The organism is Bradyrhizobium diversitatis (assembly GCF_016031635.1).
Taxonomy (GTDB): domain Bacteria; phylum Pseudomonadota; class Alphaproteobacteria; order Rhizobiales; family Xanthobacteraceae; genus Bradyrhizobium; species Bradyrhizobium diversitatis.
In genome coordinates this window covers 1-56,131 of sequence record NZ_JACEGD010000008.1, presented here as the reverse complement: position 1 = coordinate 56,131, position 56,131 = coordinate 1, and the positions used below count along the sequence as shown (strand labels likewise).

The 56,131-nt window shown below is 64.1% G+C and carries 55 protein-coding genes (1 of these 55 cut by a window edge); 24 read left to right on the top strand and 31 right to left on the bottom strand.

The features are described from left to right. From H1B27_RS09350 to H1B27_RS09335, 4 genes are all read right to left on the bottom strand, one after another. On the bottom strand, positions 1-1,003 hold the 5' portion of the coding sequence (locus tag H1B27_RS09350) for a potassium transporter Kup (RefSeq protein ID WP_197965859.1). The gene continues 926 nt to the left of window position 1, outside the view; only the first 1,003 of its 1,929 coding nucleotides appear in the window; the start codon lies at positions 1,001-1,003; its stop codon lies beyond the left edge, outside the window. 140 nt (positions 1,004-1,143) lie between these two features. After that, a complete protein-coding gene (locus H1B27_RS09345; RefSeq protein ID WP_197965858.1) occupies positions 1,144-3,045 on the bottom strand; it encodes a potassium transporter Kup in 1,902 nt (633 codons plus the stop codon). A gap of 173 nt (positions 3,046-3,218) precedes the next feature. Further along, positions 3,219-4,049 carry an OmpA/MotB family protein gene (locus tag H1B27_RS09340; protein ID WP_061877699.1) on the bottom strand — a complete coding sequence of 277 codons (831 nt, stop codon included), beginning with the start codon at positions 4,047-4,049 and terminating at the stop codon, positions 3,219-3,221. A 23-nt stretch (positions 4,050-4,072) separates the two neighbouring features. After that, positions 4,073-4,846, bottom strand: a complete 774-nt coding sequence (locus H1B27_RS09335; RefSeq protein WP_061877700.1) for a motility protein A — start codon at positions 4,844-4,846, stop codon at positions 4,073-4,075. A 303-nt stretch (positions 4,847-5,149) separates the two neighbouring features. Between H1B27_RS09335 and H1B27_RS09330 the strand changes: the two genes are divergently transcribed. Then, positions 5,150-5,440, top strand: coding sequence for a hypothetical protein (locus tag H1B27_RS09330; RefSeq protein WP_028179974.1), 291 nt, complete (start codon positions 5,150-5,152; stop codon positions 5,438-5,440). Between the two features lie 16 nt (positions 5,441-5,456). Here H1B27_RS09330 and H1B27_RS09325 read toward each other — a convergent pair whose 3' ends face one another. The 4 genes from H1B27_RS09325 to H1B27_RS09310 form a co-directional block, all read right to left on the bottom strand. Further along, positions 5,457-6,176, bottom strand: a complete 720-nt coding sequence (locus H1B27_RS09325; RefSeq protein WP_197965857.1) for an RraA family protein — start codon at positions 6,174-6,176, stop codon at positions 5,457-5,459. A gap of 123 nt (positions 6,177-6,299) precedes the next feature. Further along, positions 6,300-7,181, bottom strand: coding sequence for a CDP-alcohol phosphatidyltransferase family protein (locus H1B27_RS09320; protein ID WP_061877703.1), 882 nt, complete (start codon positions 7,179-7,181; stop codon positions 6,300-6,302). A 79-nt stretch (positions 7,182-7,260) separates the two neighbouring features. Then, a complete protein-coding gene (locus H1B27_RS09315; RefSeq protein ID WP_311976940.1) occupies positions 7,261-7,983 on the bottom strand; it encodes a phosphatidylserine decarboxylase in 723 nt (240 codons plus the stop codon). 54 nt (positions 7,984-8,037) lie between these two features. Further along, entirely contained in the window at positions 8,038-9,996 is a 1,959-nt protein-coding gene (locus H1B27_RS09310; RefSeq protein ID WP_197965855.1) for an ABCB family ABC transporter ATP-binding protein/permease, read from the bottom strand. 201 nt (positions 9,997-10,197) lie between these two features. Between H1B27_RS09310 and H1B27_RS09305 the strand changes: the two genes are divergently transcribed. Then, complete coding sequence (locus H1B27_RS09305; RefSeq protein ID WP_061877706.1) at positions 10,198-10,803, top strand: LOG family protein; 606 nt, start codon at positions 10,198-10,200, stop codon at positions 10,801-10,803. An 8-nt stretch (positions 10,804-10,811) separates the two neighbouring features. On the opposite strand, the gene H1B27_RS09300 is transcribed toward H1B27_RS09305, so the two are convergent. From H1B27_RS09300 to cysS, 4 genes are all read right to left on the bottom strand, one after another. Then, on the bottom strand, positions 10,812-11,189 hold the full coding sequence (locus tag H1B27_RS09300) for a VOC family protein (protein ID WP_061877707.1): 378 nt from the start codon (positions 11,187-11,189) through the stop codon (positions 10,812-10,814). A 137-nt stretch (positions 11,190-11,326) separates the two neighbouring features. After that, entirely contained in the window at positions 11,327-12,934 is a 1,608-nt protein-coding gene (cimA, locus tag H1B27_RS09295) for a citramalate synthase (protein ID WP_197965854.1), read from the bottom strand. Between the two features lie 178 nt (positions 12,935-13,112). Next, positions 13,113-13,604: a GNAT family N-acetyltransferase gene (locus H1B27_RS09290; RefSeq protein WP_061877748.1), complete on the bottom strand. Its 492-nt coding sequence runs from the start codon at positions 13,602-13,604 to the stop codon at positions 13,113-13,115. A gap of 115 nt (positions 13,605-13,719) precedes the next feature. Next, positions 13,720-15,099, bottom strand: a complete 1,380-nt coding sequence (cysS, locus tag H1B27_RS09285; protein WP_197965853.1) for a cysteine--tRNA ligase — start codon at positions 15,097-15,099, stop codon at positions 13,720-13,722. A gap of 289 nt (positions 15,100-15,388) precedes the next feature. Here cysS and H1B27_RS09280 point away from each other — a divergent pair, with 289 nt between their 5' ends. Beyond that, positions 15,389-15,694, top strand: a complete 306-nt coding sequence (locus tag H1B27_RS09280; RefSeq protein WP_197965852.1) for a hypothetical protein — start codon at positions 15,389-15,391, stop codon at positions 15,692-15,694. A gap of 142 nt (positions 15,695-15,836) precedes the next feature. Next, positions 15,837-17,030, top strand: coding sequence for a DUF2865 domain-containing protein (locus H1B27_RS09275; RefSeq protein ID WP_197965851.1), 1,194 nt, complete (start codon positions 15,837-15,839; stop codon positions 17,028-17,030). A gap of 52 nt (positions 17,031-17,082) precedes the next feature. On the opposite strand, the gene H1B27_RS09270 is transcribed toward H1B27_RS09275, so the two are convergent. Beyond that, positions 17,083-17,988, bottom strand: a complete 906-nt coding sequence (locus H1B27_RS09270) for a DUF2189 domain-containing protein (protein ID WP_061877712.1) — start codon at positions 17,986-17,988, stop codon at positions 17,083-17,085. Between the two features lie 539 nt (positions 17,989-18,527). On the opposite strand from H1B27_RS09270, the gene H1B27_RS09265 reads away from it, so the two are divergent. The 5 genes from H1B27_RS09265 to H1B27_RS09245 all read left to right on the top strand — a co-directional run bounded on the left by H1B27_RS09265 (position 18,528) and on the right by H1B27_RS09245 (position 23,049). Next, the gene (locus H1B27_RS09265) at positions 18,528-19,346 is read left to right on the top strand and encodes a cytochrome c oxidase subunit II (RefSeq protein WP_197965850.1); all 819 of its coding nucleotides are present in this window, start codon (positions 18,528-18,530) and stop codon (positions 19,344-19,346) included. Positions 19,347-19,436: 90 nt separating this feature from the next. Then, positions 19,437-21,215: a cbb3-type cytochrome c oxidase subunit I gene (locus H1B27_RS09260; protein ID WP_197965849.1), complete on the top strand. Its 1,779-nt coding sequence runs from the start codon at positions 19,437-19,439 to the stop codon at positions 21,213-21,215. Continuing rightward, the gene (locus H1B27_RS09255) at positions 21,212-21,916 is read left to right on the top strand and encodes a cytochrome c oxidase subunit 3 (RefSeq protein WP_061877715.1); all 705 of its coding nucleotides are present in this window, start codon (positions 21,212-21,214) and stop codon (positions 21,914-21,916) included. Before H1B27_RS09260 ends, H1B27_RS09255 begins: the two co-directional genes overlap by 4 nt. A 14-nt stretch (positions 21,917-21,930) precedes the next feature. Continuing rightward, positions 21,931-22,653, top strand: a complete 723-nt coding sequence (locus H1B27_RS09250) for a heme-copper oxidase subunit III family protein (protein WP_197965848.1) — start codon at positions 21,931-21,933, stop codon at positions 22,651-22,653. Positions 22,654-22,662: 9 nt separating this feature from the next. Next, positions 22,663-23,049: a cytochrome C oxidase subunit IV family protein gene (locus H1B27_RS09245; protein WP_197965847.1), complete on the top strand. Its 387-nt coding sequence runs from the start codon at positions 22,663-22,665 to the stop codon at positions 23,047-23,049. A gap of 22 nt (positions 23,050-23,071) precedes the next feature. Here H1B27_RS09245 and H1B27_RS09240 read toward each other — a convergent pair whose 3' ends face one another. From H1B27_RS09240 to H1B27_RS09220, 5 genes are all read right to left on the bottom strand, one after another. After that, positions 23,072-24,829, bottom strand: coding sequence for an NAD+ synthase (locus tag H1B27_RS09240; RefSeq protein ID WP_197965846.1), 1,758 nt, complete (start codon positions 24,827-24,829; stop codon positions 23,072-23,074). Positions 24,830-24,847: 18 nt separating this feature from the next. Next, a complete protein-coding gene (locus H1B27_RS09235; protein ID WP_028179961.1) occupies positions 24,848-25,201 on the bottom strand; it encodes a diacylglycerol kinase in 354 nt (117 codons plus the stop codon). A gap of 4 nt (positions 25,202-25,205) precedes the next feature. After that, positions 25,206-26,594: a class II 3-deoxy-7-phosphoheptulonate synthase gene (locus tag H1B27_RS09230; protein ID WP_061877719.1), complete on the bottom strand. Its 1,389-nt coding sequence runs from the start codon at positions 26,592-26,594 to the stop codon at positions 25,206-25,208. Positions 26,595-26,970: 376 nt separating this feature from the next. Next, positions 26,971-27,234 (bottom strand): hypothetical protein, encoded by a 264-nt coding sequence (locus H1B27_RS09225; RefSeq protein ID WP_197965845.1) that lies wholly within the window; start codon positions 27,232-27,234, stop codon positions 26,971-26,973. Between the two features lie 155 nt (positions 27,235-27,389). Beyond that, entirely contained in the window at positions 27,390-28,154 is a 765-nt protein-coding gene (locus H1B27_RS09220) for a helix-turn-helix transcriptional regulator (RefSeq protein ID WP_311976937.1), read from the bottom strand. 387 nt (positions 28,155-28,541) lie between these two features. On the opposite strand from H1B27_RS09220, the gene H1B27_RS09215 reads away from it, so the two are divergent. The 5 genes from H1B27_RS09215 to H1B27_RS09195 are packed head-to-tail and all read left to right on the top strand — an operon-like array spanning position 28,542 to position 32,978. Beyond that, complete coding sequence (locus H1B27_RS09215) at positions 28,542-29,774, top strand: acyl-CoA dehydrogenase family protein (protein ID WP_061877721.1); 1,233 nt, start codon at positions 28,542-28,544, stop codon at positions 29,772-29,774. A gap of 17 nt (positions 29,775-29,791) precedes the next feature. Further along, entirely contained in the window at positions 29,792-30,340 is a 549-nt protein-coding gene (locus H1B27_RS09210; protein WP_311976936.1) for an NAD(P)H-dependent oxidoreductase, read from the top strand. A 54-nt stretch (positions 30,341-30,394) separates the two neighbouring features. Beyond that, on the top strand, positions 30,395-31,195 hold the full coding sequence (locus tag H1B27_RS09205; RefSeq protein WP_197965843.1) for an alpha/beta fold hydrolase: 801 nt from the start codon (positions 30,395-30,397) through the stop codon (positions 31,193-31,195). Positions 31,196-31,216: 21 nt separating this feature from the next. Continuing rightward, the gene (locus tag H1B27_RS09200; protein WP_197965842.1) at positions 31,217-31,660 is read left to right on the top strand and encodes a cupin domain-containing protein; all 444 of its coding nucleotides are present in this window, start codon (positions 31,217-31,219) and stop codon (positions 31,658-31,660) included. A gap of 40 nt (positions 31,661-31,700) precedes the next feature. Continuing rightward, positions 31,701-32,978, top strand: a complete 1,278-nt coding sequence (locus tag H1B27_RS09195; protein ID WP_246515315.1) for an MFS transporter — start codon at positions 31,701-31,703, stop codon at positions 32,976-32,978. A gap of 90 nt (positions 32,979-33,068) precedes the next feature. On the opposite strand, the gene H1B27_RS09190 is transcribed toward H1B27_RS09195, so the two are convergent. Genes H1B27_RS09190 through H1B27_RS09175 form a run of 4 tightly spaced genes read right to left on the bottom strand, consistent with a single transcriptional unit; the run spans position 33,069 to position 35,158 of the window. Then, a complete protein-coding gene (locus H1B27_RS09190; RefSeq protein WP_061877725.1) occupies positions 33,069-33,653 on the bottom strand; it encodes a TIGR00645 family protein in 585 nt (194 codons plus the stop codon). A gap of 31 nt (positions 33,654-33,684) precedes the next feature. Beyond that, complete coding sequence (locus H1B27_RS09185) at positions 33,685-34,323, bottom strand: TerC family protein (protein WP_061877726.1); 639 nt, start codon at positions 34,321-34,323, stop codon at positions 33,685-33,687. After that, positions 34,320-34,682 (bottom strand): hypothetical protein, encoded by a 363-nt coding sequence (locus H1B27_RS09180; RefSeq protein WP_028181516.1) that lies wholly within the window; start codon positions 34,680-34,682, stop codon positions 34,320-34,322. Before H1B27_RS09180 ends, H1B27_RS09185 begins: the two co-directional genes overlap by 4 nt. A 2-nt stretch (positions 34,683-34,684) precedes the next feature. Next, complete coding sequence (locus H1B27_RS09175; RefSeq protein ID WP_197965841.1) at positions 34,685-35,158, bottom strand: TerB family tellurite resistance protein; 474 nt, start codon at positions 35,156-35,158, stop codon at positions 34,685-34,687. A 488-nt stretch (positions 35,159-35,646) separates the two neighbouring features. Between H1B27_RS09175 and H1B27_RS09170 the strand changes: the two genes are divergently transcribed. Further along, on the top strand, positions 35,647-35,832 hold the full coding sequence (locus H1B27_RS09170; RefSeq protein ID WP_061877727.1) for a hypothetical protein: 186 nt from the start codon (positions 35,647-35,649) through the stop codon (positions 35,830-35,832). Positions 35,833-36,183: 351 nt separating this feature from the next. Then, entirely contained in the window at positions 36,184-37,323 is a 1,140-nt protein-coding gene (locus tag H1B27_RS09165) for a hypothetical protein (RefSeq protein ID WP_197965840.1), read from the top strand. 161 nt (positions 37,324-37,484) lie between these two features. On the opposite strand, the gene gor is transcribed toward H1B27_RS09165, so the two are convergent. Genes gor through rpiA form a run of 3 tightly spaced genes read right to left on the bottom strand, consistent with a single transcriptional unit; the run spans position 37,485 to position 40,184 of the window. Beyond that, a complete protein-coding gene (gene gor / locus H1B27_RS09160) occupies positions 37,485-38,873 on the bottom strand; it encodes a glutathione-disulfide reductase (RefSeq protein ID WP_197965839.1) in 1,389 nt (462 codons plus the stop codon). 46 nt (positions 38,874-38,919) lie between these two features. After that, complete coding sequence (locus H1B27_RS09155) at positions 38,920-39,468, bottom strand: DUF2059 domain-containing protein (RefSeq protein WP_061877729.1); 549 nt, start codon at positions 39,466-39,468, stop codon at positions 38,920-38,922. Next, positions 39,465-40,184 (bottom strand): ribose-5-phosphate isomerase RpiA, encoded by a 720-nt coding sequence (gene rpiA / locus H1B27_RS09150; RefSeq protein WP_197965838.1) that lies wholly within the window; start codon positions 40,182-40,184, stop codon positions 39,465-39,467. The genes H1B27_RS09155 and rpiA overlap by 4 nt, the downstream gene beginning before the upstream one ends. Before the next feature lie 155 nt (positions 40,185-40,339). Between rpiA and H1B27_RS09145 the strand changes: the two genes are divergently transcribed. The 5 genes from H1B27_RS09145 (at position 40,340) to H1B27_RS09125 (ending at position 45,234) form a co-directional block, all read left to right on the top strand. After that, positions 40,340-41,047, top strand: a complete 708-nt coding sequence (locus H1B27_RS09145; protein ID WP_197965837.1) for an HAD family hydrolase — start codon at positions 40,340-40,342, stop codon at positions 41,045-41,047. Positions 41,048-41,185: 138 nt separating this feature from the next. Then, a complete protein-coding gene (locus tag H1B27_RS09140) occupies positions 41,186-41,656 on the top strand; it encodes a hypothetical protein (RefSeq protein ID WP_197965836.1) in 471 nt (156 codons plus the stop codon). Between the two features lie 108 nt (positions 41,657-41,764). Further along, positions 41,765-42,799: a GTP 3',8-cyclase MoaA gene (gene moaA / locus H1B27_RS09135; RefSeq protein ID WP_197965835.1), complete on the top strand. Its 1,035-nt coding sequence runs from the start codon at positions 41,765-41,767 to the stop codon at positions 42,797-42,799. Between the two features lie 171 nt (positions 42,800-42,970). Next, the gene (locus H1B27_RS09130; RefSeq protein ID WP_061877734.1) at positions 42,971-43,552 is read left to right on the top strand and encodes a TRAP transporter small permease subunit; all 582 of its coding nucleotides are present in this window, start codon (positions 42,971-42,973) and stop codon (positions 43,550-43,552) included. Positions 43,553-43,578: 26 nt separating this feature from the next. Next, positions 43,579-45,234 carry a TRAP transporter large permease gene (locus H1B27_RS09125; RefSeq protein WP_061877735.1) on the top strand — a complete coding sequence of 552 codons (1,656 nt, stop codon included), beginning with the start codon at positions 43,579-43,581 and terminating at the stop codon, positions 45,232-45,234. A gap of 42 nt (positions 45,235-45,276) precedes the next feature. Here the strand turns inward: H1B27_RS09125 and H1B27_RS09120 are convergent, their stop codons facing one another. The 5 genes from H1B27_RS09120 to H1B27_RS09100 all read right to left on the bottom strand — a co-directional run bounded on the left by H1B27_RS09120 (position 45,277) and on the right by H1B27_RS09100 (position 53,792). Beyond that, positions 45,277-46,617 (bottom strand): ATP-binding protein, encoded by a 1,341-nt coding sequence (locus H1B27_RS09120; protein WP_376708978.1) that lies wholly within the window; start codon positions 46,615-46,617, stop codon positions 45,277-45,279. A gap of 10 nt (positions 46,618-46,627) precedes the next feature. Beyond that, complete coding sequence (locus H1B27_RS09115) at positions 46,628-47,302, bottom strand: response regulator (RefSeq protein WP_197965833.1); 675 nt, start codon at positions 47,300-47,302, stop codon at positions 46,628-46,630. A 203-nt stretch (positions 47,303-47,505) separates the two neighbouring features. Next, a complete protein-coding gene (locus H1B27_RS09110; protein ID WP_197965832.1) occupies positions 47,506-50,847 on the bottom strand; it encodes a DUF7379 domain-containing protein in 3,342 nt (1,113 codons plus the stop codon). An 85-nt stretch (positions 50,848-50,932) separates the two neighbouring features. Next, complete coding sequence (locus tag H1B27_RS09105; RefSeq protein WP_197965831.1) at positions 50,933-52,552, bottom strand: hypothetical protein; 1,620 nt, start codon at positions 52,550-52,552, stop codon at positions 50,933-50,935. Between the two features lie 13 nt (positions 52,553-52,565). Then, entirely contained in the window at positions 52,566-53,792 is a 1,227-nt protein-coding gene (locus tag H1B27_RS09100) for a CHAT domain-containing protein (protein ID WP_197965830.1), read from the bottom strand. A gap of 613 nt (positions 53,793-54,405) precedes the next feature. Between H1B27_RS09100 and H1B27_RS09095 the strand changes: the two genes are divergently transcribed. The 3 genes from H1B27_RS09095 to H1B27_RS09085 all read left to right on the top strand — a co-directional run bounded on the left by H1B27_RS09095 (position 54,406) and on the right by H1B27_RS09085 (position 55,833). Further along, on the top strand, positions 54,406-54,615 hold the full coding sequence (locus tag H1B27_RS09095) for a hypothetical protein (protein ID WP_197965829.1): 210 nt from the start codon (positions 54,406-54,408) through the stop codon (positions 54,613-54,615). Between the two features lie 445 nt (positions 54,616-55,060). Next, positions 55,061-55,375: a hypothetical protein gene (locus tag H1B27_RS09090; protein ID WP_197965828.1), complete on the top strand. Its 315-nt coding sequence runs from the start codon at positions 55,061-55,063 to the stop codon at positions 55,373-55,375. A gap of 176 nt (positions 55,376-55,551) precedes the next feature. Continuing rightward, complete coding sequence (locus H1B27_RS09085; protein ID WP_197965827.1) at positions 55,552-55,833, top strand: hypothetical protein; 282 nt, start codon at positions 55,552-55,554, stop codon at positions 55,831-55,833. A 112-nt stretch (positions 55,834-55,945) separates the two neighbouring features. On the opposite strand, the gene H1B27_RS09080 is transcribed toward H1B27_RS09085, so the two are convergent. Beyond that, on the bottom strand, positions 55,946-56,131 hold a 186-nt coding region (locus tag H1B27_RS09080), incomplete at its 5' end, for a transposase (protein WP_197965826.1).

Below are 56,131 nucleotides of genomic sequence, written 5' to 3'. Positions count from 1 at the left end.
CCTGCCGCGTCAGCGAATAGGCGCCGGTGATGACCGCTTGACTTGCGATCACGGTCGCCATGGTCGCGAGCACGACCATGCAGCCGCGGACAAAACCTTGAGGAAAGAGCTGGAAGAACGGGCTGACGATCGCGCCGGGATCGGCGAGCACCAGCGCCCCCTGCCCCAGATAGTTCAGCGCCAGCGACGGCAGCACGATGGACAGCCAGGCGGTCTGAATCGGCCGCTTGCCGAAATGGCCGAGGTCGGCATAGAGCGCCTCGGCGCCGGTGACGGCCAGGAACACCGCGCCCAGCGTCACGAAGCCGATCAGGCCGTGGTGGAGCATAAAGGACACGGCATAGAGCGGGTTCAGCGCGTACAGCACCTGCGGCTGCTCGATGATCGGATGGATCGCCGCCGCAGCGAGGACTGCGAACCAGACGCACATGATCGGACCGAAGAAGGCGGCAACGCGGGCGGTGCCGCGGGATTGCACGGCGAACAGAGCGACCAGGATCACCACGGTCAGCGGAACGATGTAAGGCTCGAACTTCAGGGTGACGTCCTTCATGCCCTCGATCGCCGACAGCACCGAGAGCGCCGGCGTGATCACGGCATCGCCGTAGAACAAGGCTCCGGAAATGATGCCGAGCAGCACGATGGTCGTGCTGCCGGCGCCCACCGCACGCTGGGCCAGCGCCATCAGCGCCAGCGTGCCGCCCTCGCCGTTGTTGTCGGCGCGGAGCAGGATCACGACATATTTGAGCGTCACCACGATGATGAGCGCCCACAGGATCAGGGAGAGCACGCCGAGCACGGCCGCTGCCGTCGGCAGGCCGTCGTGCCCGGAAGCCGCCGTCACCGCCTCGCGGAACGCGTAGAGCGGGCTGGTGCCGATATCGCCATAGACGACGCCGATGCTGCCGAGCGTCAGCGCACCGAAACCGGCGGTGGTGTGGGCCTCACCATGCCCATTGACCGCCGCCGTTTCCGGGGCGGTAATCGCTGCGTCGTTTGTCATGGGAGAGCCCAGTGGCCTCTAAAAATGCTTCACTGCACAACGGCGGAGGAGCGCGCGGCTTATAGTCCTGCGCTGTCGGCATAGCCTAGCCCGTTTTCGGGCCCTAGTCATGCAAATCTGCATGGCTCGCATATTTGCGGTTAGATGGTGACTTGGGTTCCGACTTCAACCACCCGCCCGGTGGGAATCTGGAAATAGTCGGTGGCGTCATTGGCGGACCGGCTGAGCGCGATGAACAAATGGTCCTGCCACAGCGGCATGCCCGATTGCGCCGAGGCCTTCAGCGATCTCCGCGACACGAAGAACGACGTCGACATGATGTCGAACTGCCAGCCCTGTTTGCGCGCGATGGCGAGCGCCTTCGGCACGTTCGGCTGCTCCATATAGCCGAAGCGCAGACGGACCTTGGAGAACTTGTCGCTGATCTTCTCCATCCTGAACCGCTCCGACAGATCGACCCGCGGCGTATGCGCGGTCTCGATCGTCAGGATCACGTTGTGCTCATGCAGCACCTTGTTGTGCTTGAGATTGTGCAGCAGCGCGGTCGGTACGAAGGCCGGATCGCTGGTGAGGAACACCGCCGTGCCCTTGACGATATGCGGCGGCCGCTTCTCCAGGCTGCGGATCAGGTCGTCCAGCGGCACCTCGATCCGTCGCGTCTTCTGGATCAGAATTGCGGAGCCCTTGCGCCAGGTCCAGATCATCCCTGCCATGACGACGCCGAACAGCAGCGGCACCCAGGCGCCTTCGAGCAGCTTGAGGAGGTTGGCGCTGAAGAAGCTCAAATCGACGATGACGAAGGGGACGATCACGGCCGCGGCCGTCGCCGCGCGCCAGTTCCACAACTTCCAGATCACGACGAAGCCCATGATGCCGTCAGCGACCATGGTGGTGGAGACCGCAATGCCGTAGGCCGAGGCCAGATTGCTGGGGGTGTGGAACAAAAGCACCAGCAGCATGACGCCGATCAGCAGCAGGCGGTTCACGCGCGGCAGATAGATCTGGCCCGCGTGCGATTCGGAGGTGTAACGCACCTCGAAACGCGGCAGCAGCCCGAGTTGTACGGCCTGGTAGACCAGCGAATAGGCGCCGGTGATCACCGCCTGGCTCGCAATCACGGTTGCGGCAGTCGCAAGTCCGACCAGCGGCAGCACCAGGCTCTCGGGCACCATGCGATAAAAGGAATGTTCGATCGCGCTGGGATCGGACAGCACCAGCGCACCCTGTCCGAAATAGTTGATCAGAAGCGCGGGCAGCACGAAGAACATCCAGGCCGACTGGATCGGCTTGCGGCCGAAATGGCCGAGATCGGCATAAAGCGCCTCGCCGCCCGTCACCGCCAGGAACACGGCGCCGAGTGTCACGAGGCCGATCACGCCGTGCGACAGCACGAACTGCACCGCGTAATAGGGATTGATTGCCGCCAGCACGGAAGGGTCGTCGGCGATGTGGACGGCCCCCATCACGGCGATGACGGCGAACCAGACCACCATCACCGGCCCGAAGGCCGAGGCGACCAATGCGGTTCCCTTGCTCTGGACAGCGAACAGCAGCACCAGAATGAGGACGGTGAGCGGCACGACATAGTGCTCGAGCGCGGGGGTCGCGAGCTTGAGGCCCTGGACCGCCGAGAGGACCGAGATCGCCGGCGTGATCATGGAATCGCCGATGAACATGGAGGCGCCGACCACACCGAGCGCGAGCAGGACCCAGCTTCGCCGCCCGAGCGCGCGCTGGCCGAGGGCCATCAGCGACAGCGTGCCGCCCTCCCCGTTGTTGTCGGCGCGCAAAAGCAGCAGGACGTATTTGGCGGTGACGACGATCAGCAGCGCCCACAGGATCAGCGAGAGCACGCCCAGCACGATGACCCGCGAGACCGGCTCGCCGTGGGCCGCGCCCTTGACGGCCTCGTGGAATGCGTAAAGCGGCGAGGTGCCGATATCCCCGAAGACGACGCCGATGCTCCCGAGCGTAAGGGCCCAAAAGCCTGATGTGACCGGCTGCCCGTCCTGGGTCTCGGTCGATGTGATGCTCGCCGTCATGGGGGTGAGAAACGCTTCGTCCCTGAATTCGATCCGGCGCCTATTGACGCTTCCGTCGCGCCTGTCAATCGGCCCGGCACCATAGCAGGCGCCGCGACAGAAGCTGTGACGCCGTGGCAACGTTCATCGCCAGCGCGACGACATGCCTCAGGTAGAATGGTAGCGCAAGGGGGTTACGGTTTCAGATTCGGCGGCAGCGGCGGATCCTCGCGCATCAGGGTGATGGTCACCCGACGGTTGGCCGCGAGCGAGGGATCGTCCGGAAATAGCGGCTGGGTATCCGCCTTGCCCGAGACGGCGAAGATATGCGACGGCGGCAGGCCTTCGCGCTCGAGGATCTGGCGCACGGCGTTGGCGCGGTCGGCCGACAGATCGAAGGCGCCATAGTCGCTGCGGGTCGGTACAAATCCTGCCGCGGTGTGGCCGGCGATGGAAACGCGCAGCGGCGTGGCCTTGAGCGGAATCGCAAGCTTCTCGACCAGGCGGCGGGTGCGGTCATAGGGCACCTTGGAGCCGTCGGCGAACATCGAGCGGCCGTCCTGGTCGACGATCTCCAGGTTGAGGCCCTGCTTGGTCTCCTCGAACATGATGTGCTTGGACATCTCGGTCAATTCCGGCATGTCCTGCAACGCCTGGCGCAGCGAGGCCGCGGCCAGCGCGAAATTGCGGTCGACCTTGATCTTCGCGCCCGACGTCTTGTCGCGGTCTTCCTGGTCCGGCGTCGGCGTGTTGGAGGCGTCCTCGGGCTGGATATGGTCGACATTTTTCAGTCGCGGACGGGTCGGCAGGCCGTCGGATTCGACGATGCCGGAGTAGCGCGCTTCGCTCTGAACGCCGAACGCCTCGCGCATCGAGCCCGCGACGATCTTCAGCTTGTTGGCGTCCTGCGTGGAGAACGCAACCAGCATCACGAAAAATGCCAGCAGCAACGCCATCAGGTCGGCGAAGGTCACGAACCAGCCGTGACCGCCGCCGTGAGCATTGCCGCGCTTCTTCTTGGCCATCTCTCAAATCCCGGCGCGCGGCGTTACGCCGGCACCGGCTCTCCCTCGGTGTGACGATGCTTCTCTGGCAGATAGGCCAGCAGCATTTCGCGCACGAGCGTCGGGCTCTTGGAATCGCGGATCATCAGGATGCCGTCGATGATCAAGGTGCGGTTCGTTTCTTCGTCGAGCAGCTTGCCATGCAGCTTGTCGGCTATCGGCAAACAGATCAGGTTGGCGACAACCGCGCCATACAGCGTCGCCAGCAGCGCGGTGGCCATGAACGGGCCGAGCTTGGAAGGGTCCGACATGTTGGAGAACATCTGCACCATGCCGAGCAGCGTGCCGATCATGCCGAACGCCGGGGCGCAGTCGCCGACGGCGCGGTAGATCTTGCTGCCTTCGTCGAGGTGCATCAGGAAATTGTCGCGGTCGCGCTCCAGATTGTCGCGAATGAAATCGAGGTCGTAGCCGTCGGCGACATAGCGGATGCCCTTGGCGAGGAACGGCTCGTCGGTCTCGACCTTTTCCAGCCCGACCGGCCCCTGCTTGCGAGCGATTTCCGCGATGCGGGCGAGTTCGTCGACGAGGTCGTGAGCCGAAAGGCGGCTCAGGGTGAAAGCAAACTTCGCGCCGAGCGGCACGCCATGGATCATCGCGGACAATGGAAAGCGGATCATCGTTGCGGCGAACGAACCGCCGAAGATGACGATCACGGCGTGGATGTCGTAAAACATCCCGAAGCTGCCGCCCATCAAGATCAGCGTCGACACAACAGTGGCGCCCGCGGCCAGGCCGACAAGTGTTGCGATATCCATTATCGACTCCAACGCGTACGCGACAACGGCCGTCCTGGCCGCTGGTGCGGCCCGACCCCGAACCACATCGGAAACCCTAGAGGCCCGCCCTTAAAGTCGCGTAAAGGTTAAGTCTGGACAGTGTGCTGCATGCCGCAGCGCCCGCTGCGATTGACGTCCGGCGACAGGAACTTCAACACTTCGCTAACCATTGGCGGGGCGCGCCACGCCGTCACGTCGGCTGCGGCCCTCCGCCACATCGTGACCAGGGATCGATTGGTGTCTGATACTGGCGCGGCATGCTCGATCGCGGGAGCCATCGCCATGTTGACGTTGTTCGGTCTTCTCACCGCGCTGCCCGCGGTGCTGGCGCTCCACCTGCTGGAGCCGGAACTCGTCCTGCCGGCTTTCAGCCTCGTGCTCTTTGCCGAGGCCGCCTTCGCGGTGATGGCGGCGCGCTTGATTCACCTCCCGGACAATGCGGAGGGTATCACGCTATGGGACCTTGCCGGCGGCTTCACCCTGATCGGATGCGCCGCCGCAGTGTTCGGCGAGCCGGATCAGGCGGTCCTGTTTCTGACGGAACAAGGCGACCCACGGCCATCGCGGCCGTAGGTCATTCGATTACCGTCTAGTGAATCTCCGCCGAGCGCTTCAGCGCGGCCTTCAGCTTCTCCAGCGAGAAGTCGGGGCTGCGGGCGATCTCCAGGATCGGCGTCTCGCGGCGGCCGCACAGTTCGGCGGCTTCCGGCAGCTTTGCGGCGACGTCGAGCGGGATCACGATGGCGCCGTGCCGGTCGGCATGGATGAGATCGTCGGACTTCACGGTCATGCCGGCGACGCGCGCTTCGCCGCCAAAGCTTTCCGCATGCACCCAGGCGTGCGACGGGCCGACCGAGCCGGCCAGCGCCTGGAAGCCCGGGGCCCATTGCGGGATGTCGCGGATCGAGCCGTCGGTGATGACGCCGAGGCAGCCGAGCGCCTTGTGCACATTGCTCTGCACCTCGCCCCAGAATGCGCCGTAGCCGACATCGGGGCCGTCGATGTCCTGGATCACCGAGATGCGCGGGCCATGGCCGGTGCCGACATATTCGTAATAATCGATGCGGCGCCTGGACTGTTCCTCGGCCGGGAGCGATGATTTCAGCACTGAGCGGATCGCAACCGTGCGGGCGTATCCGACGATCGGCGGCAGGTCGGGAAACGGACAGACCAGCGGTTTCGTGGTGTAGCCGATCAGACGCCGCTCGGGCGCCACGATCTCCATGGCATTGCAGATCGTCGGCGTGTCGTAGCGGCCCAGCGCCTCGAGGACGGAAGCGGGCAGCGGCCCGGTCGCGGAATTGGTCACGGCGTTCTCTCCCAGATTGGCGGCGGCTGATTGCGCGATGCCGCCTGCTCAAGGGCGATATAGCCGAGATCGGGCCTCGACCCAACTCAGGCAGGCCTCATGGCAGATATCCGCGAGGAGCGCTCAGTGCAGACGTCCGGGCCGGTCGTCGTCCTGTGGCGGCTCTGACAAATTCGCCAGCGTCGGCGCCGAGGGCGGCGACGTAACCTCGCCACCCGCAGGCGCAGTGGCTGCCATCGCGCGCGCCTGGTCGCGATAGGATTTGTAGCCGAGCGGCAGGCAGAGCAGATAGAGCACCGTGCCGATCGACAGCACGTGCCAGGGATAGGCGATCAAGAGCGCGATGAAGACGATCACGGCGACGAACGCCGGCAGCACCAGTTCCGGCGGCACGCGCATGCGCTTGGTCTTGCCGGAGAACACCGGCAGGCGCGACACCATCAGAAACGCGATCAGAAGCGTGTAGGCGGCCGTCACCACCGCAGGGATCCGGCCGAGCTCGAGGAACGCGACGTAGATCGGCAGCAGCACCGTGATCGCGCCGGCGGGCGCCGGCACGCCGGTGAAGAAGTTGGCCGCGAAGGCGGGCTTGTTCGGATCATCCATGGTGGCGTTGAAGCGCGCCAAGCGCAGGCCGCCGGAGATCGCGAATACCATGGCGGCGATCCAGCCGGCATTGCCGAGCTCGTGCAGCTGCCAGAAGTACAGCATCAGGCCGGGCGCCACCCCGAAATTGACGAAATCGGCCAGGCTGTCGAGCTCGGCGCCGAACTTGGACTGGCCCTTGATCATGCGCGCGATGCGGCCGTCGATGCCGTCGAGCGCGGCCGCGAACACGATGGCGTAGACGGCGAGCGTCATCCGCCCCTCGATCGATAGCCGGATCGAGGTGAGGCCGGCGCAGATCGCCAGCAGCGTGATGACGTTGGGCACCAGCATCCGCACCGGGATCGGTCGAAACCGCCGGCGGCGCACATCGGGATCTCTCAAGTCATAGGGCGTCATTGCTCACCTCGAGGCGAGATATAGCAAGCCGCGCCCCCCTCCGCCATCGCGGCGGAAGGCCCACAAGCACGACTATTGGTCAATTGGCGCGGTAGGCGCGGCTCGGGTCGTCGCCGGCAAGGTCGGCCAGGATCGTCTCTCCGGCGATCGCGGTCTGCCCTTCGGAGACCAGCGCCTTGGTGCCCACGGGCAAATAGACGTCGAGGCGGGAGCCGAAGCGGATCAGGCCGAAGCGCTCGCCGGCACCGATCGCCTGCCCTTCCTTGACGAAGCAGACGATGCGCTTGGCGACGAGGCCGGCGATCTGGATCACGCCGATCCGCGCCGTCGGCGTCGTGATGACCAGCGAGTTGCGTTCATTGTCCTCGCTCGCCTTGTCGAGCTCGGCATTGATGAAGAGGCCGGGCCGATAGGCGATGCGATCCACCCTGCCCGCCACGGGCGCGCGGTTCACGTGGCAGTTGAACACGCTCATGAACACCGAGATGCGCGGCAGCGGCCGGTCGCCGAGCCCGAGCTCGGCCGGAGGCAGCGCCATGGTGATCATCGAGACGCGGCCGTCGGCGGGCGACACAACCAGCCCGTCACGCACGGGTGTCACGCGGACGGGGTCGCGGAAGAACAGCGCGCACCAGACGGTCAGGATCGTGCCGATCCACCCCAGCGGCGACCACAGCCAGAACAGGACCAGGCTTGCCAGCGCGAAGCCGCCGATGAAGGGATAGCCCTCCTTGTGGATCGGCGGGATCTGGCGCTGGATCGAATCGAGAATGGACATCGCTATCTGCCGCTCGGGGTTAATGGCACGGGTCGTCGCGCGCGCTTGTTTAGGCCAGAGTTGGGACCGGAGACAAGGTCAGTCGACCGCCGCAGGCGTCGTCAGGATGTCATTGACCGGCGGCGGCTCCCGGTTGGGCGCCGCGCCGGAGTCGGCCATCTTGGCCAGTTTCTCGCGTGCCGCCTCGGCCTCGCGCTGCCTGTTCCACATGCTGGCATAGAGGCCGCCCTGCGCGAGCAGTTTGGCGTGGGTGCCGCGCTCGGCGATGCGACCCTTGTCCAGCACGATGATCTCGTCGGCCCCGACGATGGTCGAAAGCCGGTGCGCGATCACCAGCGAGGTACGGTTCTTCGCCACGCGATCGAGCGCACCCTGGATCTCGTGCTCGGTGTGGGTGTCGAGCGCCGAGGTTGCCTCGTCCAGCACCAGGATCGGCGGCGCCTTGAGAATCGTACGCGCGATCGCGACGCGCTGCTTCTCGCCGCCCGACAGCTTCAGGCCGCGCTCGCCGACCTGGGTGTCGTACCCCTTCGGCGCCAAGCGGATGAAGTGGTCGATCTGCGCCAGCCGCGCCGCCTCCTCGACCTCGGTATCGCTCGCATCCCAGCGGCCGTAGCGGATGTTGTAGCGGATGGTGTCGTTGAACAGCACGGTGTCCTGCGGCACCATGCCGATCGATGCACGCAAGCTCGCCTGCGTGACGTCGCGGATGTCCTGGCCGTCGATCAGGATCTTGCCGCCGGAGACGTCATACAGGCGGAACAGCAGCCGCGAGATGGTCGACTTGCCTGCTCCCGACGGGCCGACGATGGCGACGGTCTTGCCGGCCGGCACCTCGAAGCTGATGCCCTTCAGGATCGGGCGCGACGGCTCATAGGCAAAGCGCACGTCCTCGAAGCGCACGATGCCGGCGGAGATGACCAGCGGCTTCGCGCCAGGCGCATCCTTGATCTCGGCCTCGCGGCCCAGCACATTGAACATCTTCTCGATGTCGATGATCGCCTGCTTGATCTCGCGATAGACCATGCCCATGAAGTTCAGGGGCTGGTAGAGTTGGATCATCATGGCGTTGACCAGCACGAAATCGCCGACGGTGTTGGTGCCGTTGCGCACGCCGATCGCGCACATCAGCATGGCCGCGGTCAGGCCCAGCGTGAAGATCACGGCCTGGCCGGTGTTGAGCACCGCGAGCGACGTATAGGTGCGAACGCTCGCCTCCTCGTAGCGCTCCACCGATTTGTCGTAGCGCTGCGCCTCGCGCGCTTCGGCGCTGAAATATTTGACGGTCTCGTAGTTGAGCAGCGAGTCGATCGCCTTGGTGTTCGCCTCGGTGTCGGAATCGTTCATCTTGCGACGGATGCCGATCCGCCACTCGGTCGCGATGTAGGTGTAGTACATGTAGAGCGTGACCGTGATCAGGGTCGCGACCACGTAACGCCAGTCGAACTGCCAGAGCAGCACCGCCATCAGCAGCGAGACCTCGACGATTGTCGGGATCAGCTGCAGGATCACCATGCGCACGATGACCTCGATGCCCTCGCGGCCGCGCTCGAGCACGCGCGTCAGGCCACCGGTCTTGCGCTCGAGGTGAAAGCGCAGCGACAGCTCGTGCATGTGAATGAAGGTGAGGGTCGCAAGCTTGCGCACCGCGTGCATGGCGACGCGGGCGAAGATACCGTCGCGCCATTGCGTCAGCACCGCCATCAGGATGCGCATCACGCCGTAGCTCGCGGTCAGCAGCAAGGGCGAGGCGATCACCCAGAGATGCCAATTGTCTGCCGCTACCGGCGCGGTATTGGCGCCGGTCAGCGCATCCGTCGCCCATTTGAAGCTGAACGGCACGGTGAGCGTGATCAGCTTGGCGGCGAGCAGCAGCACCAGCGACCAGACCACCCGCATCTTCAGATCTGCGCGATCGCCCGGCCAGATATAGGGCCACAGATGCGCCAGCGTGCCCATCAGCGTGGCCCGCTCCAGCGGTCCTCCGCCGGGAGGATCAGGAACGTCGGCGCCGTCGAGCGATTGAGGTTGGTCCATCAAGAAACCTGAAAGCCCACCGGATGCGGGCGAAACTGCGATTAACGATTTTCGTCCGTCATATAGAGCCTTCCCGATGCCCGCGCACCCCGCCAGATGGCGAATCTTTGATTGTTTATCGTCATTTACCGGTAGATTCCCGGGAGTATCGAATCACCGATTGGGCTTGACGCCTGTTCGCTGCAATGCATCATGGCACCAATGAGCACGATCAAAACCGTCTGCGTCTATTGCGGCTCCGGCCCTGGAACAAATCCCAACTTCATTGAAGCGGCGAAGGCGCTCGGCAGAGCGCTGGCGGAAAGCAAGATCCGCCTCGTTTATGGCGGCGGCTCGCTCGGCCTGATGGGGGCGGTCGCAACCTCCGTGCTGGATCACGGCGGCATGGTCACCGGCATCATTCCCGACTTCCTCCGGATGCGCGAGAATGCGCTGACGCGCGTACAGGAGATGGTCGTCACGCCCGACATGCACGAGCGCAAGCGGCTGATGTTCGAGCGCTCCGACGCCTTCGTGGCCCTGCCCGGCGGGCTCGGCACGCTGGAGGAGCTGGTGGAGCAGCTGACCTGGCAGCAACTCGGCCGTCACGCCAAACCCGTGCTGCTCGCCAATGTCGATGGTTTCTGGGAGCCGCTGTTCTCCCTGGTGGCCCACATGCGGCAGACCGAGTTCATCCGCGCGGGCCTCACTGTCGATATCCTGAAGGCGGACAAGGTCGAGGAGATCATCCCACGGCTGCGCGCCGCGGCGGCGCAGATTCCCGACGACCAGCGCGATCTCGCGCCCGACGTGGCCCGGCGCCTGTAGGCCGCCTTCTATTCCTGCGGAAACGTCACCGCCTCGATCCGGTTGCCATCGGGATCGGTGATGAAGGCTGCGTAATAGCGCACGCGGTCGTGCGGGCGGATGCCGGGCGCGCCGTCGGAGCCACCGCCGGCGGACAACGCCGCGGCATGAAACGCATCGACCTCGGCCGTGGTTCTCGCCCGCAGGCAGATGTGCACGCCGCTCTCCGGAGCTACGGGCGGCATCGCCTCGCGCAGATTGATCCAGAACTCCGGATAGGCCTTGCCGAAACCGACAGTGCGCGGCCGCGTGACCAGACGCGTGAGACCAAGCGCTGCGAGCGGCGCCTCGTAGAACTTTGCGGCGCGATCGAGATCGCTGACGCCGACGGAGACGTGATCGATCATGTCGTGCCCTTTCCCCCCTCGGTGTCATCGCCCGGCTTGACCGGGCGATCCAGTACTCGGAGACGCCGCGGCGTTACCGGGAGGCCTCGGCGTACTGGATACCCCGCTTTCGCGGAGTATGACAGTCGTCGTGGGGCTTACGCCGGTGCACCCGATTTCACGAGCTTGTAGATCACCGAATCCATCAACGCCTGGAACGAGGCGTCGATGATGTTCGGGGAGACGCCGACCGTGGTCCAGCGGCCGCCGTTTTCGTCCTCGCTCTCGATCAGGACGCGCGTGACCGCGCCGGTGCCGCCGTTGAGGATACGGACGCGATAGTCGATCAGCGTCAGGCCCTCGATGTACTTCTGGTACTTGCCGAGGTCCTTGCGCAGGGCGACGTCGAGCGCATTGACGGGACCGTTGCCCTCCGCCGCCGAGATCAGGTGCTCGCCGGCGACGTCGACCTTGACCACCGCGAGCGCCACCGTGACGCGTTCCCCCAGCGCGTTGTAGCGCTGCTCGACATTGACGTCGAACTGCTCGACCTCGAAATAATGCGGCACCTTGCCGAGCGTGCGGCGCGCCAGAAGCTCGAACGAAGCATTGGCGGACTCGTAGGCGTAGCCCGCCGCCTCGCGCGCCTTCAACTCCTCGACGAGGCGCGTCAGCTTTGGATCGCTCTTCTCGTAAGGGATGCCGGCGCGGTCGAGCTCGGCGATGACATTGGAGCGGCCGGCCTGATCGGACACCAGCACCTTGCGGTGGTTGCCGACCAGCTCCGGCAACACATGCTCGTAGGTCTGCGGATCCTTCAGCACGGCGGAGGCATGGATGCCGGTCTTGGTGACGAACGCGCTCTCGCCGACGTAAGGAGCATGCCGGTTCGGCACGCGGTTGAGCATGTCGTCGAGCGTGCGCGAGACCTTGACGAGCGTTGCGAGCTTCTCCGCGGTGACGCCGATCTCGAAGGCGTCGGAAAACTCCTTCTTTAATTTCAGCGTCGGGATCAGCGAGCAGAGATTGGCATTGCCGCAGCGCTCGCCGAGACCGTTCAGCGTGCCCTGGATCTGCCGCGCGCCGGCGCGCACCGCGGCCAGCGAATTGGCCACCGCCTGCTCGGTGTCGTTATGGGCGTGGATGCCGACATGATCGCCGGGAATGTGCTTCGTCACCTCGGTGACGATGGTTTCGATTTCGTTCGGCATGGTGCCGCCGTTGGTGTCGCACAGCACCACCCAGCGCGCGCCGGCCTCATAGGCCGCCTTGGCGCAGGCCAGCGCGAAGCTCGGGTCTTCCTTGTAGCCGTCGAAGAAGTGTTCGCAGTCGAGCATCACCTCGCGGCCGGCGGCCTTCGCGGCGGCGACGCTGTCGCGGATCGAGGCGAGGTTCTCCTCCTTCGTGGTCTCCAGCGCGACGCGGACCTGATAGGCCGACGCCTTCGCCACGAAGCAGATCGCATCCGCCTTCGCCTCCAGCAGCCCGGCGACGCCCGGATCGTTCGAGGCCGACCGCCCGGCTCGGCGCGTCATGCCGAACGCGGTGAACCGCGCATGATTGAGCTTCGGCCTGGTCGCGAAGAATTCGCTGTCGAGCGGATTGGCGCCGGGATAGCCGCCCTCGACATAATCAATGCCGAGATCGTCGAGCATCGCCGCGATGACCTGCTTGTCGGCCAGAGTGAAGTCGACGCCGTTGGTCTGCGCGCCGTCGCGCAGCGTGGTGTCGAACAGATAGAGGCGCTCTTTCTTGACCGAATTCATCGCGAGCGTCCGTTCTTGTTACCTCTCCCCTTGTGGGGGAGGTCGGCGTCACGCAGTGACGCCGGGAGGGGGGTGCCACACGGGCGGTCTGAGCGCGAGGCTACCCCCCTCCCCAACCCTCCCCCACAAGGGGGGAGGGAGCGGAGAGAGGCTCGCGCTTGGTGAACAAGCTCCTTGCTCATTGCACCGCTCCGAGCGTCTTCTTCATGGTGGTGTTGGCGAGCCATTCGTCGTTGATGGTGACGCTGTTGCGCTGCTGGGCGGTGTAGCCGCGCTTGGCAAAGAAGCCCTGCGCGTTGTCGCTGGCATCGACCGAGAGGCTCTTGGCGCCGCGGCTGCCTGCGAGCTTCTCCAGCGCGTCGATCAGCATGGTCGCGATGCCCTGCCCGGCCACCGCCGGATGGACATAGAGCATGCGAATGTGATCGTTGCCGCGCAGCGAGGCGAAGCCGACCGGCGAGCCCTCGAGCGTCGCGATCAGCGTCAGGTCGGCTGCAAGCCGCTTGCCGAACTCTTCGTCTTCGGCCGCCTCCATCCAGGCTTCCTGCTGCGCCTCGCTATAGTCGTCGCCGGTCAGCTCCTCGATGCTGGCAGCGAAGATTGCGGCGAGCACCGGCACGTCGTCAGGCAGGAAGGGCCGCAGGGCGGGCTTTGGCAAACTCTGTCCCATCGTCTTCACCACATGCCATAGAGCTTGAGCACCAGCGCCAGGGCGCCGGCGAGCAGTGCGATCTTCAGCGCGATGTAATAGAGCCAGTGCCGCGGGAAAGGCGTGTCGGGCCGCTTCATCGCGCGATCTCCCAGGTCGTGCCTTCCTTGGAGTCCTTGATGGCGACGCCCATCGCGGCGAGCAGATCGCGGATGCGATCGGACTCCTTGAAGTCCTTGCGGCTACGGGCGGCCGTCCGCTCCGCGATCAGGCGCTCGACCTCCTTGGCATCGACGCCGCTCGCCTGCTGCTTGCGCCCTTCCCACTGCGCCGCGCTCTCGGCCAGGAATCCGAGCAGCCGCAACGAGCCCGACAATGCAGCGGCATCGCCACGCAGGCCGTGCAGGGCCGTGATCGCCTGCGGCGTGTTGAGGTCATCGAGCAGCGGCTCGATCACGGACGCGGCCGGCTCTGTGGGCGCGACATCGGCGGCGACGCGATACCAGTCATCGAGCGTCTTGGCGCTCTCCTCCAGCGACTTCATGGTCCAGTCGATCGGCGAACGATACTGCGTCTTCAGCATATTCAGACGCAGCACCTCGCCCGGCCAATCCGCCAGCAGCTCATGAATGGTGATGAAGTTGCCGAGGCTCTTCGACATCTTCTCACCCTCGACCTGCAGGAAGCCGTTGTGCATCCAGGTGTTCGCCATGCGCTCGCGGTGGAAGGCGCAGCAGGTCTGCGCCACCTCGTTCTCGTGGTGCGGAAACACGAGATCGATGCCGCCGCCGTGAATGTCGAAATGCTCGCCGAGATGCTTCCAGGCCATGGCCGAGCACTCGATATGCCAGCCCGGCCGTCCCTGCGCGGCAATGCCGGCCGGCGACGGCCATGAGGGCTCGCCCGGCTTGGACGGTTTCCACAGCACGAAGTCGGTGTTGTCCTTCTTGTAAGGCGCGACATCGACGCGGGCGCCGGCGATCATCTCGTCCAGCGAGCGGTTGGACAGCGCGCCGTAACGCGGCAGCACCGAATTGGCGGCGTTCATCGCCTGCGGCGAAAACAGCACATGGTCCTCGGCGACGTAGGCAAAGCCACCGGCGACCAGCCGCTCGATGATCTCGCGCATCTCGCCGATATGCTCGGTCGCACGCGGCTCGACGGTCGGCCGCAAGCAACCCAGCGCATCGACATCGGCGTGAAACTGCTTGCCGGTCTGCTCGGTGACCTTGCGGATCGCCTCGTTCAGCGGCAGGCCGGGGAAATCCCGCGCGGCGCGGTCGTTGATCTTGTCGTCGACGTCGGTGATGTTGCGGACATATTTGACATGCGCTTCGCCGTAGAGGTGACGCAGCAGCCGAAACAGCACGTCGAACACGATCACCGGCCGCGCATTGCCGATATGGGCGAAGTCATAGACGGTCGGTCCGCAGACATACATGCGGACGTTGTTCGCATCGAGCGGCACAAAGGTCCGCTTTTCCCGGCTCAGCGTATCGTAAAGACGCAATTCCATGACAACCCATCCCTCTCGGCCGGGCGTCCAAGGCTCTCAATGTGTTTGAGAAAAGACGGCTCCAGCCAGCGAATCGCTAGCTCGTAATCTCGCGGCAAATGGCGCAGATGGCGAGGAGACCGTTCATGGGGCGACATATGGGCTATGAGGCGGCCCCACGTCAAGAGAGCCGCGAAAACGCCGTCTTATCTCCGCAAAGGGCGCTGCTCGCCTGATGGTTCACGATCCCCTAACCATTTGAGGCCATTCTGGAACCGGCAGTTCCTTCTTTTTTTGCCCCGGTATTTTCATGCGATCTGCACTCGCGCTCATTTTCAGCGCCTCGATCCTTGCGGCGTCCAGCGCGTTCGCCGAGACCCGCGTCTTCATCATCGCCAATCAGGTGGATGGCTATGGCAGCGGCCAGTGCCTGGCCAAGGGCGAGACCTGCGGCACCTCCCTCGCGCGCACCTATTGCCAGTCACGAGATTTTGCAAAGGCATCGAGCTATCGCCGGGTCGATCCCGACGAAATTACCGGCTCTGTCCCCAAAACCGGCGCAAACTGCTCTCATGGCCGTTGCGACGAATATGTCGCAATCACCTGCCAGCGCTGAATTCACTCGGAGCTGGCGGACCTTAGGCCCAATCATTGGCCCTTGAAACGACGTGACGATGCCGCGGGAAGCGGCTATTGGAGGGCGCGCTTCGGCCCCGAAAGTCACTTGGAACGTCATATTGGGCCGTGACCTCGCTAGAATGGCGGATATGCCTGAATTGTTGTCGCTGCCCCGTGCCCGCTTCTCCCTTGCCTGCACCGTGCTCCTGAGCGCGGTCGTGCTCGCCACCGGCGCTTTCGCGCAGGCCGGACCGCCCGGGCCGCCGCCTCAGCCCGGCCAGAACGGGCTCGGACCGAACCCGATGTGCGTGCGCCTGGAAGGCCAGCTCGCGGCGCTCGATCGTGGCGGCGGCGGTGACCCGGCGCGCGAAGAGCAGATCCGCCGCTATCAGGACTCCCAGGCCAAGCAGCAGGCCGAGCTCGACCGCGTCACCATGCAGGCCAAGCGCATGGGCTGCGATTCCTCCGGCTTCTTCTCGCTGTTCAACGGCCAGTCGGCGCAATGCGGCCCGGTCAACACCCAGATCCAGCAGATGCGCGCCAATCTGGACCAGATCACCGTCAATCTCGAGCGGCTGCGCGGCGGTCCCGGCGGCTCCAGCCCGGAGCGCGACAACCAGCGCCGCTCGGTGCTGATGGCGCTGGCGCAGAACAATTGCGGCCCGCAATATGCCAATGCCGCGCAGTCACAAGGCGGCGGCAACTTCCTGACCAATCTGTTCGGCGGAGGCAACAACCCGAACAATCCGCAAGCCGTGCCGCCCTCCGATCTCGGGCCGCAATCCGGCACCTACCGCACCGTGTGCGTGCGCACCTGCGACGGCGCCTATTTCCCGATCTCGTTTGCAACGGTGCCGGCGCGCTTCCCCGACGACGAGAAGACCTGCAAGGCGCTGTGCCCGGCTGCCGAAGCCGTGCTCTACACCCATCGCAATCCCGGCGAAGACATGAACTCGGCGGTCTCGATCGGCGGCCAGCCCTACACGGCGCTGCCGACCGCCTTCAAATTCCGCAGCGAGTTCAACCCCTCCTGCTCCTGCAAGGCGGCGGGCCAGACCTGGGCGGATGCGCTGAAATCGGCCGACGACAAGGCCGCGGCCGAGCAGCAGGGCGACATCATCGTCACCGAGGAGAGCGCCAGGAAGATGCAGCAGCAGCGGCTCAACAAGGGCACGCCTGCGAACGCGAAGAAGGGCACAGCTCCCGCGCCAACGACGGCGAATGCGCCGGCTGCGGCACCGCCCGCGGATACCGGCGCGCCTGCGTCGAATTCAGAGAACAGGCCGATCCGCTCGGTCGGCCCGACCTTCCTGCCGCAGCAGCAGCAGAAGTAGGCCGTCACTCTCTCATGCGCCGCGCAGGCGTCGCAGCGCGGCCGCTCCGCCGTTACGGCTCGCCCTCGCGGCTCCACGGGAAGAGATTGGCCGGAAAGTCTGCTGCGTAGCGCCTTCCCTTCGGGGCCGGCGGCGGTGCGTCCGGTGGGTTCGGATTGGGCTCGACCACCCGCCGATAGAGGTGCCAGGTGGCATGACCGAGCACTGGCAGAACGACGGCGAGACCGACGAAGAGCGGCAGCGAGCCGATGACGAGCAACGCCGCCACGATGAGGCCCCATCCGGCCATCGCGACCGGATTCGCCGCCACCGCTCGGAGCGACGTGCGGATCGCGTCGATCGCAGTCGCATGGCGGTCGAGCATCAACGGAAATGACACGACGCTGACGCACAATGCCACAACCGCAAACAGGAAGCCGACACCGCAACCGACGATGATGAGCGACCAGCCTTCCGGCGTCGTCAGCACGCGGGTTGCGAAGTCGGGAATGCTTGCGGCCGCAGCGTGACCGAAGATCGCGACATAGATCGCGTTCGCGACACCGATCCAGGCCCCGAACAGGACCAGCAGGAGCACGCCGAGTTCTACCATGGCGCCGAACGACGGTGCGCGCAGCACCTTGATCGCATCCCATGCTTCGACCTCCTCGCCGCGCTCGCGACGACGGCTAAGTTCGTAGAGACCGATCGCGGCAAAAGGACCGATCAAGGCAAAGCCGGCGGCCAGCGGAAACAGTAGCGGCAGCACCGAATAGCCGAGAACCATCCTGAACAGGACGAGACCGAGAACGGGATAGATCAGGCACACGACGATCGCGTGACTCGGCATCGCCTGGAAATCCTCCCAACCCAGGCGCAGGACCTCGGTCAGGTCGGACAATCTGATCTTGCGAATGGGATAGGAGGCCGCTTCGCCGAATACGTGCCGCCTGATGTCGTGGGAGTACAGAGTGGCCATGAGCGGACCCTCCCGTGCTGAAAATCGCGGTTTTCGACAACACGCGCTCTTCAGCCACGCGTGTCCGCCTGACGAGCAGGAAACGCGATGGGTCGAGTACGGCAACCCAGGTTCAGCGAACGAGCCTGGCCGGACGGAACCCGTCGCGACCTGCCTTGGAAGCTTAGCGCGCACGGAGCACGGCTGCACTCACGGTTGGGTGAATTATGCGCCTGATTTGTGCGTTGCATCACCCAGGACACTGAAGAGCGCACCTGATGCTTTGGCGACTTGCCGGGCGACGGCAACGCTCTCGCCAGGTCGGCACGCCGATATGCTCTATTGACGCCGGATTAGGCTGGTATCATTTTAGATGTAGACGCCCTTAGCTCCGATGAGATTGGTGGTCGCGAGCGTTCACTTGATTTCGCGACCAGTGGAATGGGCGAGGCAAGAAGGCCGGCGATGGCATGAATGCCAAGAAAGGCCAGCCATCGCGACAGACATGAGCTCCGCCCTGGATTCGTATCCGTAGCCTTCGATGGCAAGGATGGATCAGGATGGCTGTCGCGCTGATACTGCTTCTGGTCGCGATCGGCTCGGTGCTGTTTCACATCTACAGCCCGTGGTGGTGGACGCCGATCGCCACGAACTGGGCCTATATCGACCACACCATCAACATCACGTTCTGGATCACGGGCTTTGTTTTCGTCGCCGTGATCGCCTTCATGGCTTACTGCGTCTTCCGCTTTCACCACAGAGAGGGAAGACGGGCCGACTACAATCCGGAAAACAAAAAGCTCGAGTGGTGGTTGAGTGTCGGGACCGGCGTCGGCGTCGCGGCCATGCTGGCGCCTGGCCTCGTGGTCTGGCACCAGTTCGTGACGGTGCCTGCGGATGCCACCGAGGTCGAGGTCATGGGCCAGCAATGGCAATGGAGTTTCCGCCTTCCGGGCAAGGATGGGCAGTTGGGCACATCCGATGTCCGCAACATCGCCTCCGACAATCCGATGGGGCTCAATCGCGACGACCGGCACGCGCAGGACGATGTCGTGATCGAGAACGCCGACCTGCACCTTCAGGTGGGAAAGCCGGTCAAGGTTCTCCTCCGCTCGGTTGATGTCCTGCACGATTTCTACGTGCCCGAATTCCGGGCCAAGATGGACATGGTTCCAGGCATGGTGACCTATTTCTGGATGACGCCGATCCGAACCGGAACGTTCGATGTTCTCTGTGCGGAGCTTTGTGGCACTGCTCACTATCAGATGCGGGCCAAGGTCATCGTCGACGAAGAGCGCGAATATCACGCTTGGCTGGAGCAACAGAAAACGTTCGCAGAATTATCGCCGGCAAATGCCGTCGTGAAGACGACGTACTAATCCGGCAGCAAGTAGCAAGCAGCCGCCGAAGATAGATCGGGCGCAAGAGGCCAGCGCCTCACCCCGATGGAAACGACCGAGGAGGTTTCTATGGTCGATATTCCATATGAAGGGATCCCCGGCATTCCGCCTGCCGAAGTACCTGACGTCGAGCTCTATCATCCGCGGAGCTGGTGGACACGGTATGTGTTCTCCCAGGACGCCAAGGTGATCGCCATTCAGTATTCGCTGACGGCCACGGCCATCGGGCTGGTGGCCCTGGTGCTGTCGTGGCTGATGCGGCTGCAACTGGGATTCCCCGGTACGTTCTCTTTCATCGATGCCAACCAGTACCTCCAGTTCATCACCATGCACGGCATGATCATGGTGATTTACCTGCTCACCGCATTGTTCCTGGGCGGCTTCGGCAACTACCTGATCCCGCTGATGGTCGGCGCCCGGGACATGGTCTTCCCTTATGTGAACATGCTGAGCTACTGGGTCTACCTGCTCGCAGTCCTGGTGCTTGCCTCGACATTCTTCGTGCCCGGCGGCCCCACCGGCGCCGGTTGGACGCTGTACCCGCCGCAAGCAATCCTCTCCGGAACGCCCGGGCAGGATTGGGGCATCATCCTCATGATGGCGTCGCTGATCCTGTTCATCATCGGCTTCACCATGGGCGGGCTGAATTACGTGGTCACGGTGCTGCAGGCGCGCACCCGCGGCATGACGTTGATGCGCCTGCCCCTGACGGTGTGGGGCATTTTCACGGCGACCGTCATGGCGCTCTTGGCCTTCCCTGCGCTGTTCGTTGCCTCGGTCATGCTGCTGCTCGACCGTCTCTTGGGAACCAGCTTCTTCATGCCCGCCCTCGTCGAGATGGGCACGCTTTCGAAATATGGCGGCGGCAGCCCGCTGCTCTTCCAGCACCTGTTCTGGTTCTTCGGCCATCCCGAAGTCTACATCGTCGCCCTGCCCGCCTTCGGCATCGTCTCCGATCTGATCAGCACGCATGCGCGCAAGAACATCTTTGGTTATCGCATGATGGTCTGGGCGATCGTGGCCATCGGCGCGCTCAGCTTCATCGTGTGGGCGCACCACATGTATGTGAGCGGCATGTTCCCGCAATTCGGCTACTTCTTCGCCACCACGACGCTCATCATCGCGATCCCCACCGCGATCAAGGTCTACAACTGGGTGCTGACCCTGTGGCGCGGCGACATTCACCTCACGGTGCCGATGCTGTTCGCCCTCGGCTTCATCATCACCTTCGTGAACGGCGGGCTCACCGGCCTCTTCCTCGGCAACGTTGTCGTTGACGTGCCCCTCTCGGATACCATGTTCGTGGTCGCACATTTCCACATGGTGATGGGCGTGGCGCCGATCATGGTCGTGCTCGGCGCGATCTATCATTGGTACCCGAAGGTCACGGGGCGGATGCTCAACGACGCCATGGGCAAGTTTCACTTCTGGGTCACCTTCCTCGGCGCCTACCTGATCTTCTTCCCCATGCACTATCTTGGACTGCTCGGGGTCCCACGCCGGTATTTCGAGCTCGGGGATGCGACGTTCATCCCGTCCTCGGCCCATTCGCTCAACGCCTTCATCTCCGTAGTGGCCTTGACCGTCGGCTTCAGCCAGATGGTGTTCCTGTTCAACCTTGTCTGGAGCCTGTTCAAAGGTGAGGCCTCCGGCGGCAATCCGTGGCGGGCGACGACGCTGGAGTGGCAGACGCCGGAGACGCCCCCAGGGCACGGCAACTGGGGCAAGGAGCTCCCTGTCGTGTACCGCTGGGCCTACGATTACAGTGTACCCGGCGCCGCGGAGGACTTCATTCCGCAGAACCAGCCGCCGCGCGCGACTCAGCTCGTTCAGGGAGCTGCTTCGTGAGCGCCATCATCCTGTTCCTGGCTGTCCTTGCGGTGATCGCCGGATGGTGGCTGTCGCAGCAGCGCCTGACCGCCAAGCCCTGGCTGGAGGAAGGCCCGGCCGGTGACTTCCCTGGCGGCGATGCCATGACCTGGCCGGCTGCGAAGGTCGGACTTGGCGTGTTTCTCGCCGTCGCAAGCGCCTTGTTCGTCCTCTTCATCAGCGCCTACTCGATGCGCATGAGCGTGGTGGACTGGCGGCCGCTGCCGGTGCCGCGGCTGCTGTGGGTCAACACGGGCGTCCTGGTCCTGAGCAGTGTCGCGCTGCAATGGTCGTATGTGGCCGCGCGCCGACACGATACTGAAGGCGTCATGATCGGTCTGCTCGCGGGCGGAGCATCTGCCGTGATCTTCCTCGCCGGGCAGCTCCTGGCCTGGCAACGGCTCGGGGCTGCCGGATATTTCGTGGCGTCCAATCCGGCGAATTCCTTCTTCTACCTGTTGACCGCGGTACACGGGCTGCATCTGACGGGCGGTCTGGTGGCCTTGGGCCGAACCTCGGCCAAGATGTGGCGCGGCGCAGAGATCACCGACATGCGCTTGAGCGTGGAGCTGTGCGCCATCTACTGGCACTTCCTGCTGTTGGTCTGGCTTGTCCTACTCGGTCTTCTCACCGGCTGGACCGACGATTTCGTCGACATCTGCCGCCAATTGCTGAGCTAGGGAGGCGAGACCAGATGGCTGAGACCGTGCTGACAAATCCGGGGCAATCGCCTGCGCGGCTTGAAGGCTGGCGCGGCATCGCCGCCGATTGGGCGTCCGATCAGCGCGCCTTCAAGAACGTGTCCTGGGGCAAGGCCATGATGTGGATCTTCCTCCTCAGCGACACCTTCATCTTCAGTTGCTTCCTGCTCTCCTACATGACCGCGCGCATGTCGACGACCGTGCCGTGGCCCAATCCCAGCGAAGTCTTCGCCCTCAATATCGCGGGCAACCACATCCCCCTGATCCTGATCGCCATCATGACCTTCGTGCTGATCAGCAGCAGCGGTACGATGGCGATGGCCGTCAATTTCGGCTACCGCCGCGATCGCGTGAGAACCGCAATCCTGATGCTGGTCACTGCAGCCTTCGGCGCGACCTTCGTCGGAATGCAGGCCTTCGAATGGACCAAGCTGATCATGGAGGGCGTCCGGCCCTGGGGCAATCCATGGGGCGCCCCGCAGTTTGGTGCGAGCTTCTTCATGATCACCGGCTTCCACGGCACCCATGTGACGTTCGGTGTGATCTTCCTGATCGCCATCGCGCGAAAGGTCCTTCGCGGCGACTTCGACGTCGAGAGGCGCGGCTTCTTCACGAGCCGCAAGGGGTATTACGAGATCGTCGAGATCACGGGCCTGTACTGGCACTTCGTCGATCTCGTGTGGGTGTTTATCTTCGCATTCTTCTATCTTTGGTGAGGTCGACGCATGACAAACGCGGCGGTACACATGGAAGGACAGCTCCACGCCCCAGGGGCAGTCGCAACGGGAGCCGTTCACGCCAAGGGGCAACAGCACCCGATCAAGCTCTACCTCGTGGTCTGGGGCTGGTTATTCGTCCTCAGCACGTTCTCCTACCTCGTCGACTACTTTGGCCTGCATGGCTATCTGAGATGGTCGCTGATCCTGCTGTTCATGATGTTGAAGGCCGGGCTGATCGTCGCCGTCTTCATGCACATGGCCTGGGAGCGGTTGGCCTTGGCCTATGCCATCCTGCTGCCGCCGATCGCGGTACTGGTATTCGTATCGATCATGGTGCTCGAATCCGAATACACGCACTTGCTGCGGGTGCTGTTTTTCGCAACCCCGTCATAGCACACGCCGTCGCTCGGGCTGTTCAGCCCTCGAACGCGTCGATCGACGCCTTGCTGCCGCGCGACACCAGCGTCTCGTCAGGCGCGGACACCCCCTCGCCCTTGTCGCGAAACCGGTTGGTGATGGGATAGCGGCGGTCGCGGCCGAAGTTCCTCGCCGTCACCTTCACGCCGGGCGCAGCCTGGCGGCGCTTGTATTCGGCGACATTGAGCAGATGGTCGATGCGGGTGACGATCTCGCGGTCGAAGCCGGCGGCGATGATCTGATCCAGCGGCTGCTCGCGCTCGACCAGGCGCTCCAGGATGGCGTCGAGCACGTCATAGGGCGGCAGCGAATCCTGGTCGGTCTGGTTCTCGCGCAGCTCCGCCGTCGGCGGGCGCGTGATGATGTCGGGCGGAATGACCTCGCCCGCAGGGCCGAGCGCGCCTTCCGGCTTCCAGCCGTTGCGCAAGCTTGCCAGCCGAAACACCTGCGTCTTGTAGATGTCCTTGATCGGGTTGAAGCCGCCATTCATGTCGCCATAGAGCGTGGCATAGCCGACCGACATTTCCGACTTGTTGCCCGTCGTCACCACCATCAGCCCGGTCTTGTTGGAGATCGCCATCAGCAGCGTGCCGCGGGTGCGGGCCTGGAGGTTTTCCTCGGTGATGTCGGGCGGCAGGTTCTTGAAGATGCCGGACAGGATGGTCTCGAAGCCGTTCACAGCCTCGGCGATCGGCAAAACCTCGTAGCGGATGCCGAGATGGCCGGCGAGCTCGCCGGCATCGGCGATCGAGTGTGCCGCCGTGTAGCGATAAGGCAGCATCACGCCATGCACCTGATCGGCACCGAGCGCGTCGACCGCGATGGCCGCGCACAGGGCGGAATCGATGCCGCCGGAAATCCCGAGCAGCACGCCGGGAAAGCCGTTCTTGGTGACATAGTCGCGCAAGCCCAGCACGCAGGCGGCGTAGTCGGCCTTGTCGCTCTCGGGCAGTTCGGCGATCGGGCCCGTGCAGCGCCAGTCGTCGCCGTTACGGGTGAAGCGCAGCGTGACGACGCTCTCCTCGAACGCCGGCAGTTGCGCCGCAAGCGAGAGATCGCCGTTGAGCGCGAAGGAGGCGCCGTCGAATACCAGCTCGTCCTGGCCGCAGACCTGATTCAGGTAGACCAACGGGAGGCCGCTCTCGGTCACGCGCGCGACCGCAACCGACAGGCGCACGTCGTTCTTGTCCCGGGCATAGGGCGAGCCGTTCGGCACGAGGATGATCTCGGCGCCGGTCTCCGCCAGCGTCTCGACCACGTTCTCGTAATCCTCGGACTCCTCCAGCCAGATGTCCTCGCAGATCGGCACGCCGATGCGCACGCCGCGCACGGTGACGGGACCGGCGGCAGGTCCGCGCGAAAACAGCCGCTTCTCGTCGAACACGCCGTAATTCGGCAGGTTGCACTTGAAGCGCAAGCTCGCGATGCGGCCGCCGTCGAGCAGCGCGCAGGCATTGTAGAGCCTGCCCTCCTCGACCCAGGGCGTGCCGACCAGCATGGCCGGACCACCGTCCGCGGTCTCGCGCGCGAGGCTCTCGATCGCGGCGCGGCAGGCGGCCTGGAACGCCGGCTTCTGCACCAGGTCTTCCGGCGGATAGCCGGCGATGAACAATTCCGGAAACAGCACGAGATCGGCGCCATCGGACTTGGCCTGCGCGCGCGCGGCACGCGCCTTGGCGGCATTGCCCTCGATGTCGCCCAGGGTCGGGTTGAGCTGGGCGAGCGTGACCGCGAATTCATTGAGACGTTCGGTCATGGCGCTCCCATTCCCAGGCTAGAGGAACCCCAGCCGCTCGATGATGGCGATGATCCAGAACGCGCCTGCCATCAGCAGCGCAACGCCGACCGCGGCCGAGCCCATGTCCTTGACGCGCCCGATCTGCTTGTCGTGGTCCATCGTCAGCCGATCGGCGAGCTTCTCGATCGCGGTGTTGAGCAGCTCGACCACCAGAACGAAGGCGACGGAACACACCAGCTCGACCGCGCGCATCGCGGTCGCGCCGATGAACCAGGCGAGCGGCACCGACAGCAGGAGCGCAAAGATCTCCTCGCGGACGGCCTGCTCCGATCGGAACGCAAAGGCCAGACCGTTCCGGGAATTGATCGTGGCCTTCCAGATCCGCAGCAAGGTTTCAGAGCCCCGCTGCGGCCGGAATCGGCTGCGCCTTGCCGGCGCGCTCCTGCTTGAGGAGCTCCGCGACCAGGAAAGCCATGTCGATGGATTGCTCGGCATTGAGACGGGGATCGCAGACCGTGTGGTAGCGGTCGTTGAGGTCCTCGTCCGTGATCGCGCGGGCGCCGCCGAGACATTCGGTGACGTTCTGGCCGGTCATCTCCAGATGCACGCCGCCGGCGTGGGTGCCTTCGGCCGCGTGGATCGCGAAGAACGACTTCACCTCGGACAGGATGCGGTCGAACGGCCGCGTCTTGTAGCCCGACGTGGAGGTGATGGTGTTGCCGTGCATGGGGTCGCACGACCAGACCACGACCCGGCCCTCGCGCTTCACGGCGCGGATCATGTTCGGCAGGTGCTCGCCGATCTTGTCCGAGCCGAAGCGGCCGATCAGCGTCAACCGGCCCGGCTCGTTGTCGGGATTGAGCACGTCGATCAGCTTCAAGAGCTCGTCGGCCTTCAGCGAGGGGCCGCATTTGAGCCCGATCGGGTTCTTGATGCCGCGGAAATACTCGACATGGCCATGATCGAGCTGACGGGTGCGGTCGCCGATCCAGATCATGTGGCCCGACGTCGCGTACCAGTCGCCGGTCGTGGAATCGACGCGGGTCATGGCCTGCTCGTAGCCGAGCAGCAGCGCCTCGTGACTGGTGTAGAAATCGGTGGCACGCAGCTCGGGATGGCTTTCGAGATCGAGGCCGCAGGCGCGCATGAAGTTGAGCGCGTCCGAGATGCGGTCGGCCAATTCCTTGTAGCGGCGGGACTGCGGCGAGTCCTTGAGGAAGCCGAGCATCCATTGATGGACGCTGCCGAGATTGGCGAAACCGCCGGTGGCGAACGCGCGGAGCAGGTTCAGCGTCGCCGCCGACTGCCGATAGGCCATCAGCTGGCGCTGCGGATCCGGCATGCGCGCTTCCCTGGTGAACGCGATGTCGTTGACGATGTCGCCGCGATAGCTCGGCAGCTCGACGCCGTTCACCTTCTCGGTCGGCGATGACCGCGGCTTTGCGAATTGGCCGGCAATGCGGCCGACCTTCACCACGGGGACGGCGCCGGCATAGGTCAGCACCACCGCCATCTGCAGCAGCACGCGGAAGAAGTCGCGGATGTTGTTGGCGCCGTGCTCGGCGAAGCTTTCGGCACAGTCGCCGCCCTGGAGCAGGAAGGCGTCGCCGGCCGCCACGCGCCCCAGGGCCTTCTTCAGATTGCGCGCCTCTCCGGCGAACACCAGCGGCGGAAAGGTCGCAAGCTGCGCCTCGACGTCGGCCAATGCCTTGGCGTCGGGATAGTCGGGCACCTGTAGCACCGGCTTGCTGCGCCAGGACTCGGGCGTCCACCGCTCGGACATCGCAATCTCTCCGTGAAGCAAAAAGCACAACCTGATCTAGGGGTTGCGAGGGCCGCCTTATACACAGGCTGGCTTCCGGCCGCCAGTTGTAAATCCATTTCGTACCGCAAACCCTTGCGGCCAAAGCCGAATTCGCATTTGTTTGGCGCCGGCAAGAAACCGGCAGGACACAAACCGCCCATGAACGCGGCACTGACGACGCCTTCGTCGACGGGATCAGCTTCCCCGCGACCGACGGCTATGCGCTGACCGGCCCTGTTCCTGTCGGCGAGGATCTGCCCCAGGGCGTCTTCCTGCAAAGGCCGAATGGGTCTCGAGCCCGCGCCTTCTGTGTGGCGCGGCGTCGCTGAATGGATTCAGGTAGAATGAGGCCGCGTCATCGGATGATCGTCGTCAGAGACGAGTAGCGCCTGGTCGGCTTGGCTTCGCCCGGCGCGAACTGTGCGAAGGCGTCGCTGACGCGCACCGCCGGCGGCGTGTCACCGGCGAAGCGGAATTCCATCGGCCGCGGCGCGTAGAAGCTGGCGCGGTAATATGCGTCGTCGAAACGCGTCTCGCCGACGCCGAACAATACGTCGCAGACGAACAGGAGCGCGTAGACTCCCGCGACCGCTGCGATGATCTCCCTGAGAATTGACATGCCGATGCCCTGCCCTTTTGCGGGCAGGATGCAGATCGGTTCCAAAATCGAAGTTTAAGGCTGCGCGGTTCTTGTCCGCTGGGTTTGCCGCCGCTGAACGGATAGCAGACAATTTTATCGATCCGGAGGCCGAACGCCCGCTGCAGTCGGCGGCTTTACTGCCGCGCGCTCAGAAGGCAGGCCGCAAGTTCGGTCCGATTGTGCACGCCGAACCGGCGGCAGAGATTGGCGACGTGCTCCTTCACGGTCTGGTCGGATATTCCCATTTCGCGGGCAATCTCCTTGTTGGTCTGGCCGCGGCAAACCCTGATGGCGACATCAGCCGAACGCGGCGGCAGCGATGCCGACAACGTCCCGGCCGGACGGCTCGGGCTACGGTGGGTTTCAATCTCGCCCGCATTCATCATGTTGGTCAGCGCCAGCGAGCCGGCGCGGCATAGCATCTCCATGCGAAGTCGTGCGCGCGGCGTATAGGGTGCGCCCGTCTCCGTCGTCGCAGTGAAGAGCACGCCGATGATCTTCTCGCCACACCACAGTGGCCCGCCCATATTGTAGGCGAAGCCCCATTCATGCAGCATCTCGAAGGTCGGGCTATGTCGCCAATGCTGCGGGCCGATCACGGTTTCGCCGTCGACCGCGCAGCCGCGGGTCATGATGCAGTCGAGCACCGGGTCGTGCTTCCAGAAGCCGGCCTTGTAATTGTCGAGCAGGCCGTCGGCGACGTAGCGGCTGTAGACCAGGGCAGGCTCGAGCCCGTCGAGCAGATAGAGGCCGACAGTCGGCGATCCCGTGAGTTCGGTGATTGCTGAGCAACAGGCCACGCCAAGCGCACGCACCGAACGGCTCTCGGCGATCGACATCAAACGATCCGCCAGCCGGCCTTCGGGCAGACCGTCCAACTGCTCCTGCTTGGCCCTCACCGCCACTCCTCGCGCGACGTGCGCCCATTGGGATTTGTTATAGGCTTAAAATTTCTTCTTCGCCCGTTCTCCGGTCAAGCGAAAAGAAGCGGCAGAACCGTGCTTCTCCGGCTCAGCTTTACGGCACAGCAGCAACGGCGATCCCCCCATGATGGGGGATTGCCGGTCTGCCCACTTCATCCCTAGCATTCGGCCATCGTGATCGCGTGACGACATCACGCGGTTCCGACGGGGTCACGTCACCAACGCGAACTGCCTGCTCACCCGCGCACCAACAGCCTTGGCACGCGACGGCGAAGCTTTGCCGACGGACGCCGTCCCCCGCCGGTCCCGATCCTCCCCGCCGATCGCACGGCGGAGCTACAGCTTGACGTGGAGATACCGACCATGAGCCTTTCCATGCAACGCGCCGCCAAGCCCTCCACGACGCCATCAGTGGCCGAGTTCCACGCGCGCCTTGACGCCGTGCTGCCACTGGTCGAGTCCCGCGCGGCCGAGGCCGAGGCGCAGGGCTATCTCACCGACGACGTCGTCGCCGCGCTTCGCAAGGCCGGTATCTACACGATGCTGTTTCCCCGCGAGGTCGGTGGCGCCGAACTTCTGCCCTACGACGCCATGACCGTGATCGAGCGCCTTGCCTACACGCATGCGTCCGCCGGATGGTGTGCGATCGGCAACAACATGGAAGGCACGACGCTCGCGATCTACGTCGAGGACGAGGGCATCAAGAAGGTCTTCGCAAAAGGCGCCGACATCACCATCGCCGGCAACGGCGTCCCGCGGGGCTTCGCCCGTCCGGTCGATGGCGGCTACATGATCCGCGGCAACTGGGCCTATGGCAGCGGCATCCAGCACGCCGAATGGGTGCATTCCGGCTGCTTCGTCACCGACGCCTCCGGCAAGGACATGGTGTTCGGTCCCAACGGACAGCCCAAGATCGTCGTCACCCACCATCCGCGGGCGACCATCAAGCTGATGGGCAATTGGGACGTGCTCGGCCTGCGCGCCACCGGAAGCTTCGACTACACGCTCAGCGAGGGCGACGAGCTGTTCGTGCCGACACACATGACCTACGATTTCGACATCGGCGCGCCACGTCGCGGCGGCGTGCAGGGCGCGCTGGGGCTCGCGGGCTATAGCGCCTGGTCGCACTCGAGCTGGGCAGTCGGGGTCGGCCGCCGCATGCTCGACGAACTCGTGAAGGTCATCGTCTCGCGCCAGGATCCCTTCGGCAAGTCGTGCGAGAGCGCCAGCTTCAAGTTCCAGTTCGCGCAGGCCGAGGCTCGTTTTCGCGCGGCACGTGCGCTGGTGCACGAAACCTGGAAGGAGGTCTCCGAGACCTGCGCCGGCGGCGAAAGTCCCTCGCTGGCGCAAATGACAATGATCAAGCTGTCGCTGCGCCACATCCACGACGTCCTGTCCGACATCTCGACCTTCGCGCACCGGGCAGCCCGAGGTGCCTCGCTGCACAACACACCGATGCAGCGCTTCTATCGCGACATCCACTCAGGCACCCAGCACATCCTGATGGCCGACCAGATCGTCGAGGAATGCGGCCGTGCGCTGCTCGGCCTTCCCGGGCCCGGCGCGCAATGGACGGTGTTCGGGGTGACCGGCTGAGCGCGCAGGAGGTCGGCGTGAACGGATTCCGCATCGTTGGCTTCTGCGGCAGCAGCTGGCGCCCGGCAAAGTCGCGCGTGCTTGTTGAAGCCGTTGCGGCCGATCTCCTGGCGCAACACGCGCTCAAGACCGACATCCTCGACCTCGTCGATGCCGGCCAGGGCATCGCCGCGTTTACCCGCAACGGGCTCGACGAGCGCGCGCGCGACCTCGTCGAGGCGATCGAGCATGCCGATGGCCTGGTGATCGGTTGCCCGGTGTTCCAGGGCTCATATCCCGGCCTGTTCAAGCATGTCTTTGACCTGATCGAGCCCGGCGTGCTGCGCAATCGCCCGGTGCTGCTGACAGCGGTCGGCGGCGGGCTGCGCCACTCGCTGGTGGTCGAGCATCAGCTCCGTCCGTTGTTCGGGTTCTTCGAGGCCTGCACGGTGTCGACCGCGATCTATGCGAGCAGCGACGAACTGGCGCCGGGCGCCCCGTTGGCGCCGATGATTGCCGCTCGCCTCGCCAACGCCGTGGAACAATTCGCAGCGCTTGTCGGCGACCGCCGGGCCAAGGCCGCATGACCACTTTTCCGCTGCGGCGCCCAGACAGGCTGCCTTCAACCGGAGACATCCATCATGCTTGAGACCGTCAAACCGTCGCCCGACCTCACCGGCTTTGCTCGCGCGGAATACGACATCAACGGCGTGCGCACCGTCGTTCACACCATCGGAAGCGGCCCCCCGTTGGTGTTCCTGCACGGGACCGGAACCTTTACCGGCTTTGAGATGGCACGCGACTGGGCGAAGCGGCACACCGTCATCATTCCCTATCAGGCCGGTTTCGGCGACTCCGGCGATGCGGTCTGGATCGATACGATCGAGGATCATGTCCTCCAGACCACGGACTTGCTCGACAAGCTGGGACTGGCGACGTTCGATCTTGCCGGATTTTCGCTCGGCGGGTGGCTCGCCGCCGAGTTCGCCATCCGCCAGCCGCATCGCGTCCGCAAGCTGGTGCTGGTCGCGCCCGCCGGCCTCGTGGTTGCGAGCGCGCCGGCCCCCGGCTTGTTCGAGATCGCGCCACAGGATTTGCCGGCCTATCTCGCGCACGATCCGTCAAACGCGCTGCGTTACTTTCCCAAGGCGCCAGATCCTGCGTTCGACGCCCGCCTCGGGCGCGAGGTGACGGGCTTCGCCGAGCTGATCCGCAGCGATCCGCAGGGCAATCCAAAGCTCGCGCACTGGCTGCACCGGATCACGATGCCGACGCTGGTCTTGTGGGGCGCCGCGGATCGCCTGCGCCCAACGGTGCAGGCCGGAGCCTGGAAGGCCGGGCTGCCCCACGCGCGCGTGACGCTGGTGCCGGACACGGGACATCTGGTGTTCGAGGAAACACCCTCCGCCGCACATCACGTCACCGATTTTCTAGCCGAGTAGCTCAGACAGAAGGACACCACCATGATCGAGATGCCTCCGGGCGTAACCCCCGCCAAAGACGGCTTTGGCAACATCGTCTGGAGCATTCTGGGCCAGACGTACACGCTGAAGCAGCACTCCGAGGCGTCCATGGCTTGGCATGCCGTGTTTCCCGACGGCACCTTCGTGCCGCCCCACGTTCATCTGACCCAGGACGAATTCGTCTACATACTGAGCGGCCGTTACGATCTCTGGCTTGATGGGAAGGACCTGGTGGCGACCGCCGGGGACCTCGTGCGCATGCCCAAAGGCATTCCCCACGGCATCTTCAACAAGTCCGGCGAAACCGCGACCAGCCTGTTCTGGGTTGCGCCGACGCGATCGCTCAGGGAACTGTTCGAGCGCATCCACAACCTGCCCGATCCGCAGGAAGTCGTTCGGCGTGCCGCCGAGCACGAGGTCAATTTCCTGCCGCCCCCGGCCTGATGCTCGTCTCCGCCGACAGCTCAAACCGCGAGGATCGATCATGACGATCAACTGGACCACCATTTCCGAGAGCGATCGCCGACGGATTGCCGTCTGGCAAAAGTGCATGCTGGCACTCGCCATCTTCTGCGAGATATTCCTCGCGGCCGACTGGTACGCCTTCGCGGCCGTGCTGCCTTTCGTCTCAGAGAGCCTGAAACTCAATCCCGCCGAGGCCGGTCTGGCGCAGGGCATCTTCGCACTGACCTATGGCATCGGGATGATGGTGTGGTCACCGGTGAGCCGCTCGATGACGGCGCGCAACATGCTGCTGATCGGACTTGCCGGCACCGGTCTCGGGATGATGCTTCAGGTGTTCGTCCAGACCTACACCCAGCTTGTGCTGCTGCGGCTCCTGATCGGCTTTTTCGATGCCGGCATTTTCATCGGCAACATGAAGCTGATCTTCGGCTGGTTTCCGCAGAGCCGGCGCGGGTCGGTAGTCGGAATCATCCTTGCGGCCTACAGCCTCGCCATCACCATGGATTTCGCACTCGGCATTCCCCTGACTATTGCGACCGGATGGCGGACCTTCTTCGCGGTACTGGCGATCGGCACCCTGATCGTCGCTGCGATTAACGCGCTCGTCGTTCGCAATAGCCCGAGCGAGATCGGCATCGTCGACTTCACCTGGGGGAACGAGACGCCTCAGAAGCACCTGCCGCTTGGCGAAATCTTCCGCTCGAAATGGATCGCAGTCGGTGGCTTCGGCATCGTGGCCTGTACCTTCGCAATCGCCGGCACGGCGACCTGGGTGGTGCCCGCCTTTATCGCCGTGCAGCACATGCCGCCGGAAGCCGGCGCTGTGATCGGCACCGTGATGGGGCTCTCGCAGGTCCTGTTCCTGGTGATCGGCGGCTACATGTCCGACCGGCTCGGCAAGCCGTTCATGATCAAGCTCACCGCGGGGCTCGCCTTCCTGACGGCCCTGATGTTCCTCTGGAGCGTCGTTACGCCGATGCCGTTCGGTGTGCTGGTGCTGTTCGCAGTCCTCAGCGGCGTCGCGCTGCTCGGCGGCGGCGCGATCTTCGCGCTGCTCAGCGAAAAATACTCCGACGCGCTTGCACCGGCGGCGATCGGCTATGCGGAGGTGTTCGGCATCTTGTCGGCTTTCGTGGCGCCCTGGATGATGGGAGCCATCGTCAACGCCTCTTCCGGCGCGTTCACCGGGGCTTTCGTGGCCTTCGCGGTGGTCGAGTTGATCATCGTCGGCCTTCTGCTGATCCTCGCCCGCGAGGACGTCAGGCAGGGAGCGGTCGTCGGCAGTCCAGCCGAATGAATAGCTTGGAGCGGGCGGGACCGTACCCCGCGAGCTCCCGGGCAGAAACCATGAACGGACGCCGGCACCTCCCGTCAGAGGGTCGCCCCCTCAACCGTGCTCGGCCTCCTTGCGATGGCCGCTCTCGCTGAGACGGTCGACCCAGGCGATGCCGACCGCCGAGACGATGAAGGTCATGTGAATCAGCACCTGCCACATCACGCCGGTCTCGGTGAAATTGCTCCGCGTCGTGCCGAGATTGCCGGCCTCGATGAAGGTCCTGAGCAGCGAGATCGAGGAAATGCCGATGATCGCCATCGCGAGCTTGATCTTGAGCACGCTGGCATTGACGTGACCGAGCCATTCCGGCTCGTCGGGATGGCCGGTCAGGTTCAGCCGGGAAACGAAGGTCTCGTAGCCGCCCACGATCACCATGATCAGCAGGTTCGAGATCATGACCACGTCGATCAGCCCGAGCACGACCAGCATGATCTGCTGCTCGCTGGCGTCGAACGAGTGCGCGACCAGATGCCAGAGCTCCTTCAGGAACAACAGCACATAGACGGCCTGGGCGACGATGAGGCCGACATAGAGCGGCAATTGGAGCCAGCGCGAGCCGAAGATCAGCTTCGGAAGCAGGCCGACCGGCGGCAGTGGCGCGGCCGGCGCCGAAGGTGCTTTGGGTTCAGACGTCATTGATCACTCCGGGTTGCAAGCAGCATGCGCCTCAGAGACTCGCGATGACGGGTGCGAGCTCGAGCGAGCCCCGATAGATCATCTCGAAAGCGACGTAAATGATGATGGCGAGGCCGACATAGGCGACCCAGCGCTGCTTCTGGAGCACGCGGCCGAGCAGATCGGCGGCGACACCCATCATCGCGACGGACAGCAACAGGCCGAAGGCGAGGATGTAGGGATGCTCGCGCGCGGCACCCGCGACCGCGAGCACATTGTCGAGCGACATCGAGACGTCGGCGGCGACGATCTGCACCGCCGCCTGGCCGAAGGTCTTTCGCTGTGCCGGCGCGGCATCCGCGCCGCCGCCATGGCTGAACGCGAGCTGCTCCGAATGCGTGGCCTGCTCACGCAGCTCGCGCCACATCTTCCAGCAGACCCAGAGCAGCAGCACGCCGCCGGCGAGCAGCAGCCCGATGACCTGCAGGAGCTGGGTCGCAACGCCGGCGAAGGCGATGCGCAGCACGGTGGCGGCGGCGATGCCGACGATGATGGCGCGGCGGCGCTGTCCGGCCGGCAGGCCCGCCGCGGCGAGGCCGATGACGACGGCGTTGTCGCCGGCGAGCACGAGATCGATCAGGACGACTTGAAATAGCGCGGCCAGCGCCTCGGCGGTGATGAATTCAGTCATGTTTGATCATTCTTCGATGTCGACGGATCGAGCCAATGCGGCTTGCGGCGTTCGATCCAGTCGAAGACCTTCGAACGGGAGGAGCGCAGCGCCGGCACGTCCTCGGCGAGCAGCGCGAGGCCGAGCGGCAGCATCCAGACGCCGAGCAGCGGCAGGAAGGAGAGCACGCCGCCGGCGACCAGCAGCGTGCCCGAGGGGATCCTGACCCAGCGGCTGGACGGCTTGAGCAGATAGGTGAAGGTGTCGCCCATGCGCCCCGGCAGGCGATCGACGAGCTTGGCCAGCCGCGGGTCTCCACCGGCGATCTCGCCGGTGGTGCCCACGGCTTCGGTGGTGCGCTCGTCCGAAACTGTGCTCATGCTTACTCCTTCGGGGCGGCCTGGAGCGTGGCGTCCGCTGCACTGGGCACGACCGGCTTCGCGCGCGGCAGCACCAGCGTCAGCAAGCGCAACAACTTGATCGCCTGGACTTCGTGGGGATGGACGTCCTCATCTGCGGCAGCAACGCGCTCCGACAGCTCGATCAAATGGGACGAGAGCGGCAGATTCGAAACCGGCCGCAGCGTGTCGATCACGACGTTTGCAAAATCCGGCTCCTCGAGCCGTTCGGCGAGTTCATCGAACATCGCATAGAGCCGTTCGTCCGAAATGTGCGGCGCCAGCTTGCGGTCCCTGATGAAACAGATCACCTCGTCGCGCTCGACCGGCGAGACGCGCCGGTCGGCAACCGCAACCAGCGCGCCCACGATCACCAACGCGACCGCCGCCTGTTCGTTCAGGCTCGACGGCTCCGTGACCTCGATTTCCATCGGACTTGAAGTTCTGGCGTCAGACATCGTAGCTCCCTTAACTTGCGAAATGGCCGCACGGAGCTGCGATCGGGACGAATAGTCGGAGAGAACGAACAAAGGCCCGACGATCGGCCGATCCATCGCATTCGCGCGGGACAGGTCATCCGACATCGCGAGGTTTGCCGACATGGTCGGCGTCCTCGCCAGAGGGGCCCGGATTCTTGTTCTGCCCAGAGATAAAGGCAGCTCTGTCGGAATCAAGCCAACATGACTGCGACCAGCCGCCGCATCGGTTCCATAGCGATGAAACCGCGGCCCGGGCGCGCGGCAACGCTCTTCGCGTTGTGGCGCAGAGCCGGGATCCGGAAGGCGATACGCTCCTCCTATCGCGAAAGCGGCGACGACATCGCAACTCTGTCACGATTGATCGCTACATTTGCATCTCGGGAACGAGCGTCTGCGCCGCCCTAGCGCTCGCGCAAGCTTCGGCAGCGAAGATGTCGTCCTTGAATCCGATGAGCGCGGAGAAGCGCATGAATCGCACCACATCCTGCACCGGCTGCGGCCATGCCCTCGTCCCGATTCTGACGGCCAAAGGCCGCGTGGAACCGAGCTGTCTCTGGTGCGAAGGCCTCGACGCCCGCGCTCTGGACATGGCGAAGTGGGCGGATAGCCCGTTCGGCAAGCCCGAGCGGAGCGTCCGTCAGTCGTTCGAATGAACGGCTTGAGACACTGAGCCGCCGGGCATTTGCCTGTTGTCGCCGCGAGCTGCACGGCTGCATGCGCCTGCAGGACCTGCCGACAAATTAGACAAGACAGGTCGCTCCACCGAACTTGCGGACCTGCGCGGAGAGGTCAGGCAGGTTGGCGAACCCGCTGTCTAACCTTCAGTCCAATCTCGCTTTTCTGGCGCGCCGCCCGCAAACGGCGAGCCTGCGCGCGCACCGTGCGCCGAATGGCCCAAAATTCGCAAGACAGCCTTTGGCCCAATTCCCTGCCCGCCCACGATAGAGAGCGGAAAGTTGCGTGCGCCCAGCTCCGGGATGGACGGCCCCAGATCGGAGAATGCCATGAACGTGCATGCTGCCGGAGATCTCAAATTCACCGGTCTCACCCATCCGAACGGCGCGCGGCTGCGTCTCAACGACCAGGACTTCGTGGCGATCGATCGCGACCGGGATGCGAAATTCGAGGCGACGTACCGGCCGCAGGCCCTCTACAACCGCGCCAATGAAGGCTTTCACGCCAACAACGAGACCTTCCTGCTGCACGAGGTCGCGACCAATCTGCCGATCTACCGGCCCGACACCGGGCCCACCGATTTCCATCTTCATCTTCCGCCGGGCGGCTTTCAGCTCGTGCTGGTCACTTCTGGCGCGTTCACCTTCGACTATGACGGCCGCTGGTACAATGTCGGCCCGGGCGCGGTGATGCTGCAAAGCGCGATCGTGCATCGCCAGCTGTTCTACACCTGGTCGGGCCTGTCGACCGAAGAGAATTTGAAGACGCCGCAGACGGTGGTGCCGGATCCGATCTCGATGGGCTATTCCGGCAAATTCCTCGAAGCCTTCATCACCGATCCCACCGCCTTTCCGAATCCGACCATCGTCGGTCCGGATCAGATCAATGAGGACGAAACGCCGCGCGTGGCCTGGAGCCATCCGCTGCATGACCGCCCGGCCGATGCCGGCTTCTGGCTTCAGGATCCCCTGGCGCTCGACGCACTGTTCAAGCCGCTCACCGACGGTTCTGTCAGATCGGCGATGCCGGTTTACGTGCGCGATATCGGCATCGAGATTCCGAGCGGGCATCTCGTCACGGGCCACATCATCGCGACCGACCCGCGTGGCCACGCACTCTTGCCGAAGAGCACCTCTGCCGCGGCGGACGCGACCTGTTTTGCGAAGGGTGAGGTGGTGATCTATCGCGTCATTCGCGGCACGGCCGAGTTCAAGAGAAAGACCGGCGAGAGCTTCGAGCTGTCAGCCGGCGACGTGGTGACGGCGGGCAGGGATTCCGTCAGCCTCACGGCTGTCGGCGAAAACACCCAGGTGCTGCGGCTCGGCCTGCTCAAGGGCATGAACGAGCTGCGCAGCTGGACGCCGACGCAGCGTGACGAGATCGACGGCCTCGCCGGTCAGATCATCACCCACAAGGACGTCCGCCCCCTGCGCACCGAAGGCAAGCCGGTCGGGTATCTGTACGGGTAGGCGCATATCTCGTTTGCGGCCATCCTTCGAGACGCCCGCCTGCGGCGGGCCCTCAGGATGAGGTCGTGTTTTGTGGCGAAATCTTAGACCCTCATGGTGAGGAGCCCCGCCACAGCGGGCGTCTCGAACCATGCAGGCCCGGCTCGTCCGGCAACCTCCCCCTACTCCGCCGCCTGACGCACGTGGCGCGCGGTTGGCGTGCGCATCGTGACGAGCTCTTCGGCCGCGGTCGGATGCAGCGCGATGGTCGCGTCGAAATCCGCCTTGGTCGCCTTCATCTTCACCGCGATTGCGACAGCTTGCGTGATCTCGGCGGCGGCATCGCCCACGATGTGGCAGCCGAGCACGCGATCAGTCGCGCCATCGACGACGAGCTTCATCAGCACGCGGGTATCGCGGCCCGACATCGTAGCCTTGATGGGCCGGAACATCGTCTTGTAGATGTCGACGTGGTTGAATTGCGCACGCGCCTCGGTTTCCGTCAGGCCAACCGTGCCGACCTCCGGCTGCGAGAACACGGCGGTCGGGATATTGGCGTGATCGACCCTGACCTCGCGCTTGCCGAACACGGTGTCGGCGAAGGCATGGCCCTCGCGGATCGCGACCGGCGTCAGGTTGAAGCGGTGGGTGACGTCGCCGATCGCATAGATGCTGTCGACCGAGCTCCTGGAGAAATGGTCGACGGCGATGCCGCCATTGTTCGGGTTGATGGCGACGCCGGCCTTCTCCAGCCCGAGATTGGCGACGTTGGGATGGCGGCCGATGGCGAACATCACCTGGTCGGAGCCGATGCTCGATCCGTTCGACAGATGGGTGGTGAAGCTCTCGCCATGGCGATCGACCTTGGTCACCGTGCAGCCGGTGAGAATGGTGATGCCCTGCTTCTCCATCTCGCCGCGGACATGGGTCCGGACATCCTCGTCAAAGCCGCGAAGGATGTTGTCGCCGCGATAGATCACGGTGACGTCGGAGCCGAAGCCGGCGAAGATGCCGGCGAATTCCAGCGCGATGTAGCCGCCGCCCTGGATCACGATCCGCTTCGGCAGCTCCTTCAGGTGGAACGCCTCGTTGGAGGAGATCACGTGCTCGATGCCGGGAATCGCGGCGCCATGGTTGGGCGCGCCGCCGGTAGCGATCAGGATGTATTTTGCGGTGATCTTCCTGTCGTTCTCGAGCAGGCGGACGGTGTGCTTGTCCTCGATCACCGCGCGGCTCTTGACGATCTGCGCGCCCGACTTCTCGACGTTCGTCGTATAGGCCGCCTCCAGCCGCGCGATCTCCTTGTCCTTGTTGGCGATCAGCGTCGGCCAGTCGAAGCCGGCCGGCGGAACGGTCCAGCCGAAACCCGCGGCGTCCTCGATGTCCTGACGAAAATGCGAGCCGATCACGAACAGCTTCTTCGGCACGCAGCCGCGGATCACGCAGGTGCCGCCCATGCGATACTCTTCCGCGATCATCACGCGGGCGCCGTGCGCGGCTGCGATCCGGGCGGCACGCACGCCGCCCGAACCACCACCGATGACGAAGAGGTCGACGTCGAATTCAGCCATGGTCCACTCCGACCTCTTTCAACAATCTCTGATCAAATAGGATCGATCAGATCTCCTTGCCACGCTTGCGCATCTCGGCGCGGAAGGCGCCCATCACGGTGTCGGCGAAGTTCTGGGCCCAGGAGTTCATGAAGGCCATGCTGAGCCCGATGGCGCGCGGCTCGGCCTCGATCAGCTTCTTGCCCAGCGGCGACTTGTAGAAGGTGACGAGATCCTTCAGCTCCTGCTCGGTGAACTCGCTGGCATAGATCTGGGCCATGCCTTCGCCGATCTCGTTCTGGCGGCCGGCGAGCTGCTGGGCCACGATCGGCGCGACCTCGTTGAGGTCCTTCTGGTAGTTGAGGTTCTGCTGCGTCAGCGCGATCTTGGTCTTCTCGACGAGGCCGGGCACGGCGCCCTGATACATCGCCGTGGCGTTCTTGATCTGCAGGATCTCCTTCGCCGCTGCGATAGCCGCCGGCGAGGATTTCGGCTGAGCCGGTGCCGCGGCGGCCTTGGGGGCTGGCGCCGGCTGCTGCGCCATGGCCGGGGCGGCCGACAGGGCCAGTCCCACAGCGAGAGTCGCGGCCGGCAAGAATTTCAACACGTCCTTCATTCCTGGTCTCCTTTCGGCTTGCGCCGTTCAATCACGCGAATTCCTTCGCCGCCCGCCAGAACGGCCGAGCTGGCCAAGCCGATGAACAAACCATGCTCGACCACCCCGGGGATGGCGCTCAACGCCTTGGCGAGACCGGGGGGATTCACAATACGTCCGAGCTGGGCATCGACGATCCAGTGGCCGCCATCGGTGACGAAAACGTGGCCGCCCTTGTCCTTGCGGACCGCCATTTGCCCGGAAACGCCGCATTCGGCAAATGCCTTTTCGATCGCGCGGCGCGTCGCTCCGAGCCCGAACGGGATAACCTCGACCGGCAGCGGAAACTTGCCGAGCGTCGGCACCCATTTGGTGTCGTCCGCAATCACGATCATGCGATCCGAGGCGGCCGCCACGATCTTCTCGCGCAGCAGCGCACCGCCGCCGCCCTTGATCAGATTGAGGTCGGGATCGATCTCGTCGGCGCCGTCAACGGTGATGTCGAGATGGTCGATCTCATCCAATGTCGTCAGCGGCACGCCGCAACGTTCCGCATCAGCGCGCGTGGCTTCGGAGGTCGGTACGCCGATCACCTTGAGCCCGGCGGCGACGCGCTCGCCGAGCAGCTCGACGAAATGTTTGGCCGTCGAGCCGGTGCCGAGCCCGAGCTGCATGCCGTCGCGCACCTCCTCGAGGGCGCGCGCAGCAGCCTGCCGCTTCAACTGGTCCATGTTCACGTGTGCGCCCGCCCTGGATTCGGAGGATGAGCCGCCGATCGCGGCCGCTTTCGGCGGCCTATGTAGCCTCGTTTTCCTCGCGGGAACAGGCCTATAAGGTGATCTTATGGGCCCGCCCCTTGCGCGGATGCGACCGGGCCGGTAGCGCTTGGACCATGACCTCCTTCAAAGAGACTTGCCCTCACACCATCGTCTTCGATCTCGACGGCACGCTTGTGGATACGGCGCCCGACCTGATCACCGCGCTGAACTACGTGCTCGACCGCGAAGGCCTGCCGCCCGTGCCGATGGCCTCCGCCCGCAACATGATCGGCGCCGGCGCCCGCAAGCTGATCGAGCGCGGGCTGGAGGCCGAGGGCCGCACCGTCACCCCCAAAGACATGGACCGGATGACCGCGGATTTCATTGCCTATTACGCCGACCATATCGCGGTCGAATCCCGCCCCTTTGAGGGGCTCGAGGCCGCACTCGACCAGTTCGCGGCACGAGGCCATCGCCTCGCGGTCTGCACCAACAAGCTGGAATGGCTGTCGAAGCGGCTGCTCGACCAGCTCGACCTCAGCCGCCGTTTTGCGGCGATCTGCGGGGCGGACACTTTTGGTGTCCAGAAGCCCGATCCGATCATTTTCCGCGAGACCGTGGCCCGGGCCGGCGGAGACGTGAAGGCCAGCATCATGGTCGGCGATGCCGGCACCGACGTCGGGGTCGCCCGGCGCGCCGGAGTGCCCGTGATCGGGGTCAGCTTCGGCTACACCGACGTGCCGATCGCCGAATTGAAGCCGGACCGGCTGATCCATCACATGCGCGATCTGCCGGCGGCCGCCATCAGCCTGATGACGGCTTCACCCGTCGCAACCGGCTGATACAACTAGATTATTCTCGCGACGCCCTGCGTTAACCATCAACTACCTATGCACAGCGCGCCAATTGCCTGCCCCAAACGACACTCCTAAGGTCGCCCCGGGGATGTGGCGGTTTGTCGCAATAGAAGTGGATGGTTCATGCGTCGTGTCATCGCGATTGCGTTAGCAGGGGCGAGCCTGGGTGGCTGCTCCTCGATGTCCTGGGACATGTTCAGATCAGCACCGCCGACCGTCCTGGTCAGGCTCGAATCCAATCCGGCCGGTGCTGACGCCACCACCTCACTCGGTCAGGGCTGCAAAACCCCCTGCTCGGTCTCGGTTCCCGCGCCCGATGCGCCTTTCACGGTCGCTTTCGCCCTGCCCAAATACCAGCCGGCGAGCGTCCCGGTGAACTTGGTCAAGAATCCCGGCGACTTCACCACACCCGCCTCCGTCACCACCGATCCGAATCCGGTGTTTGCGGAACTCCAGCCGGCGGTGCCGCCGAAACCGGTCCGCAAGCCGCACCGGCCGAAAAAGCCCAAACCAGCCGCGCCTGCCGCAGCACCGGCCGATGCAGCGCCCGCAGCGGCCTCGCCGTTCCCCGATCCGAATGCGGACAAGCGCTGATCTGCCTATACCACCGGATTGTCCTAGCCGCGTCCGATGCTTAGATTGCTTTCTCGGCACCGCTGAAGCAAAGGTGCGCCCGTCGCCGTAAGTGACAAGGCATTTGGTATGAACGGACTTTCTGCGAGCCCCCGTGCCGCGCTGTCGGGCGCGATGACCGATCCGTTCGGGCGGACCATCAGCTATCTGCGTGTCTCGGTCACCGACCGCTGCGATCTGCGCTGCTTCTACTGCATGTCGGAAGACATGACGTTCCTGCCCAAGGCGGACCTCCTGACGCTGGAGGAACTCGACCGGCTCTGCACGGCCTTCATCGCCAAGGGTGTGAAGAAGCTGCGGCTCACCGGCGGCGAGCCGCTGGTCCGCCGCAACGTGATGACGCTGGTGCGCTCGCTATCGCGGCATCTTTCGACCGGCGCACTGAACGAACTGACGCTGACCACCAACGGCACCCAGCTTGCAAAGCACGCGCGCGAGCTCGCCGATTGCGGCGTCCGCCGCATCAACGTCTCCCTCGACACGCTCGACCCCAGGAAGTTTCGCGAGATCACGCGCTGGGGCGAGATCGACAAGGTGCTCGAGGGGATCGAGGCCGCGCGCGCCGCAGGGCTTGCGGTGAAGATCAACGCCGTCGCCCTGAAGAACCTCAACGAGGACGAACTGCCCGAACTGATGCGCTGGGCCCACGGCAAGGGCATGGGCCTGACGCTGATCGAGGTCATGCCGATGGGCGAGATCGGATCGGGACGGATCGACCAGTATCTGCCGCTATCGCTGGTGCGCGCGCGCCTCGCCCAGCAATTCACGCTGACGGATCTGCTAGAGAGCACCGGCGGTCCGGCCCGCTATGTCAGCGTCGCGGAAACCGGCGGCAAGCTCGGCTTCATCACGCCGATGACCCATAATTTCTGCGAATCCTGCAACCGGGTGCGCATCACCTGCACGGGGACGCTGCACACCTGCCTCGGCCACGAGGACGCCTCCGATCTGCGCAAACCTCTGCGTGCATCGAGCGATGACCTGCTGCTTGCGGATGCGATCGACCGCGCCATCGGGCTGAAGCCCAAGGGGCACGATTTCATCATCGACCGCCGCCACGACCGCCCCAGCGTGTCCAGGCACATGAGCGTCACCGGCGGCTGATACCGTCGGATTACGGGCCTTATTCCCCTTAACTACCAACAAACTTCCAATTGACTGCCGGCACGCCCGCTGGTTTGGTGCCTGCTGCCTCAAGCCGTTGCGGCGAGACAAGCCGCGCGCCGCGTCGGCGTAATCAAGACGGCTGGGGTGAAATCGGGGGAGGACCTATCGTTGCAAGCGCTCCTTAAGTTGAGCCAGGGGATCGACGCGTTCACACGCTGGACGGGCAAACGTCTCGCGTGGCTGATCGTGCTCGCCGTGATCATCTCGGCGGTCAATGCAATCATCCGCAAGACGTTCGATACGTCCTCGAATTCATGGCTCGAGCTGCAATGGGTGCTGTTCAGCATCGTCTTCCTGCTCTGCTCGCCCTGGACGCTGCTCGACAACGAGCACATTCGCATCGACATCGTGAACAACGCGCTGCCGAAGAAGGCTCGCAACGTGATCGACGTGGTCGGTCACCTGTTCTTCCTCATTCCGCTGTGCATCGTGATGATCATCACCGGAGTGCCGTTCTTCCAGCGCTCCTTCCACATCAGCGAGCAGTCCGGCAATGCCGGCGGGCTGCCGCAATGGCCGACCAAATCCCTGATCATGATCGGGTTCGCTTTCCTCCTCGTCCAAGGCATCTCCGAACTGATCAAGCGAATTGCGGTCATGCGCGGGCTGATCCCCGATCCGCATGAATCCCAGGTGTCGGCGCTCGAGGCGGAAGTCGAGCATCTCGTCGAAGCGATCGAGAAGAAGTAGCGGTTGGCGACGGTTTAGGGGAAATCATGACCGCATTCATCATCGCCAATATGGCGCCCATCATGTTCGTGTCGCTGGTCGTCGTGCTGCTGCTCGGCTATCCCGCGGCATTCTCGCTCGGCGCCGTCGGCCTGTTCTTCGCCGTCATTGGCGTCGAGCTCGGCCAGTTCCATCCCGACTTCCTCCAGGCCCTCCCGGAGCGGGTCTACGGCGTGATGAACAACGATACGTTGCTCGCCATCCCGTTCTTCACCTTCATGGGACTGGTGCTGGAGCGCTCGGGCATGGCCGAGGACCTGCTCGACACCATCGGCCAATTGTTCGGTACCATCCGCGGCGGCCTTGCCTATGCGGTGATCTTCGTCGGCGCGCTGCTCGCGGCGACGACGGGCGTAGTCGCGGCGTCCGTGATCTCGATGGGTCTGATCTCGCTGCCGATCATGCTGCGCTACGGCTACGACCGCCGCGTGGCATCCGGCGTCATCGCCGCATCCGGCACGCTGGCCCAGATCATTCCGCCCTCGCTCGTCCTGATCGTCATGGCCGACCAGCTCGGCAAGTCGGTCGGCGACATGTACGAAGGCGCCTTCATTCCGGGCCTCGTGCTCGCCGGCCTCTACGCCCTCTACGCCTTCCTGGTCAGCATGATCTTCCCGAAGGCCGCGCCGGGCCTGCCGAAGGAGGCCATCGGCTTCCGCGAGGATGACGGCGGCCGCGGTCTGGTCTCGCTCGGCATGCTGTTCCTCGCGAGCTGCGTGTTCGGATGGTTCATGATGCGCAATTCCGAGACGCATGGCGCCGATTACGTCGTGCTCAGCATGTTCTACGGTATCGTCTTCGCGTTCGCTGTCGCCGTGGTGAACTGGCTGATCGACAAGCTGACCGGTTTCCGTTTCCTCTCGAAGATGGCGCAGCAGACCACCTTCGTCATGGTGCCGCCGCTGTTCCTGATCTTCCTGGTGCTGGGCACGATCTTCATCGGTATCGCGACTCCGACCGAGGGCGGCGCGATGGGTGCCGCCGGCGCCCTCCTCCTCGGCGCCGCGAAGCGGCGGCTGAGCTGGGACCTGATCCGGCAAGCCACGGAATCGACCGCCAAGCTGTCGGCGTTCGTCGTGTTCATCCTGGTCGGCGCCCGCGTGTTCTCGCTGACATTCTACGGCGTCAACGGCCACGTCTGGGTCGAGCATCTCTTGACCTCCCTGCCCGGCGGCCAGGTCGGCTTCCTGATCTTCGTCAACGCGCTTGTCTTCGTGCTGGCCTTCTTCCTCGACTTCTTCGAGCTGGCCTTCATCGTGATCCCGCTGCTCGGACCTGCCGCCGAGCACCTCGGCATCGACCTGATCTGGTTCGGCGTCATTCTCGGCGTCAACATGCAAACCTCGTTCATGCATCCGCCGTTCGGCTTCGCGCTGTTCTATCTGCGATCGGTCGCGCCGAAGGAGCGATACACCGATCGCCTCACCGGCAAGCGGATGGACCCTGTCACCACGGGCCAGATCTATTGGGGCGCGGTCCCATTCGTCGTCATCCAGATCATCATGGTCGGTCTCGTCATCGCCTTCCCCGCGATGGTGATGCACTACAAGGGCGTACAGTCGAACATCGATCCCAACACGATCAAGATCGAGGTACCGCAAATCGAGCTGCCGCCGCTGGATCTCGGCCCGCCGCAGAAGTAGCAAAGGATGGCGGGCCGCCTCCTCCCCTCCCCTGGAGGATGATCACGCCGCCCTCTCCGCCGGCCGAAACCGCAGCGTGAACTCCGCGCCGCCGCCGGGGAGGTTTGCCACCGCAACCGTGGCCTCGTGATCGTCCGCCACCGCGCGCACGATCGAGAGTCCCAGGCCTGCGCCGTCGCTTCGCCTGCGGTCGGCGCGCCAGAAGCGCTGGAAGATCAGCTCGCGCTCGGCTTCCGCGATGCCCGGGCCGCAATCGCGCACGCGCACCGAACCGTCGTCGCGCACCTCGACCTCGACGCAGGTGTCCTTCGCGGTGAATTTGATGGCGTTTTCGGCGAGGTTGAAGATCGCACGCTGAAGCATCTCTGAGTTACCGTGGATCCTGACCGGCGCGTCGGTCCCCTTCAGAGCGATGTCCTTGTGCTGCGCGATCGCGAACGGGGCGATCGAACCGACCACCTCGGCGCAGACCGCGCGCAAATCCGCGGTCTCCCCGGGATCGAGCACCAATGTGTCGAGCTCGGCGATCTCCAGCAACTGGGCGACGAGGCGGCTCATGGCCTCGATGTCGGCAAGCAGCGCCTGCCGTGCCGCGCGGTCGTCGAGCGTCTCGATCCGGGTGCGCAGGATCGCGAGCGGCGTGCGCAGCTGATGCGCGGCGTCCGCTGTGAACTGCCGCTGCACGCGAAAGCCGCCCTCGAGGCGATCGAGCGCCTGGTTCACGGCGGTGACCAGCGGCATGATCTCGCGCGGGATCTGCGCCGTCGGCAGGCGGATATCGGTACGCGCCGGACCGATATTGCTGGCCTCCTCCGAGGCCCTCCACAGCGGCGCAATCGCGCGGCGGAAGATGATGATGTCGGTGGCAAGCAGCACCAGAAGGATCGGAATGGTGATCCAACCCACCCGCCGGAAGAAGTTCGAGACGATGTCGTCGGTGATGACGTCGCGGTGCGCGAGGTCCTCGGCAACCTGGATGCGGACCGTCTTGCCGGCAATATCGCGGGTGACGCCTGCGCCGGAGATCGTCTCGGAGAAGCGTGATTGCGCCGCAGCGGCTGAGCGACGGTGCGAGGAGAACAGCAGCCGGCCGTCGGCATCGCGGATGTCGAACTGGTATCGGCCGTAAGCGTCCGAATAGAGGCCCTTCAGGCTGTCGGGGAGGTTGAAGCTCAACGTGCCATCCGGCTGCGTGACGATGTGCCCCGCCAGCACCTCGGCCTGCGCGCGCATGGCATCGCGATGCAGCTGCGCGATCTCGGAATTGAGCAGCCAGAACAGCACCAGCGGCAGGAAGATCGCGACCACCGCGACCGCGACGATGTGCAGGAACACGATACGCGAGATCAGCGATTTGAACGTGAGCGATCTGGCATGCCCCACCGCGGGCACGTTATTTCTCCGCGGTCATGAGGTAGCCGACGCCGCGGATGGTATGGATCACCACCCTGGCGCCGTGTTCAGCCAGCTGCTTGCGCAGCCGCGAGACATAAACTTCTACCGCATTGGAGGCGACTTCGCCTTCGAGCCCAAAGATGTGGTCCTCGACGTTCTTCTTCGGCACCACCCGCCCCTGCCGGCGCAGCAGGATCTCGAGCACCGAGCTCTCGCGCGCGGAGATGATGCGCGGCTGGTCGTCGATGAAGATCTGCCGGCTCTCGGTGTCATAGACGAGGTTGGCGAGGCTGAGCGAGCGGCCGAGCAGCTGGCCGGGCCGGCGCAGGATGGCCTCCAGCCGCGCCACCAGCTCCTCCATCGCAAACGGCTTTGCGAGATAGTCGTCGGCGCCGCTGCGCAGGCCGGTCACGCGGTCCTGCAAGCCGCCGCGGGCTGTCAGCACCAGGACCGGCAGCGGCTCCATCTGCCGGCGCAACTCGCGCAGCACCGACAGGCCGTCGTCGTCGGGCAGTCCGAGGTCGAGGATCATCGCGGCATAGCTGACGCTGCTCACCGCCTCGCGCGCCTCGGCCGCGCTGCCGACGATGTCGCTCTCATAGCCGGCCGCGGCCAGCCCGCCAGCAACGAGCCGCGACAGCTCGGCATTGTCCTCTACGATCAGAAGGCGCATCGATATTCCGGTGTCACCGCACGGCTCGCGCCGAAATCTTCGCCGCTCTTTTCCAGCATTCCGGACGGCTGGGCCAGCGAAAAAATGCGCGGTGAGCCGAGCGCCCCGATGTCAGGCTCGTGTAAGCCGATCGGACCCGCCCTCACGAGGCCTGGAACGGCGGGCCGGCATCCGGCCGCTAGATCGACTACTCCCGGCTCGATCTAAGCGTCGCCTTCGACGCGCGCAAACGGATTGCCGTACACGGAATAGGCCAGCCAAGTCAGTTCCCTCCGGCTTTTGGCTGCCTCGCGCGCCGTTCGGACGGCTTCCACCAGCACGTTTCCGTCGTTGAGCGAGCGATAGAACGCCTCGGCAAAACTGTAGGCGAGCTTGTCGTCCACCGACCAGAGCGCTCCGACCAGCGCGCCCGCGCCGAGTTCGGAATATGGCCGCAGGAACGCATCGACAAAGCCGGCGACACCTCCACCGATACCGCGTCCCGAGCGCCCGGTCTGGCAGGCATTAATGAAAATGGTTGGTCTCGGTCCGCTTTCCGCGAAGCGGGCAAAAGCCTTGACCTGATCCGCCGATAGCGAATCCTGCGCAAAGCTGCCGTCCACCGTGGACCCCGTCATCAACAGGTCGGCCGTCATGACCGCCCGCTGCGCCACTTCGCCGTGGCAGGCAAAGTGCAGAACGTCGCACTCCCTTGCATTGTGCTGGAGGAAGCCCGTCACCGAGATGCTGTCGGCCGGGACCTCGCGGGGTTTGCCGAACAGCTTGGCCAGCATCTCGCGTTCGGCACCGGCGCCTTCGAGCCGCAGGGCGGGATCGAGATAGGCCGGGATCACGTAGTTGACGCGATCGCTGCGCATCGCAAGTTTGGGACCGGGCCATGGCGTGCTGTGCAGCCAGCGGACCAGCCCCCATTCGGCGAGGAAGCCCTTGCCGGCCTGCCCGGACTTCCGATCATTGATGTAAAGCAGCTCCCAGGGAATGAACGGCTCCTCCGAAATGACCTGGATCGCGCGGATCGCCTCGCGATGGGTCCACAACGCCTCGCGGACCTTGTCCGGCAACAACTCGTTCGCCATGACAATTCCGTTTGCCTGCAGGCGCAACAGGAACTGGTCATACAACCGGTTGGTCGCGAGCCAGGACGTCTCGATGCCCTTGAAGATCTCCGCAACGTAGACGTCGCGGGAGAAACCGCCGGGAAGGGTGCGCGATTCCGAAACTGCGATATTGGGATCGACGCAGGCAAGGTCGAAGCGCAGCGTCACCTTGCCGCTCTCCACGATCTCGTAGATCCTCAGCACCGCCGGCTCGTTCGGGCGCGCCGCCATGGCCAATCCGACCTGGCTCCGGCGCAAGGTCTTGCTGTCTGCATCGACGAATACGGGAGCCAAGGTGAAGGACGCCAGAATGCGCGGGCCCTGCCGCGCTTCGACGAGGATGTCCGCTGCGCCCTCTGCGGTACCTTCCACGACGAACCGCAGCGCCTCCGCCCGTCGTTCCCGCGGCGTGTCGATCTCTGCGCTGGATTCGCCGAGGACCCGGCAGTTCCTGCGCGCGATGACTTCGACAACGATGGCGCGGGACGCATCGATGTTGACCGGGGTATCCGAGGCGTTGGACGTTTGTGTTTCCGCAGCCTGGATCCTCTCGCGCGAAACCGTGACAAACAGCGGGACCGGCTTCCTGGGCGGCGGATGAGACTCGATCTCTGCCGCAAAATAGCAGACGGCGGTTCTTGGATCAGGAGAAGGTGCCAAGGGCACCATCTCGGCTGCGACGGACGCCTGGCTCGGCACGGGCGATGCAGCCGCAGGAGCCGCACGTGTTGGCACTCGTCGCAGCGTCGTTGTGTCCGACATCGAGTCGGCTTCGAGGCTCTCCAGATGGGGCGAGGGCAAAACAGCTCCCAGCGAGTGTTCGGAGGGGGACGCCGCTCTCCGCGTCGCCCGGCGCGATCCTGTCCGCTGCAGGTCAAATTGCTCGCCGAGGCGGGCTGCGCCAACCCCCAGCCATTCACTCAATTTCAACGGAACGACATCCGTCGCAAAGTAAGTGGTGTGAAAGACGTCGTCCGTATTGCCGAAGGCGAAGGTCGCGTCGCTGGCGAGGCGCGAGCCGCGGGTCCCGAACGAGGTCATCGACGAGGTATCCACCACCAGATCGTTGTCGAGCTGGAACAGACGATTTGTTACGCGATCGGCAATGAACTCGGCGAATTCCCTCGTCACCCCCTTGCTGGGTTCGACCTGCGCGACGAAATTCGAAGTGATCGCATAATAGGTCGCGAGCCTGTCGAGAGGACCGGCCGCCCCGTTCAACTCCCTGACGAGATCGCTCGTGGGCCGCATCGCGGCAAGTCCGGGCACTCTTTGCTCGTCGATGGCGACTTCCGAAAACGCCTGGACGAAGCGACCGACAGTCTTGATCCCCTGCGCCACGATGGGACTCAACACAGCCCCGCCCGCCAGGTACGAAACCGCACGGACGCCGGCCATGATCCCGTTGGTGTAGAGATCGATCATCGCCGCCCAGTTCTCGGGCTCGGCAAGATGCGTTCCGGCGTTCGTGCAGCCGACAAAGATGGCCTTGCCGAGCCGGATGTCCGGTCGTTGCTCCGCAAGCCGGTTTTCCACCACGCGATAGACAAGTCCGCCGCGGCTGTGGACGACCGCGTCGATCGACGACCTTTCCGGAATTCCCAGTTCCTGCAACGCCGCAATAAGAGCGGCAGCATTCTGGCCGGGCGTTGCGGTCAGGGTCTTGTGGTCGAAGCCGAGCACGGCGTCGTAGTGCTGGTTGGCTCTCGAAAGAAATGCCTTTCCGCTCGCGGAACCGGCAAGCTGCGCGAAGCCACCCGCGGTCGATGAGAACGTGCCGTGCACCATGAGCAGGATCTTGAGCGGGCGACCTTGCGGCAAGCGCGGCCGCACGGATCGGGACGGGGTCCATGCCGCCGGATCGAGCCCGGTCATCATCACGATCCCCTCCTCCCGGTCTCCCTCGATATAGTCGGTCGCCGCATCAACGGCCGTTCTGGCGACGAACTTCAGCACATAGGCGCGGACCGGATCGATCAGCTTGTCGGAGACCCAATCGAGAACCGGGCCACGCTTGCCGCGTGCCGTGGAGATTCCACGCGTGCCGCTCGTCTCGGCCGTCAGCGGGAACACCAGAACCTGTCTACCGCCGCGTTGCCGCGATGGACGGGCAACCTGCTGCGGGTAGCTCCAGGCATAAACGCCGCCTGCCCCTTCGATCAGCACCATCGCCCGTTCGGACGGGCCGACCTCGACCTCGATCTGCGTCGGCGTCTGCGCGTCCCGTCGCAGGGCGCGCGTACCTGGGCGCGTCGGCGCCATTTCAACTTCGGCCACGATCGTGAAGTCGGACGCCGACAGCGCCCTCTTGAGGTCATCAGCGCCCCTCATCTGGCTGGCGGAGACGCGGCGCAATCCCCGGCGGGAAGCGTTGCCCTGGACCAGCCTGACCTCGACATCGTCGGGACTTTGAACCACGATCCCGTTTGCTATCTCGATTGCAGCCATGTCCTTCCCCCTGTGCAGATGCGTTCTTCGTTACGTCCTTCACATGCCGCGGGCGCACGTCGCGCGCCGCTCCGACAGCGCGAGGTCAAGGCTTGACAGTCGACTGCGACGCAGGCGCGGCCCAACCGAGCAGATTGCCATCGAGCGCCGACGACTTCCGGATCATCTTGTTGGATTCGATGTAGGCTTCCGCCGTCGAGGGCACGAGATATCCGACCACGAAGCCGAGAATTCCGAAGGACGCGACGATGCCGGCGTACCACGACAACGGGATGCTCGGCATTTCCAGACCAAAGGCTCTGGTCACCAATACGAAGCTGACGAGAAGGCTGAACATCAGCGATGCCATGACCACCGCATGGGCCGCGCCGTCCTTCAGTCTCGCCTCGTGATAATCCAGCCGATCCGCCCTCAGCCGCACGTCGAGAAGAATGCTCAGGACCAGCGTGTTGACCAGGAAGATCAGGGAGAACAGCGAGCTCGCCGCAAACGGATGATTCTTCGCCAACCAGCCTTCAGCGATCGGAATCGTGTTGTAAGTCAACCATAGTATGAAGTTGCCCGCCAGATACGAGCACGCCCCGAAGACCACGTAGGAGCTCCAGGGCAACGCGTATAGCGAGGGGCGCGCGAAATTCGTCGCGGCCTTCGGATAGATTGCAAAGAAGATCGAGATCGTCAGCGCTACCGCGTGCGCAAGGGACGAGAGGCCTCCGGCCAGCGAACCAACCGCAAACTTCTTCGGCAGATCGAGGAAGAACAGCGGCGCGACAGAGACCGCGAAGTCGAGGACGAAGATCGTCACCAGGGGTGCAAACGGCAATGGCTGAGGCAGGACGGTCTGATACCCGAAGCTGGATATCAGCTCCGTCCGGGAATCGCGCCTGTCGACGACCGACAAGGTCGCCTCGGCCAGACGACGCTGGTACGCGACCCGCAAATCCTCACACTCTTCCGCAATGAAATCGGAGATCTCAAGCACCAGCTCCCGCGCGTCGACATCCGACACCATGATGTCTTCGGTCAGCAGGAGGGCCCGCGCCGACCGTCGCAGCATGCGCCGATACTGCCGCTCCAGCTCATCAAAAGCGGCTTTCCGCGCGCGGAAGAACTTCTCGAAGCGCGGGTTGCCGCGCAGATCGACGAAACTGGTGTGAAGCGAAGCAACCTGCATGATCATGGCCGTCGCACCGGCGGCAAGCACTTCGTCATCCTGATTGAGCGCCTTCTCGATCAGCCTCGCGGGAACGCCATATCCTTCGAGCTCGCGCTGCAACTCCGGCTTTGCCCGCTCCGTCACCCGGATGGGCGAACGCGCGATGGCCACGATAACGGTCTCCACGGCCTGCGGGTAACGCGCCAGCGTCTGCATCATGGTCCTCAGCAGTCCGATCACCCGGGATAGAACCGGCAGGTGCGGCGCCAGCACCATGAATGCGATCGTCGCCGGTACGGCAACGAGCAGGCCGGCGTCCCGTCCGGGATAGAGCTGATTGGTCAGCCAGCGGATTTGGATGACCATGAACACATAGAAGACCACGGCGATCGTGACGTAGGCGAGGACCGCGAAATAGTAGCGGTCGCGCATCACGGCATAGCGGATCTCCACGGTTTCGAAAGGAGCGTGAAAGTCGATCGCGCTGACGATGCAGATCGCGATCGCACCGAGGCCGAGAGCAACGATGGACGGGTCAAAGCCGTACATTGATGAACATCCGCTAGGGTCCAGCCCGGTCCACGAAGATTTCACCATCGAGGCCGCGCATGTAGAGAACCGGAGAAATCCATTCGGCGAAGTGGCGCGCCTTCAATTCGGCCCTCGTATGCGCCAGGGCGGCCTGAATCGAGACGTTGTCGGCGAGATAAGTGTAAAACGTATCGGCGAACGCGAGCCCCATGTTGTCGCTGATCTCGAACTGCATGGCGATCACCGCAGGGACGCCGCCCTGAATGAGCTCGGCAGCGGTGCTCGAGAACAGGGAACCGTCGGATTGCGCTCCGCTGCAGGAGTTCAGCACGACGAGGCTCGGCGTTTGGCCGGGCTGGGTGAGGAACACTCTCAACGTATCGGCGTACAGCCGAGTCCCGCTCGACCCGCCCTCTTCCTGCACCACGATGAAGCCCATCTGCCGATCCGGATCGTGTCCGCCGTGACCGATGAAGTGAAACAGATCCCACCGTTTGCCATCATCTCCCCTCAGGAAACGACGGTTGAGATCGCGCGCCTTTGCCGACGGAATCCAGGACAGCTTCAGTCTCTTGCCGTCGTTCAGTTCGTTCAGCGCCCTCTTGATCGCGACCTGCTCGGCGTCGACCTCGATCTCATCCAGGGGGAATCCGTTCAGAACCTTGACCCTCGCCGCCATGCCCAACACCCGTATCGGCCTTGCCGCGCTCATCCGACGTTCTTCGCCATAGTCGTCGACAGCCCGCGTGAACGGTGTGCTCTGGGATGTCGTCACATAGAAACGGTGCTTCCTGTCGTACATCGTTTCCCAGGGCACGTAGGCGAGCGCGGGATCGCTGACTCGCAAGCGGATCAGGAACGGCTCGTCGTCTCTTCGCGCCGCCTGGAAACATTCCTGATAGAGTTCGAGGATCTTTCGCTGAAAGATGAAGTCGAAGAGTTGCGAGCCGATTTCCTGGACAATTCGCTCGTCCGATCCCGATATCAGAGTTCCGGCGGCATCACGGATGGCGGGTCTTGCTTCATTGCCGCCATTTGCCGCGGCCGCATCCGGGCTTCGCGGGCGTAGCGCCGCCTCGGCGCTGCGCGCGGCAGGGCTCTGGAGAATCGCTTCCTGCAGCGGTCTCAGGTTCTGGCGAAAACTCGGCTTGAGCTTCTCGACCTCGATCTCGCGGCTCGACGAATTGTATTCCGCAACGATGCGGCAATGGTCTTCGCCACAATCTTCAATGGTCAGATTGAAAACGACCTTCGCCACGACGCAATCCTCAGCCGCGCACCGTCAGCGCAAAAAGGCGCCTTGCAAGAAAGTCCCTGGCGGCCAGCAAGGCCCCACACGGCATGTGGCGGGCGTCGTACCGCGGCATTCCCGCGCTCCGCACCTGAGAAGCGATGGAGGCCGCAACCCGAAATTTTGGCAGCCGGCTTTCTGCCGGCAAGGACGCACACGCCGAGTTCGGGCGGGCTTTCGTCTTGGCCTGCGCGGCCTGCTCGCAGCGGCGCACCGCACGGCATCGGTCGGCGCAATCAAGGAAAGCTCGCTAGCTTCCTGGCATTTCTAGCGAATTTCTCTCGACCTGACTGTGAACCGCTTCACACCTCTCGCTTTGGTGATCACTGTGAACGACTGGCAGCGGCTCCATCTGCCGGCGCAGCACCGACAGGGCAGTTGTCATTGCATTCCCGATAGCGGTGACTGGGCTGCTCGGCGCGCCCACGAAAGTGGACCTGGACAAGATCAAGATCGAGATCCCGGGCATCGAGCTGCCACCGCCACTCGATTTCGGCCGGCCGAAGAATTGACCCGCGGAACATACGCTTTTACACGTGGTTGAATCCAGGACTGAGGATCAGTGCCTGGGAGGAGCCCGATGCCTTACTTCGCTTCTGGCCAAGACCAAGACTTCCGCATCTGCAAGGTGCTCGCCGACGTCTTTTGCGCGATCCTGCTCGGCACCTTTTCCATCATCTTTTTCGGCTGGCTCGGCGGCATTGTCGCCGTCGCTATCCTCGAGGCCGGTCTGCTCGGACTCGATTGGCTCATGCCAAGCACGAAAGACGCGGCCGGCGTCGTTCGCTGACGGCGGCTAGACCAACCTCGGCTGCCGCTAAAGCATGATCCGGAAAAGTGCGCAGCGGTTTTCCGGAAAGATCATGCGATGACGATTCATCCAAATCTCATCGCGCTTTAGTCTGGCCTGATAAGTGCTCCTGAAAGGCTGTTCTCAGTTCGGCCAGGGCGGTCCTCATAAGAGCGAGCCGGCTCTTGAGGGCCGAGCGGAAATCTTCTGATCGGTTAGAGCATTACTGCTGATGACCCGTTGCAGACCTTAGCGTTCGATCGTTTCGGACAACAATCTCTTAAGTCCGTGCCAATAAGGTATGCTTTTCTATAGTCACGCAGACCGACATACACTTATGCGCAAAATGCGATCCGAAGAGAGCCAAGCTCAGCGGCTTGCAACTTGGTCGCGATGGAAACGATGGCTTGCCAACGTTGGGATTCTCGACAGCCGCGTCTTGCTCATGAGCGACACTGAACGCCAGAGAATTAGAACAGAGAACCTCAGGCGACTGGCTGCCCGACCGCTCTGGGAGAAGTGCATTGCGATGGCAGGACTTGCAACAGGCGCGATTTCTGTTCCGTTGTATCCATATCTATTCGGACACCTGACAATCGGCTGGGAGAAACTAGGCTTCACCAGAACGATTGTTCCGTCCGAAGAGCCAGCTCTCTTCATAGCCACGCTCCTGTTCTTTGAGGGCTTCTTCATCTGCGTGCTCTATTTTTTGTACAAGGGCTACTTCTTCCACAGCAGCGACGAGCGGCCTGATTCCTGACCAGGCTCAGCGAACGTCTGCTCATGCCCGTTGCAGACCCCGCCGAGAGTTGGCATTGTCGTGCGATGTTCAACGAACTGCCTGCCCATATACGTACATGCTCGCTCTCATTGGCGGTCTATTGCGTGACATGCATCGGCGCGACCGCCTGCTCCATCTTGGTGGGACGGAGCATCATGTTCGAGCAGGTCCCGGCCGACATCGATGCATCCGAGATCATCGAAGCAACCATACATGATCGCACGCAGATCAGCGACGCGCGTGGTCTACAAGGGGAGCTGTTGAACGCACGCGTTGATCGCGTAATCAAGGGATCGATCAAGACAGACGCCGTGAAGATACTTTTGTACAAAGGTTGCCCCCGCGCTTACGGGGGGTATGGCATCATCCTCGGCGATCTTCAGGCCGATCCGTTGCTTGGTCTGGTGCTGATACCAAAGGACCACTTAGTCCGCTAATGGCCGATATTGTTGCAAAAGTCATTGTAACCGACGAATGCCCCTTCGGCCATTGGGCAAAGTGGACCGGCTTTGATCCGCCGACCCTGACGCTCTCTACGCAACTCCTACGCTACGCGATGCAGAGAGCATGAGCGGGCGGAGGTCGTGCAACGAGCGACGCGAGGCGCCTCAGATTTTGCGCGATGGCAGCAAGAACAAACTCATCCTGTGCGCCTCGTGGTCCACGCAGTCGAAGCCGACCGAGCCTGAGAATGCGCTTCAGGTGTGCAAACCGCATCTCAATCTTCTTCCGCTC

Excerpts from the sequence above, each read along its gene's own strand:
- H1B27_RS09195 (WP_246515315.1), top strand. The coding sequence starts at position 31,701 with ATGACGATCAACTGGACCACCATTTCCGAGAGCGATCGCCGACGGATT.
- H1B27_RS09165 (WP_197965840.1), top strand. The coding sequence starts at position 36,184 with ATGAACGTGCATGCTGCCGGAGATCTCAAATTCACCGGTCTCACCCAT.
- H1B27_RS09125 (WP_061877735.1), top strand. The coding sequence starts at position 43,579 with ATGACCGCATTCATCATCGCCAATATGGCGCCCATCATGTTCGTGTCG.
- H1B27_RS09230 (WP_061877719.1), bottom strand. The coding sequence starts at position 26,594 with ATGTCCGAGCGGTGGACGCCCGAGTCCTGGCGCAGCAAGCCGGTGCTA.
- H1B27_RS09185 (WP_061877726.1), bottom strand. The coding sequence starts at position 34,323 with ATGACTGAATTCATCACCGCCGAGGCGCTGGCCGCGCTATTTCAAGTC.
- H1B27_RS09250 (WP_197965848.1), top strand. The coding sequence starts at position 21,931 with ATGGCTGAGACCGTGCTGACAAATCCGGGGCAATCGCCTGCGCGGCTT.
- cimA (WP_197965854.1), bottom strand. The coding sequence starts at position 12,934 with ATGAATTCGGTCAAGAAAGAGCGCCTCTATCTGTTCGACACCACGCTG.
- H1B27_RS09265 (WP_197965850.1), top strand. The coding sequence starts at position 18,528 with ATGGCTGTCGCGCTGATACTGCTTCTGGTCGCGATCGGCTCGGTGCTG.
- H1B27_RS09215 (WP_061877721.1), top strand. The coding sequence starts at position 28,542 with ATGAGCCTTTCCATGCAACGCGCCGCCAAGCCCTCCACGACGCCATCA.
- H1B27_RS09140 (WP_197965836.1), top strand. The coding sequence starts at position 41,186 with ATGCGTCGTGTCATCGCGATTGCGTTAGCAGGGGCGAGCCTGGGTGGC.
- H1B27_RS09095 (WP_197965829.1), top strand. The coding sequence starts at position 54,406 with ATGCCTTACTTCGCTTCTGGCCAAGACCAAGACTTCCGCATCTGCAAG.
- H1B27_RS09225 (WP_197965845.1), bottom strand. The coding sequence starts at position 27,234 with ATGTCAATTCTCAGGGAGATCATCGCAGCGGTCGCGGGAGTCTACGCG.
- H1B27_RS09330 (WP_028179974.1), top strand. The coding sequence starts at position 5,150 with ATGTTGACGTTGTTCGGTCTTCTCACCGCGCTGCCCGCGGTGCTGGCG.
- H1B27_RS09180 (WP_028181516.1), bottom strand. The coding sequence starts at position 34,682 with ATGAGCACAGTTTCGGACGAGCGCACCACCGAAGCCGTGGGCACCACC.
- cysS (WP_197965853.1), bottom strand. The coding sequence starts at position 15,099 with ATGGAATTGCGTCTTTACGATACGCTGAGCCGGGAAAAGCGGACCTTT.
- gor (WP_197965839.1), bottom strand. The coding sequence starts at position 38,873 with ATGGCTGAATTCGACGTCGACCTCTTCGTCATCGGTGGTGGTTCGGGC.
- H1B27_RS09090 (WP_197965828.1), top strand. The coding sequence starts at position 55,061 with ATGAGCGACACTGAACGCCAGAGAATTAGAACAGAGAACCTCAGGCGA.
- H1B27_RS09200 (WP_197965842.1), top strand. The coding sequence starts at position 31,217 with ATGATCGAGATGCCTCCGGGCGTAACCCCCGCCAAAGACGGCTTTGGC.
- H1B27_RS09305 (WP_061877706.1), top strand. The coding sequence starts at position 10,198 with ATGAGCACGATCAAAACCGTCTGCGTCTATTGCGGCTCCGGCCCTGGA.
- H1B27_RS09240 (WP_197965846.1), bottom strand. The coding sequence starts at position 24,829 with ATGACCGAACGTCTCAATGAATTCGCGGTCACGCTCGCCCAGCTCAAC.
- H1B27_RS09260 (WP_197965849.1), top strand. The coding sequence starts at position 19,437 with ATGGTCGATATTCCATATGAAGGGATCCCCGGCATTCCGCCTGCCGAA.
- H1B27_RS09205 (WP_197965843.1), top strand. The coding sequence starts at position 30,395 with ATGCTTGAGACCGTCAAACCGTCGCCCGACCTCACCGGCTTTGCTCGC.
- H1B27_RS09245 (WP_197965847.1), top strand. The coding sequence starts at position 22,663 with ATGACAAACGCGGCGGTACACATGGAAGGACAGCTCCACGCCCCAGGG.
- H1B27_RS09335 (WP_061877700.1), bottom strand. The coding sequence starts at position 4,846 with ATGGATATCGCAACACTTGTCGGCCTGGCCGCGGGCGCCACTGTTGTG.
- H1B27_RS09300 (WP_061877707.1), bottom strand. The coding sequence starts at position 11,189 with ATGATCGATCACGTCTCCGTCGGCGTCAGCGATCTCGATCGCGCCGCA.
- H1B27_RS09270 (WP_061877712.1), bottom strand. The coding sequence starts at position 17,988 with ATGGCCACTCTGTACTCCCACGACATCAGGCGGCACGTATTCGGCGAA.
- H1B27_RS09105 (WP_197965831.1), bottom strand. The coding sequence starts at position 52,552 with ATGTACGGCTTTGACCCGTCCATCGTTGCTCTCGGCCTCGGTGCGATC.
- moaA (WP_197965835.1), top strand. The coding sequence starts at position 41,765 with ATGAACGGACTTTCTGCGAGCCCCCGTGCCGCGCTGTCGGGCGCGATG.
- H1B27_RS09320 (WP_061877703.1), bottom strand. The coding sequence starts at position 7,181 with ATGACGCCCTATGACTTGAGAGATCCCGATGTGCGCCGCCGGCGGTTT.
- H1B27_RS09145 (WP_197965837.1), top strand. The coding sequence starts at position 40,340 with ATGACCTCCTTCAAAGAGACTTGCCCTCACACCATCGTCTTCGATCTC.
- H1B27_RS09290 (WP_061877748.1), bottom strand. The coding sequence starts at position 13,604 with ATGGGACAGAGTTTGCCAAAGCCCGCCCTGCGGCCCTTCCTGCCTGAC.
- H1B27_RS09190 (WP_061877725.1), bottom strand. The coding sequence starts at position 33,653 with ATGACGTCTGAACCCAAAGCACCTTCGGCGCCGGCCGCGCCACTGCCG.
- H1B27_RS09340 (WP_061877699.1), bottom strand. The coding sequence starts at position 4,049 with ATGGCCAAGAAGAAGCGCGGCAATGCTCACGGCGGCGGTCACGGCTGG.
- H1B27_RS09110 (WP_197965832.1), bottom strand. The coding sequence starts at position 50,847 with ATGGCTGCAATCGAGATAGCAAACGGGATCGTGGTTCAAAGTCCCGAC.
- H1B27_RS09175 (WP_197965841.1), bottom strand. The coding sequence starts at position 35,158 with ATGTCTGACGCCAGAACTTCAAGTCCGATGGAAATCGAGGTCACGGAG.
- H1B27_RS09115 (WP_197965833.1), bottom strand. The coding sequence starts at position 47,302 with ATGCGCCTTCTGATCGTAGAGGACAATGCCGAGCTGTCGCGGCTCGTT.
- H1B27_RS09170 (WP_061877727.1), top strand. The coding sequence starts at position 35,647 with ATGAATCGCACCACATCCTGCACCGGCTGCGGCCATGCCCTCGTCCCG.
- H1B27_RS09310 (WP_197965855.1), bottom strand. The coding sequence starts at position 9,996 with ATGGACCAACCTCAATCGCTCGACGGCGCCGACGTTCCTGATCCTCCC.
- H1B27_RS09155 (WP_061877729.1), bottom strand. The coding sequence starts at position 39,468 with ATGAAGGACGTGTTGAAATTCTTGCCGGCCGCGACTCTCGCTGTGGGA.
- H1B27_RS09085 (WP_197965827.1), top strand. The coding sequence starts at position 55,552 with ATGTTCGAGCAGGTCCCGGCCGACATCGATGCATCCGAGATCATCGAA.
- H1B27_RS09275 (WP_197965851.1), top strand. The coding sequence starts at position 15,837 with ATGGCGGATATGCCTGAATTGTTGTCGCTGCCCCGTGCCCGCTTCTCC.
- H1B27_RS09345 (WP_197965858.1), bottom strand. The coding sequence starts at position 3,045 with ATGACGGCGAGCATCACATCGACCGAGACCCAGGACGGGCAGCCGGTC.
- H1B27_RS09280 (WP_197965852.1), top strand. The coding sequence starts at position 15,389 with ATGCGATCTGCACTCGCGCTCATTTTCAGCGCCTCGATCCTTGCGGCG.